We start from the raw sequence: 56,870 nt of genomic DNA on the forward strand, positions 1-56,870 counted from the left end.
CCATCGCCCGCAAGGGCCTGAAGGCCCTTTTTGCGCCTGTTTTATGGCTGGCCGTGCTGGCCGCATGGTTCGTCTCAGAGCTAGGGCAGGCCCGCGATCATGCAGTTATGGCCTCAAATTGAATTTTGCAAGGCCGACTAACCAGCATCACGATAACGACTGCACCTGAGCCGCGGGCCTGTTGAGGCGAGAACGAAGGAAACCCGAATGCCTGCACCTGGCACAGCACGCCCAACAGCGCGCCCTTGCCGATCGGTGAAAAAAAGTGCGCCGCCACCAGCATCAAGTTGGCCCAGATGCATTGCTCCATCAAGCAGATGGGATCTTTGAAGCGCTTGGACCAGCCGCTTCGGATGACCACCAGCGGTGCAATGGCCCCGATCGTCAGATGGCCCAACAAAACAAGCTCCAACCAATCGGGGAACATGTGCTTTGGGATCGCATAGAAGATGACGACGAGAAGCCAGAAAACATACATGCCGGAGACGGCAGATGCCAGCTTCATGAAAGTGCGTGTCTTTGGATCGTCGGTCCACAACAGCCTGGACAGCGAACTTGAGGTGACATGGCTTGCGGTCAGCTCTATGGGTTTCTTGGCCTTGGTGCTGGACATGACCATGGGGGCAGCAGCAGGTGCCGGTGCAGGAAGCGGCCCTCTTCCTGACAACGAATGAGCATCGACATGGACAAACTCAGGGCTGATTCGGTCTCTGCCTGCATGCTTGGCGTCGTACAAGGCCTGATCGGCCAGCTCCATCAGAGGTTGGACGGCGCCATCGCGGTAGGTTGCCAGGCCCGCCGAAAACGTGATGCGCAGGCCAGGGTGCACGGCGCTCCAATCATGCTGGTGAATGGCCGCCCGTAGATCCTGCAAGCGGCGATAGGCCGAACGCCCATCGGCCTCCGGCATCAGCACGACAAACTCTTCCCCACCCCAACGGGCCACTGTTTCGAATGGCTCGAACACCGATGAAGCGATCTCGGAAAAGCGTTTGAGTACGGCATCTCCCACGGCGTGGCCGTGCTGATCATTCACACGTTTGAAGAAGTCGATGTCCAGCATCCCCACCGTGAATGGCACACCAAAGCGCACCGTCTTGCTGCTTGCGGCGCTTCACCAAGGTACGCGCGTGGGTCGAAACCATGGCCAGCGTCGGAAGCAGCAATGCCAGGCAGCCGAGGTTCAACAACTCATCGATCAGCTTGGGCCCGTTCGGGTGCGCCACCCAAATGCTGATGGAGTTGGCGAGCTGGAGCACGGTCGCTGCAGCGATGACTAACCTCACTTGCTTCACGGGCAAGCGACGCATGTCGTAGACCACGATCACGGCCAGCCACATGAAGGCCACGCCTCGGCTGATTTCAATCAGGTGATACGACAGTGCGACAACCACCACGCTGAACAACACCTGTGGAAGGACCGCCAATGGATCGCGCCACCGAAGCGTGAGTCCTGACCAGATCAATCCCCCGAAGGTACCGAGGCCACCTGCAATGACCACGGCAATCAAATGCGCTCGCTCTATCGGGAACAGATTGAGCCATGCGCCGATATAAAGCACGACCAGCGCCAGCACGTAGCTTGGCAGCGTCAGAACAAACCGGCGCATCGCCTGGCCGTGCACTGTTGCCGAAGAAGCGTGAATGCTGCTTTCGTCAGGCCCTGCGCTTAGGGTGGCCGGAGAGGTTGTCAACACGGCTTGACGGGGTTCACGATGTCGAATTTTCGTTCGATTTCATTTCCATCGCATCATCATCTTAAGTTGCATAGGCGTGACCTGGCGAATCAGCCATTCGTGTGTTTACGTCTTCGCTCGCTGTTTATGAAATGCAGCAACTGAACGAATCGAAAAGGCGGAAAATTTTCACGAAACATCTTTCAAAGCCCAGAAAAACGGGGGGGGGCAGTTCACAGCGACCAATCTGGGGTGGACGAGCAATTGGCACTCGAGACTGCACCGACAAGGGCATGTCTTCCGTCCATGTTGGGCCATGCCTACAGCTGCGACCCCATCAACGAGGCCACGCGTTCCATCAAGCGCTCGTGCCACGGCCTTTTTTGCCATTGCGCCAGCGTGATCTGTCGGGCGCGCGCCAGGTCTTGTTCAAACACCTCGGTCTGCTGAGCGGCGAAGCCCGCATCCATGATGTTGAGGGTGGCCTCGTCATTCAGGCTGAAGGAACGGTTGTCGAAATTGGTCGAGCCCACAGACACCATGCGGCCATCCACGATCATCACCTTGCAGTGGTACATGGTGGGCTGGTATTCGGCGATGACGGCGCCCGCCGCCAACAGCGGCCCCCATTGGGCCCGCGACGCCTGGCGCACGGCATCGGTGTCGATGTGTTCGCCAGGCACGATGATGCGCAGCTTCACGCCCCGTTTCAACGCGGCCACGAGTGCATTGGATGTCAACTCGTCCGGCACAAAATAAGCGGCCGACAGATCAATGGAATGCGATGCCGCAGCAATGGACAAGAGGTACATCAGCTGCATGTTCTCGCTGCCGCCAGAAGGCGAGCTGCTGAACATCTGTGCCCAGACATCGCCCCGCGCCTGGATGTCGGGGAAATAGATCGGCCCGTGCAGCACCTCGCCGCTGACTTTGATCCAGTTGTCGAGGAACACGGATTGCATCTGCGCCACCACGGGGCCTTCGATGCGGAAATGGGTGTCGCGCCAGTGATCGGGATCCTGGGCATGGCCAGTCCATGGCGGCGCAATGCCGACCCCGCCGGTGTAGCCAACGCGGCCATCCACCACCAGGAGCTTGCGGTGGGTCCGGTTGTTCATGCGGCCAAGGTGCGTCCAATGGGGTGGGTGGAAGCGGCGGATCTGCACACCAGCTTGGCGCATCTCATCAAGAAGCTCATCTTCCATTTTGGCGCTGCCCACCCAATCCAGCAGCACATGCACCTTCACGCCATGCTTGGCTCGCTCGGCCAGTGCGTCAGCGAACTGCTGCCCAATGGCACCCGACCAATAGATGTAGGTTTCAAAGGTGATGGAGGCTTGCGCAGACCGGATGTCCGCCAACATGGCGGGGAAGATCTCATCGCCATTGATCAAGGCCTGCGCGCGGTTGCCACCCACGAATGGTGGCCCCAGCATCACGCCAAGTTCTTTCATGAACCCGGCATCGCTCAGTGCGTGAATGCGGTCGATGCGGCGCTCGACGTTGGTTTCGTTGCCTTTGAAGTTGAAAGCGATGAGCACCACGGCCAGGGTGGAGAGCACTGTCAACAGGATGATTCCGACGGTTCGTTGGATGGGTGGCTGAATGGGCATCTGAGACTCAAGGCTGGCGCAAGCGAGTCGTCTTACTGAGCAAACGGCGTTCCCAGCGTGGCCACCACTGAAAGAAATGTTTCCAGTCGTTCAAGGCTGTACTGCACGCTGCACCACTCCGCTATGGTGGAGGACGCGCACCCAAAGCGCGGGTCAAACTCAAACAGTGGAGCACTTCATGCGTTCATCCAGCTTACTCACCGCGGCCTCCTTGGGCCTGGCAGCTTTGGTGTCTCAAGCCCAGGCCGTGCCCCTCAGCTACAACTTCGATGCCATCGCAACAGGCGACATCGACGGCCCCATCAGCGGCTCGTTCACCGTGGACTTGGCCCGCGTGTGGAACAGCTACGATCTGACCACCCCCGAAGGCCAGCCACTCTTCGTTCAATTCGAAGACCCAGAAGGCGGCTTTGGCATGATCGACTGGACGCTGCCCGGCGACCAACGCACCACCGGTTCGATCTGGGGCGCCACCATCAGCCGGGCCAAGCTGGCCAACGGCGGCAGCACCCTCACCGTGGCCACATCGGCCGCCTTCAGCCGGGGTGCGAGTGGCGAACAGGTGTTCTCACTGACTTACACCAGTGACACCGACATCCTCTACACCCTGCGCCATCCCTTCCTGTCCTTGAACGACATCACGTCAGCCACGGGCAGCTACAAACACTACTACGCCTTGTTCGGCGAGGTGTCCATCGACCGGGAATTTTCCTTCACCGTGAGCTCCACCTCGGCGGTACCCGAACCATCGGCCATCGCCCTGCTGCTGGCGGGGGTGGCGATGTCGGGCCTGCTGATCATCGCAGGGCGCCAAAGGCGCACCGTGCGGCGCGGCTGAATGTCATAGCTGACTTGCCGATGGGGAACGCCGATTGCCACTGTGGATGAACACCATGGAGACCCCTATGAGCACCACTGCCCTCAACCCCCTGCCCACCATCACCGACCTGATCCGCGAGGACCATGCCCAGGTGGCGGACATTTTCCGCCGCTACCAAACCGAGGCCCCCGCCCATGCCAAACAGAAATTGGTGGGTGCCGTGAGCCAGATGCTGGAAATCCAAACCCGGCTCAAAGACGAAATCTTTTTTCCGGCCCTGCGTGCCTTGGCCACGGACGAGACAATCCTGGCTCGAAGTGAAGCGGCGCACCACCAGATGCACAGCCTGATCGGGCAATTGCGCGACATGCGACCCACCGCAACCCTGTACGACGACACCGTCACCACCTTGAACAAGGTTTTCAACGTCCACGCGACCGAGGAGGAGGCCGTGCTGTTGCACGCCGAACGCCTCCTGCCGGATCAACTGATCAAGCTCGGCGCCAGGATGCGCACTCGCCGCCGGGTGCTGAGCAGACCTCGCATGGGCCAGGTGGGCGCCCTGCTGCTGACCGCAGGGAGCCTTGTGGCGGGCGGCTACCTGATCAAGCGCGCTCTGGAGCGCCGCCTCTGAACACGTGACTCACCACCTGGAGCGGTGATCCTCGGTCACGCCCAACAAGCCTGAGACCTGGCGCGCCACGGCACCTCGCGAGGCCCTGACGGTGCCATTGAAGGTGCCCACCGGCTGCACATAGTGGCTGGACGCGAGCCAGACATCGCGGTCTTCCTGGCGGGCACCTTCCGGCGTGAACATCAGGTCGAGCAGGCCGTCGTCGGTGTGCACACGCCACGGCGCCATCGGCCGCTTTGGATTGAACTCGAAGTGGGCGGCCCCCAAGGGGATCAACTGGCCATCCAGCCAAAGCGCGTTTTCATTCACGCCGAAATAGCCTTGCTGCAGGTTGAACCCCACCTCGGCACTGTGCGCGCAAGCCCAGCGCCAATCGGTGTTGCGCGCCAGCAAGCCGTTGGAGCTGTCCAGGCAAGCCACCGCGTTTGACAAGTCAAAGCGCCGCCCCCTCACGTTCAGCCAACCAGTCACCGGCAAGGCCGACGACTTCTGAGTGGCGTGCGCCACGCCCCCCGTCACCGGGCCCACGCCCAGCAAGAAGGGCGCTGCCTCGGCCAGTGACAAGTCCACCTGCACTTTCATGGCGCGGGTTCGCACGCTCAGCTCCAGCACATCGCCATCAGCGGCCTCCCCGTCTTCATCCGAAGCGCCATGTTGCAGCAGCAAGCGGGCGAAAGGCCCTTTGAACCAGGCCCGCGCGCCTTGCACCGGCTCGTCAGACACCCCGCCCTGCCAACCCGGCAAACCATCTTGCCGCCAGTTGGCGACCATCTCGCCGCGCATGCGGTCAAACGCGTAGGCAAACGCGGTGCACATCCACCCCAGGTCCACGATGGCCACCCCGACGAACACCTCCTCATTGCCGATGCCCACGTATTGCCAGCGCTTGTGGTGCAAGTGGCGCCACAGCCAGGACCGCGCGTGCGGCCCCTCCAGGGCTTGCCAGTCAATCCGGTCGATCCGACCCGCGTAGCGGCCAAACAATGGCGCGCCATCGGACACGATTTCAGGGGGTGTGGGCGGCAGCATGGGCAGGGCATCTCGCTTCATGAGGCGAAGCCTGGACTGAAAATGGGGGTTGGCGACTCAGTGTTTTCCAACAGGACGGGTGACAAATCACCGCTCTGGGCGCCTGACGACCAAAGCAGGCGTGGCATGCAAGTTGCACGATGCAAAAGCACGGCACACAGCGGAGAGTCCCCATGCCTCGATTCCTCAAATCCATTTTTGGCCAGGTGGTGCTGGCACTGGTGTTGGGTGTGGTGCTCGGCGTGGCCTGGCCTGACACGGCCGTGAAGCTCAAGCCCCTGGGCGACGGCTTCATCAAGCTGGTCAAGATGCTCATCCCCCTGATTGTGTTTTGCGTGGTGGTGCACGGCATCGCGGGCACGGGTGATCTGAAGCGCGTGGGCCGCGTGGGCATCAAGGCCTTGATCTACTTCGAAGTGCTGACCACCTTGGCCCTGGGGCTCGGCTTGGTCCTGGCCTACTGGCTGCAGCCCGGCGTCGGCATGAACGTGGACCCCAAGGCGCTGGACGCCTCGGCCCTGGGCACGTACGCGGCCAATGCCGACAAGCTCAGCAGCGGCGGGCTCCCGGAGTTCCTGCTCAAGCTCATCCCGACCACCGCGGTCAGCGCCTTTGCCAATGGCGACGTGCTCCAGGTGCTGCTGTTCTCCATTCTGTTCGGATGCGCCCTGGCCTTGATCGGCGAGCGCGGGCAGCGCGTGAGCAGCCTCATCGAAGACCTCTCGCACGTGCTGTTCAAGATCATGGGCATCATCATCAAGCTGGCGCCACTGGGCGTGCTGGGCGCCATCGCCTTCACGGTGGGCAAATACGGCATCGGGTCATTGCAGCAACTGGCCATGCTGGTGCTGGTGTTCTACGCAGCGGTGCTGATGTTCGTGGTGGTGGTGCTTGGCGGCATCATGCGGATGTCGGGCCTGAGCCTGTTCAAGCTGTTGCGCTATTTGCGTGAGGAGCTGATGGTGGTGTTTGCCACCACCTCGTCGGACAGCGTCCTGCCACAGATCATGGCCAAACTTCGGGCCCTGGGCATCCGCGACTCCACCGTCGGGCTGGTCATCCCCACCGGCTACTCGTTCAACCTCGATGCCTTTTCCATCTACATCACCCTGGCCGCCGTGTTCATCGCGCAAGCCACCAACACGCCCATCACCATGACCGACCTGCTGGCGATCCTGGCCATCTCGCTGGTGACGTCCAAAGGCGCGCATGGCGTGCCCGGCTCGGCCATCGTGGTGCTGGCCGCGACCCTGCATGCCATCCCGGCCATCCCTGCCATCGGGCTGGTGCTGGTGCTCTCGGTCGACTGGTTCATGGGCATCGCCCGTGCCCTGGGCAACCTGATTGGCAACTGCGTGGCCACCGTGGCCATTGCCCGCTGGGAGGGTGACATCGACATGGCACATGCGCGCATAATGCTCGACGGGCAGGCCCCAGCATCGGAGACGAGCTTTAAGCCGAGTTGATCCTGTTTTTTGCAGTACGTTTGTTTTGCCACTTGACGGAGCAACCACCATGCACAACAGCAATTCTCGCGCTCGCCCTTGGGGCGCCTTGATCGTTTTGTCGGGCACCCTGGCCATGCCAGCCCTGGCTCAATCGTCCGTGACCCTCTATGGCATCGTTGATGTCTCCATCGAGCGCGTCGAGGGCATCGACAACCTGACACGGGTCAGTTCGGGCAACCTGAGCGGCTCCCGCCTGGGGTTTCGCGGCATCGAAGACCTGGGCGCCGGCCTGAAAGCCAAATTCACCCTCGAGTCCGCCATCCGGGTCGACACTGGCGCCAACGGCGGCGGCAGCGACCGTTTCTGGGACCGCCAGGCCTGGGTGGGCCTGAGTTCGGACCTGGGCGAGTTGCGCCTGGGCCGCACCGACTCGTCATTGGCCCTGGTCACCGACATGATCGGCACCCAGGCCTACGACGACCTGACCATCGTGGGCACGCGCGGCGCGAACAGCTACCGCCGCATGGACAACACCATCACCTACCTGATCCCCGCCGTGCTGCCCGGCCTGACGGGCCAACTGCAGTACTCGCTGGCCAACAGTGGATTTTCATCAACGGGCGTCCTGACCACCACGCCTGGCACCGAGTCCTCGGTTGACAACGCGGGCAAGGTGTGGAGCGCCAACCTGGCGTACACGACCGGGCCCTTCGCCGCCGCCTTGGGTTACCTGGACGCCGCTGATGAAAGCCGTGCCCTGGCTGGCAAGCAGCGCGCGCGCGCAGCCATGGGCCTGGCCAGCTGGGACTTCGGCGTCGCCAAGGTCACGGGGTACTACAACACCGAAACCAGTTTCGGCCCCGACCGGCTGTCCACCTGGGGCGGCAAAGTGGCGGTCCCCCTCGGGGCCTTCACCGTCATTGGCGGCGTGTCGCACACCGAGGGCACCACCATCGCCGACAACGACGACGATGCCGTCAGGATTTACTCACTGAAAGGTGTGTACGCCTTGTCCAAGCGCACCTCGGTGTACGCCTGGTACGACTACATCGACAACGACACCGTGGCCAGCAAGGGCATCGTCACCACGGCGGCAGGACAGAGCGGCCAAGGGCTGGCCATCGGGGTGCGCCACCTGTTCTGAGGCGCGTGCGGGATCTGAGGCGGGTGCGGGATAATCCCCCCATGCATCCTCAAGCCCTCCTCGAACTCACCGGCGCCCTGCTGCGTGACATCCTCAAGCTCGACGCCCCGGCCGACACCCTGGTATCGCTTTTTTTCCGCAAGAACAAAAACCTGGGCCAGCGCGAGCGCCACGCCCTGGCCGAGACGGCCTACGCCGTGCTGCGCCAGAAGCTGCTTTGGCAGCATTTGGCGCAGTCCGGCTTCGGTCCGATGGACCGCCGTCTGACCTTGCTGGCCTGGCAGGGCCAGGAACACGTGCTGAAGCTGGGCATCAACCCGGACGAAGCCGCCTGGCTGGACCGAATCAAGAAGATCGACCGCACCACCCTGCCCGACAAGCTGCGCCACAACCTGCCCGACTGGCTGGCCAACCGCCTGCGCGAGCAACTCAGCCCGGAAGAGTTCTGGGCTTTTGTCGAGACCATGTCGGGTGGCGCCCCGCTGGATTTGCGCGTCAACCCCTTGAAATCCAAGCGCGAAGCCGTGCTGGAAGCCTTGGCCGCCGCCGAAATCCCCGCCACCGAAACCCCGTTCTCGCCCTGGGGCATCCGCATCGAGGGCAAGCCTGCCCTGCAGAAAATGGATTTGTACACCGGCGGCCATGTCGAGGTGCAGGACGAGGGCAGCCAGTTGCTGGCCCTGATGACCGGCGCCAAGCGCGGCGAGATGATCGTGGACTTTTGCGCGGGCGCAGGCGGCAAGACGCTGGCCCTGGGCGCCATGATGCGCAACACCGGCCGCCTTTATGCCTTTGACATCTCAGGCCACCGCCTGGAGGCCCTGAAGCCCCGGCTGGCGCGCAGCGGGCTGTCGAACGTGTACCCCACGCAGATCGCGCACGAGCGCGACGACCGCATCAAGCGCCTGTCGGGCAAGATCGACCGCGTGCTGGTCGATGCCCCGTGCACCGGCCTGGGCACCCTGCGGCGCAACCCCGACCTGAAATGGCGTCAAAGCCCCAAGGGCGTTGAAGAAATGCAGGTCAAGCAGAAAGCCATCTTGCACAGCGCTGCGCGTTTGCTGAAACCCGGCGGCCGACTGGTCTATGCCACGTGCAGCCTGATGCCCGGCGAGAACGAAGTCGTGGCCGATGCCTTCACGGCGGAGCACCCGGAATTTGTGCAGCTCGACGCACGCCAGGTGCTGGAGCAAGGTGGGGTGGCGCAGGCCGAATCGCTGACCACCCCGGCGGGCCACCTCAGGTTGTGGCCCCACCGGCACCACACCGACGGCTTCTTCGCCGTGGCGTGGGAAAAGAAAGCTTAGAACAAGCTTTCCTTGACGTAGACCACGTCATTGGCCAGGAGCTTGTCATTCATGCCAGGCTCCAGGATCTGCACGGTGCCACCAGCGTCACGGCGGTGAACCTTGATGCCCTTGGCCGTGCCACGTTGCGTCAGGCCGCCCACCGAGGCCAGGGCCTGCAGCAAGGTCATGTCGCGTTCCAGGCGCATGGAGCCGCCGCGCAGCACTTCACCATAGATGTAGATGGTGGGCGCGCGGTCCACCCAGATGGCGTCGTTGTTTTCCAGCGGGAAGTCTTCGGTCGTGCCCGAGGCAGCGAACACCTGCGGGAAGTCAATCTCCTTGCGGAAAGGCTTGCCATTGCGCTTGCCAGAGACCACCACCGTGTCAGAACCCTGGATGGGCACGATGCCGCCAGCCTGGGCCAACAGATCGCTCAAGCGGTTGGAGCCCGACTCCAGCGGATAACGCCCTGGGCGGTTGACCAGGCCCAGCACCGACACCTGGTTGCTCTTGACCGAGGTCAACAGGATGGAAACCTGGGGTTGCTTGAGGAAGTTGCCGGTCTTCAAGCCATCGGCGATTTTCTTTTCGGCATCGGAGACCGACAGGCCACCCAGCTTGACCGTGCCCAGCAGCGGGTAGGAGATGGTGCCAGCTTCGGAGACGCGGGCATCCAGTGTCAGATCGACGTTCTGGAACACCGTGATGCGGATGATGTCGCCGGGACCGAGCACATAGTCGCCTTGCGATGCCGCGTGGGCATGGCCAGCGGCCATCAGGGTCACCGACAGCAGCCATTGAGCGATGAGACGCATCCACTTCATGTTGAAAGATCCTCTGGTCAGGTAAATGTAGGAGCAGGCAACCTGGCTGGCGCCTCGCGAACGTGTCAATGTATCACTTGGCCCGGCGCTACTGGGTAACCCCAAGAGCGCCCCAAGGTCCAGGCACGACAGCTCAGTAGAGTCCGTTTTCGCGGACTGGTTCCATGCGGGCCAGAAATGCGGCGATCTCGGTGGCCGGCATGGGCCGGGCCATCCAGAAGCCCTGCACCAGGTCGCAACCCAGCGCGCGCAACATCACCATCTGCTCGGGCAGTTCCACGCCTTCGGCGGTGGTTTCCAGGCGCAAGGCCTTGGCCAGGCTGATGATGGCGGTCACCACGGCCTGGGCGTCGGGGTCGCTGTCCAGCGATCGCACGAACATGCCGTCGATCTTGAGCTGGTCCATCGGAAAGCGGCGCAAATAGGCCAACGATGAATAGCCGGTGCCAAAGTCGTCCAGGGCCACGCGGATGCCCCGGCTGCGCAAGGCCGCCAGCGTGGCCTGTGCGCCCTCGTGGTCATCGATCAGGGCCGATTCGGTGATTTCCAGCTCCAGCCTTTCGGCAGGCAAACCGCTGTCGGCCAGCGCCTGCTCCACGATGTCCACCACCGAATGGCTGCGGAACTGCACCGCCGACAGGTTGACCGCCACGCGGATCCCGTCAGGCCATTGCATGGCCACCTTGCAGGCCTGGCGCAGCACCCAGGTGCCCAGGGGCACGATCTGGCCGGTTTCTTCGGCCACGGGGATGAACTCGTTGGGGCCGATCAGGCCGCGTTCCTGGTGCTGCCAGCGCACCAGGGCCTCGAAGCCCACCACCTGCCCGGTCCGGGTGCTGACCTGGGGTTGGTAGTGCACGGCGAATTGTTCATCGGCCAGCGCCACGCCCATTTCCTGCTGCAGGCGGGCACGCGCCCTGGCGCTCTCGCCCATCACGGGCACGAAAAAGCGGTGTGTGTTGCGCCCACCGGCCTTGGCCGCGTACAGGGCCAGGTCGGCGCTTTGCAGCAAGGTCTGGGGGCTGGTGCCATCGCGCGGGGCCAGCGCCATGCCAATGCTGGCACGCACTTCCACGCGCACATCTTCCAGCTGGCAAGGCGTGGCCAGGGCCGCCAGCAGGCGATCGCCCAGCTCGGCCGCCGAGGCTTCATCACCAGCCTGCCAGCTCAGCAAGGCGAACTCGTCACCGCCCAGGCGCGCCAGCAGATCGCCGGGCGCCACGCAGGCCTTGATGCGCGCGGCCACACTGCGCAGCAACTGGTCGCCCACGGCGTGGCCCAGTGAATCGTTGATGCCCTTGAAGTTGTCCAGGTCCACGAACAACAAGGCGCAGCCGCGCTGCGAGGTCTCAACGCTGGCGCAGACCCGCGCCAGCTCCAGGCTGAAGCAATGGCGGTTGGCCAGCCCGGTCAAGGCATCGACATTGGCCAGGCGCGCCATTTCGTCACGCGCAATGCGCCCCTGCGTCACATCGGCGCCCACGCCGCGCCAGCCAGCGGCACGGCCCCGGTCGTCAAACAGCGGCTTGGCCATCAAGGACCACCAGCGCAATTCACCATCGACCTGCACGGGCAATTCCAGATCGCGGAAAGGCCTCCCCAAGCGCAAATGGGACTGGAGTTGTTCGAAAGCGCTGGCCGCCTCGGTCGATTCGGCGGGCAGCATGGTGGACACCAGGTCGGTGAACGAGTGCTTGAGCAACTGGTGGGCCGACAGGCCAAAGGACTGCGCCAGGCGCGCGGACACGTGGCGGAAATGCCCAGTGTGCGAGATCTCCCAAAGCCAATCGCTGGCGTGTTCTTCAAAATCGCGCAGCAAGAGGTCGATCAGTTGCCGCTGGCGGTCGGCTTCGGCCTCGGTCCGCAGGCGGCTGAAGAACATGCGCGCGTTGGCCATGGTCACGCCCATGACCGTGACCGACCAGATGCCCAGCAGGCCCAGGATCGACACGTTGTTGATGTAGACGGACCGCTGCAGGGCCATGGCCGTGGCCCCGGCCATGACCAGCACATATGCGCAAGCCGCGATCGGGATCGAGCTGAGGATCAGCCCCCCGCCGCACATCATGCCCACCAGGACCGATGAGATCAACAACTGCCCCAGGTGGTCGGAGATCGGGAACATCATGACCGGGATCGCAGCCCAGATGACCGCGAAAGCCGAAACGCTCCAGGTCACCACGTGCAAGCTCCCCCGGCTGGCCACGGGCTTGGCTTTGCCCGTCAGCAAAAGGCGCATGCCCCGGTCCAGCATCACCAGGCTCAGCACGGCCAACACCACCCACAGGCACAGCGACCACGCGGGCATCTGCCCCCAGAAAGTGGCGGCGATGGTGACCGTGGCGATGAGGTTGCCCATGAACACCATGGGCAGCAAGCCCACGACGGCCAGGATCTGGCGCGCCCGGAAGTGGCGGGCGTTGTGGCCGTCCACGTGCTCACTGGCAGACGCCTCACGCCACAAGGTCGTCAGGCGCTGACGCCAGTTGCTCGGCGGCAGCGGAGCAGGTTTGCCCTTCTTCAATGGGACGGAAAGCTCGGTCATGGACAAGACATGGGCAACATCCAGGTGAGATCGGCTTTTGAGCGTGCAACTTGAGCGCGCCAGGGCCATTCTGGGCTCGTTTGCTCAGGGTTGCCCCCAGGAAGGGGAATGCCTCACGACGGACGGCATCAACTCGCAAGGCAATTGGCTTACCATGGCCGCCCTTGCCGTGCCCTGAATGCCTGCTGCCATGAGCGACTCGAAGCCTACCCTTTCCGACGCCGAACAATCCCTGTGCGATGCCGCGCTGGAGTTCCACCGCCTGCCCACCCGCGGCAAGATCGCCGTCCACTCGACCAAACCGCTGTCCAACCAGCGCGATCTGTCGCTGGCCTACTCGCCGGGGGTGGCCTACCCCTGCCTGGCCATCGAAAAAGACCCCAGCCTGGCGTTTGACTACACCTCGCGCGGCAACCTGGTCGGCGTGATCACCAATGGCACGGCCGTGCTGGGCCTGGGCGACATCGGCCCACTGGCCTCCAAGCCGGTCATGGAAGGCAAGGGTTGCCTGTTCAAGAAATTTGCGGGCATCGACGTGTTCGACATCGAGCTGGCCGAGCGCGATCCGGACAAGCTGGTCGACATCATCGCCGCGCTGGAGCCCACGCTGGGCGGCATCAACCTGGAAGACATCAAGGCGCCCGAGTGCTTCTACATCGAGCAAAAGCTGAAAGAGCGCCTGAACATCCCCATCTTCCACGATGACCAGCATGGCACGGCCATCATCTCCAGCGCCGCGCTGCTGAACGGGCTGGAGCTGGTCGGCAAGAAGATCGGTGAAGTGAAGATCGCCGTGTCGGGCGCGGGCGCCGCCGCCATTGCCTGCCTGGACCTGATGGTGGGCCTGGGCGTGAACCGCGCCAATGTGTTCGTGTGCGACTCCAAGGGCGTGATCCACACCGAGCGCAGCGACAAGCTGGACGCGTCCAAGCGCCGCTACGCGCAGCCCACCAACGCCCGCACCCTGGCCGACGTGATGAACGGCGCCGACGTGTTCCTGGGCTGCTCGGCGGCTGGCGTGGTCTCGGCCGAGATGGTCAAGACCATGGCACGTGATCCCATCATCCTGGCCCTGGCCAACCCCGAGCCCGAGATCCGCCCCGAGATCGCCAAGGCCGCGCGCCCCGATTGCATCATCGCCACGGGCCGCTCGGACTACCCCAACCAGGTCAACAACGTCCTGTGCTTCCCGTACATCTTCCGGGGGGCGCTGGATTGCGGCGCCACCAAGATCACGGACGAGATGAAGCTGGCCTGCGTGCGCCAGATCGCCGACCTGGCCAAGTCAGAGACGAGCGACGAAGTGGCCGCCGCCTACCCGGGCCGCGAGATGCGCTTCGGGCCCGACTACCTGATCCCCACGCCGTTTGATTCACGCCTGATTTTGCGCATTGCACCTGCCGTGGCCGAGGCAGCCGCCGCATCGGGCGTGGCCACGCGGCCCATCACCGACATCGCGGCCTACCGTGATTCGCTGTCGCAGTTCGTCAGCAACACGGGCCTGTTCATGCGCCCGGTGTTCATGGGCGCCAAGGCCGCGCCCAAGCGCATTGCCTTTGCCGAGGGCGAAGATGAGCGCGTGCTGCGTGCCGCCCAGGTCGCCATCGATGAAGGCATCGCACACCCCATCCTGGTGGGCCGCCCCGAGGTCATTGAAGAGCGCGTGCTGCGCGCAGGTTTGCGCCTCAAAGCTGGCGTGAACTGCGAGGTGGTCAACCCCGGCAAGGACGACCGCTTCCGCCAGTACTACGAGGCTTACCACGCCCTGCGCGCCAGAGACGGCATCACGCCCGAGCTGGCCAAGGTGGTGGTGCGCCGATCCAACTCGCTGATCGCCACGATGATGGTCAAACTGGGCGATGCCGACGGGATGATCTGTGGCGTGATCGGCCGCTACGACCTGCACCTTGAGCAGGTCCGCGAAGTGATCGGCCTGCGCCCCGGCGCCCACGGACTGGCCGCGCTGAATGCGCTGATCCTGGAGAATCATTCGCTGTTCATCGCCGACACCTTCGTCAACGAGGAGCCCACGGCCGAGCAACTGGCCGACATCGCGGTGCTGGCGGTGGAAGAGGTGCAACGCTTTGGCCTGCCGCCGCGCGTGGCCTTCTTGTCTCACTCGATGTTTGGCTCCAGCACGCGGCCTTCGGCCCGCAAGATGCGTCTGGCGCGTGACCTGTTCGTGGCCCGCATGCCGCACATCCCGGCCGATGGCGAGATGCAGGGCGACGCCGCGCTGAGCGAAAGCGTGCGCACCAAGCTGCTGCCTGAGAGCACCTTGCACGGCTCGGCCAACATCCTGATCCTGCCCAACCTGGACGCGGCCAACATCTTGTTCAACGTGTTGAAGATGACGGGTGGACAAGGCGTGACGGTGGGCCCGATCCTGCTGGGCGCCGCAGCGCCGGTGCACATCCTGACGCCGTCGGCCACGGTGCGCCGCATCGTGAACATGACGGCGCTGGCGGTGGCGCACGGCGCGGCGGCCAGCGCGGCGCGCTGATTTCGCTTTGTCCTGGCAGCGCGGGGCGCGGGCTGGGGCGGTCTCCGGCCCTTTGTTCGCCCCGCTGGTGGCACGCCACCTCCCCCTAACCGTGCCACGCCACCAGCGGGGCGATCAGGGATGAGGCGGAGGCGGGCGGGGCGACTTCGGGGGCGTCGAGGCGCGCAGGCCACGGCGGGTTGCCCCTCGCACAGCGAGGGGTCGGCGAGGACTGTCTGAGCTGGCCGCAGGCCAGCGAGTTCCGCAGCCGCCCGCCGTGGCCGAGCACCGCAGAGCAGTCCTTTGCTACGCGGTGGACCGCCACCATAGGAGCCCTGCCCGCCTCCGCCTCATCCCCGCCCCGCGCTGCCACGACAAAGCAAACCGCCCAACGCAAGCCCACACCACCACCCGCGCCAACTCAAAACCCAGGGCCAAACAGAACATCAGCTCCCTGAGCCCGAAGCCAACAACTGCTTGATGTCCGAGGTCAGCGCATCCGCCCCCAAGCCATAGCGCACAAACAAACGCACCTGCCCACTCGGATCAAACACGAAGCCACCCGCGGTGTGGTCCATCGTGTAGCCCTTGCCATCCTGCGTCGGCACCTTCTGGTAAAACACCTTGAAGTCACGCGACGCCGCGTTGATCTCTTCCAGCGAGCCGCGCAGGCCGATGAAGCTGGGATCCATGCCCGTCAGGTAAGCCTTGAGCACCTCGGCCGTGTCGCGCTCCGGGTCGATGGTGATGAACACACCCTGCACGCGCTCACCATCCTTGCCCAGCCGACGCTTGACCTCGGCCAGCTCGGCCATGGTCGTGGGGCAAACTTCGGGGCACTGCGTGAAGCCGAAGAACACGAACACCACCTTGCCCTTGAAATCGGCCAGCGTGCGCTTCTTGCCATCGAAATCGGTCAGCGAAAACTGCTTGGCATAGTCCGCGCCGGTGATGTCCACCGATTTGAATGACGATGACGACGGCTTGGCAACTGCCGCAGCCTGTGGCTGGCTGCTGCTCGGATCGGTGCTCTCAGCACGCTGATCACAGCCCACCAGGAGCATCGACGATGCCAGCACCCACGTGCAGGCCACGGCCACAGAAGACTTGATGTTGCGCATGAGGTGTCTCAGATCGGCACGTAGTGGTCCACCAGCAAAGCCGCGAACAGCAGCATCAGGTAGATGATGGAAAACTTGAAGGTCTGGCGGGCCAGCTCATCGCTGTAGTGGCGCCAAAGGCGAAAAGCATAGGCCACGAACCACAAGCCCAGCACCAAGGCCGACACCAGGTAAATCCAGCCGCTCATGTGATAGATGAAGGGCAGCAAGGTGCCCGCCAGCAGCACGAAGGTGTAAAGCAACACGTGCAAGCGCGTGAACTCGTTGCCGTGCGTGACCGGCAACATCGGCAGACCGGCGCGGGCGTAGTCCTCGACCCGGTACAAAGCCAGGGCCCAGAAATGCGGCGGCGTCCACAAGAAGATGATCAGGCAGAGCATCCAGGCTTCTGGATCGACCGAGCCGCGCATCGCGGCCCAGCCCAGCACGGGCGGCATGGCGCCTGACGCGCCCCCGATGACGATGTTCTGCGGCGTCAGGGGCTTGAGCACCACGGTGTAGATGATGGCGTAGCCCACGAAGGTGGCCAGGGTGAGCCACATCGTCAGGGCATTGACCCACAGGATCAGGATGGCCATGCCCAAGATGCACAGGCCCGCGCTGAACAACAGGGTTTGCGTCTTGGTGAGCTCTCCACGCGCCGTGGGGCGCCAGGACGTGCGTTTCATGCGCGAATCGATCTCTTGCTCGATCAGGCAGTTGAACGCCGCCGCCGCCCCCGCCACCAACCAGATGCCGATGCAGGCGGCCAGGGCCGTCAAGGCTTCGGCTTGGGAGGGCATGCCCGGCACGGCCAGCAACATGCCGATCACCGCGCAAAACACGATCAGTTGCACCACGCGCGGCTTGGTCAGCACGTAAAACTGCTTGAAACGCGAGGGCAAGCTCATCGCGGGCGGGCTGGAGGCAACGGATTCAGTCATGTGGGGGATCGCTAGGTCAGGCCCGATTTTAAGAGGTGCGCGGAGAAATCAGGGCCCCGCGCGGTTGTACCAGCAAACGCACCAACCACCACACCAGCAGGGCCGCGCCCAGGGTGTGGCCCAAGGCGGCCACCAGCGGCCAGCCCAGCACCACATTGCTCAGCCCCGTGATCAATTGCCAGGCCGCCAGGGCCCACAGGCCCATGGCTTCGCGCCGCCACCAGCGCGCCCGCCACAAGCCCCAGGCCAGTGCCACCATGGCGGCCAACACCAACACAGCCGCCAGGCGGTGAACCATGTGGATGGCGGTCAAACCCGCCAGGGTGATGTGCGCCCCCAGGCCATCACCCCCCAAGGGGCGCAACAGGCGAAAACCGGTTTCGAAATCCATGTCGGGCCACCATTGCCCCTGGCACAGCGGCACTTCGCTGCAGGCCAGCACCGCCGAATTGGTGCTGACCCAACCGCCCAAGGCCATCTGAACCACCGCCAGGGCCAGCACCAACAGGGCCCCGTGCCTGAGCGAAGAGCGGCGCCAAGCCTGGGCCACAGCGGGATTCACCTGGTCCAGCGCCCGCGCCTGCGCGGTCAACAAGCCCACCCCCAGCAAGCCGCCCAGCAAATGCCCGGTGACCACCAGCGGATAAAGCTTCAGCGTGACCGTCAAGGCGCCGAACGCGCCCTGTGCGCACACCCACACGAAAGTCAGCGTGGGCCACCAAGGCGACAGGCTGCCCCGCTTGTGGCGGCCCCACCAGGCCGCGATCATCAAACCCGTGATCAAGGCACCCACGCCGGAGGCCAGGTAACGGTGGATCATCTCGATCCACGCCTTGCCATGCGTGACCGGGCCGCTGGGCAGGATGGCCTGCGCTTCTTCGATCAGCGAGCGGGCGCCCACCGGGCTGTTGTGCCCATAGCAACCCGGCCAATCCGGGCAACCCAGGCCAGAATCCGTCAGGCGCGTGAAGGCGCCAAACACCACGAGGTCCAAGGTCAGGAAAAGCGTGGCCAGGGTCAGGGCGCGTTGCCAGGCGGGCCAGCCTTGCAGCCCCTCGCGGCGCCCTTTCACCACCACCCACAGCAGCGGCAACACCGCCAGCAAAGCGCCCACCAGGGCGATCTCCAACGCCGGGTTCCAGTCGATCCAACCACCCATGTCGTGCCCCAGCCCGCCTCAGCGGCCCGCCTCGTCCCAGGAATCGTTGGCCTTCATCAGGCGGCTGAGGTCACGTTTGACCTTGCTCATGTCGGGCTGCGCCGGAAAACGCATCATCCAGGCCCCGTTGGGATCGACCAGGTACAAATGGGCGCTCAAGGGCTGCCCCGCCTCGGGGCTGAGCCACTTGGCCAGCTCAGCGGCGGATGTGCGCAACACCGTCGTGCCCTCCAGGCCTGGCTTGATGGCATCGCGCACCGGTGCGTCATCGGTGATGAGCCAGACGCGGTCCACCCGGTCCTTGTCCCGGCCCAGCGTCTCGCGCACCTGGCGCTGCCAGTACAGGTGCTGCTCGCAGGCAGCATCACAGGCGCCGTCGGCCACCGTCACCAGGAGCCACTGCCCTTTGAGCGAAGACGCGGTCACGGGCCGATTTTGCGGATCCTTGAGCGGCAACGCCGCGTCGGCGGGCATGTCACGCATGGGCAGGATCAGGCTGCCGTAGTTGGCGCGCCCCTCAGGCCGGATCACGTAATAGGTCAGGTACGAGGCCACCACCGGCGTGGCACAGATGGCCCACACCAGCAGCATCTTGATCCGGCCAAGGCGCGTGCGCTGCCCCTGCTCGGCCTGCGGTGCCGAGGGCAAGCTGTGCACGCTCATTTGCACCAGGGGGTCACCGCGTTCGGCGGCGGAGGGGGCTGAGGAGTTGGAACCAGACATACAGTCCTGTGATCAAGGCGGCCAGGGCGAACCACTGAGCCGCGTAAGCATGGTGTTTTCCGACATCGGAGGCCGGTGCAGGCCAATCGCGCCGCAAAGGAAAGCCCGACGCGTCGGGGGGAAAGGCCTGGCCAGACGCCGATGTCTCGGGCTGCAACTGGAGCACCACGGTGGGCGCCACCGTCACCGCCTTGCCCAGCAGGGCCGTCACGGCCGCGAAGTCGATATTCTGGACGATGCGGGGGCTGGACGCGGCCAGTGAGGCCATGTCGGCCCCCAAACTGTAGGAGCGGGACAATTCAGGCAGCACACGCCCGACCAGTTGAACAGGGCCCACGGGGGTCAGGAATGGCGGAATCTGGGCGCGGTCTTGCGCGTTGCGGGGCACCCATCCGCGTTGCACCAAGAGCAGCTGCGCAGCACAAGGCCCGGGGCCTTCGAGTTGCATCGCGGTGATGACATAGAACCCGGCCCGGCCACCCATGGCACGGTTGTCCAGCAACCAGGTGCGCTGAGGCAACCACTGGCCGCGCAGCACCACGCGGCGGTTCACCAGCAAGGCATCGGCCTGCGCGTCACAATGCAAGGCCTCATTGCCGAGAATGGGCAAGGCATCGCGCTCGGCCACCGCCGCTTGCCGGGCGAGTTTTTCGTCTGCGCGGTGCAGTTGCCAGCGCCCCAGAGACGCGGTCAGCCCCACCGCCAGCATGGCGGCCACCAAAACCAGGGCCCGGCGCCAACGCGGGCTCATCGGCCCCTCATCCGTGCCACGCCACCGACATAATGTCTCACCATGAAAATCATCATCACCTTTGCATTGCTGGCCATCATCGTTGCGCTCGCCCTGGCCGGCCGGGCTCTGCTCAAGGACGGCCGTGACGGCGCCCCTAAAAGCAACCGCATGCTGCATGCCCTGGCCTTGCGCGTGGCCCTGTCCGTGGGCTTGTTCGTGTTCATCCTCATCAGCTACAAGATGGGTTGGATTCAACCCACGGGCATCCCGTTGTGAACCGCAGCAAGCGGCCCTGAAGTCAAAAGAGCGCCACTTGGGCGCTCTTTTTTTGGGGCCCAGCGGCTTGCCTACATCCAGTAAACCACGATGTACAGACCCAACCAGACCACGTCCACGAAGTGCCAATACCAGGCGGCGCCTTCGAAACCGAAATGGCGTTGCGCCGTGAAGTGGCCCTTGTGCAGACGCAGGGTGATGAACAGCAGCATCAGCGTGCCAACCAGCACGTGGAAACCGTGGAAGCCCGTCAGCATGAAGAAGGTCGACCCGTAGATGCCCGAGGACAGCTTCAGGTTGTAGTGAACGTATGCCTCGTAGTACTCGTAGGCCTGGAAGCACAGGAACACCGTGCCCAGCAACACCGTGAGCCACATGAAGGCGATGGTCTTGCCGCGGTGGTCTTCACGCAGGGCGTGGTGGGCGATGGTCAGGGTGACGCCTGAGGTGAGCAGCAAGGCGGTGTTGATGGTGGGGATGGGCCAGGGGCCCATGGTGCGGAAGGCTTCCACCGTGCCAGCAGGCGAGGCGGTGGCGCCCGCGACAGCGCTGGGCCACAAGGCCTTGAAGTCGGGCCACAGCAGCGCGTTCTCGATGCTGCCCAGGTCTGGCAAGGCATACACGCGGGCCCAGAACAAGGCCCCGAAGAAGGACGCGAAGAACATCACTTCCGAGAAGATGAACCAGGCCATGCTCCAACGGAAAGACACGTCGATGCGGTCGCTGTACTGGCCGCTCTCGCTTTCATGGATGGCATCGCCAAACCAGCGCTTGAGCGTGAACAGCCACCATGCCATGCCGAGGGCCACCGAGTAAGGCCCCCATTCCACGCCATTGACCCACTGCCCAGCACCCAACGCGACAAAGAACAGGCCGATGGCGGCCATGACGGGATGGCTCGACGGGCCTGGCACGAAGTAGTAGGGAGCTTGCCCTTTGGGAACCGCTGCCGACATGTTGTTCTCCTGGATACCGTTACTTGAAAAATTGGAAGACAAAAACCATCAACTCGCCACGCCGCTCGTCACGACCCAGCGCACGAGCAAAACCAGCACCGCCACGAACACCGCACCGCCCAACAAACCGGCCACGATCAGGTGCGCGGGCTTGATCCGGGCAATGTCTTGCGCCTGCCCGGACGACTTGCGAATGCCGAAGAAAGACCAGGCCACGGCTTTGACCGTTTGAGTGAAGGAGCCCTTGGGCTGATGAGCGCTCACACGCCCCCCTTTGGCGCCGCAGGCACCTTGCCACCCACCTCGAAGAAGGTGTAGGACAAGGTGATCGTGGCCACATCCTTGGGCAACTGAGGATCGATCACGAACACCACCGGCCAGCGTTTGGTTTCGCCCGGCTTGAGGATGTACTCGTTGAAGCAAAAGCACTGCAATTTGTTGAAATGCGCCGTGGCCTGCTTGGGCGCGTAACTGGGGATCGCTTGCGCGGCCATGGTGCGGTTCTGCGTGTTGCGGAACTCGTACATCACCGTGGTCATCTGCCCCGGGTGCACCTGCATGGAACTCACCTCGGGCTTGAACTCCCACACGCCCCGGGCATTGGCATCGAACTCAACCGAAATGGTGCGGCTGGTGTCCACCTGGGTGTTGGGACGGCTCTTGGCCGAAGCACCCGGGATCACCTGCTCGGTCAGGGACAGCACATTGATGCCCAGCGCTTTGCAGATCGACTTGTACATGGGCACCATGGCGTAGCCAAAGGCGAACATGAGGCAGGTCACCACCACCAGCTTGCCCACCATGCCCAGATTGGCTTGGCGCAGATGCAGCATCCGGGCAGACAGGGTGGCGGGCGTGGCGCTCATGGTGCGTCAGTGCTTGAGCAAAACCAGCCGCGTGATGAAGCCCACGAAAAAGACCAGGGCCACCGAGCCCAGGATCAATCCCAGGCGCAGGTTGCGCGAGCGCATGGCTTTCTGGCTGTCAGTGGTGGGCCGGGTCATCTTGATCACCTGCTCAGCCAATCACACGGGTAGCCGTGGGATCCAGCTTGGGCGGATTCTCGAAGGTGTGGAAAGGTGCTGGCGAGGGGATTTCCCATTCCAGGCCCTCGGCACCTTCCCAGGGGCGGGCCGGGGCTGGCACGCCCTTGCCACGCATGGCAGGGATCATCACGCCAAAGATGAAGTACACCTGCGCCAGGCCGAAGGCGAAGGAGCCGATGGATGCGATCTCGTTGAAATCGGCGAACTGCATGGGGTAGTCGGCGTAACGACGCGGCATGCCCGCCAGACCCAGGAAGTGCATCGGGAAGAAGGTGACGTTGAAGGCGATCAGCGACCACCAGAAGTGCAGTTGGCCCTTCCAGTCGGGGATCATCACGCCGGTCCACTTGGGGGCCCAGTAGTAGAAGCCTGCGAACAGCGCGAACAGCGAGCCCGCCACCAGCACGTAGTGGAAGTGGGCCACCACGTAATACGTGTCTTGCAGTTGCGTGTCGATCGGGGCCATCGACAAGATCAGGCCGGTGAAGCCGCCCATCGTGAACACGAAGATGAAGCCCACGGCCCATACCATCGGTGCTTCAAAGGTCATGGAGCCGCGCCACATGGTGGCCACCCAGTTGAAGATCTTCACGCCCGTGGGGACCGAGATCAGCATGGTGGCGTACATGAAGAACAGCTGGCCAGTGACCGGCATGCCGGTGGCGAACATGTGGTGGGCCCACACGATGAAGCTCAGGATGGCGATGGAGGCCGTGGCATACACCATGGACTCGTAGCCGAACAGCTTCTTGCGGGCAAAGGCCGGGATGATCTGGCTGACGATGCCGAAGGCGGGCAAGATCATGATGTAGACCTCGGGGTGGCCGAAGAACCAGAAGATGTGCTGGTACATCACCGGATCGCCGCCGCCAGCGGGGTTGAAGAAGCTGGTGCCGAAGTGGCGGTCGGTCAGCGTCATGGTGATGGCGCCGGCCAGCACGGGCATCACGGCGATCAGCAGGTAGGCCGTGATCAGCCAGGTCCACGAGAACATGGGCATCTTCATCAAGGTCATGCCGGGAGCGCGCATGTTCAGGATGGTGACGATGATGTTGATCGAGCCCATGACCGAACTGGCACCCATGATGTGCATGGCGAAAATACCAGCGTCCATCGAGGGGCCCATCTGCAGGGTCAGCGGTGCGTACAGCGTCCAGCCCGCGGCGGGTGCGCCGCCGGGCATGAAGAAAGAGCCAACCAGCAGCAGTGAAGCGGGAATCAACAGCCAGAAGCTGAAGTTGTTCATCCGCGCGAAGGCCATGTCGGAGGCGCCAATCTGCAGCGGGATCATCCAGTTGGCCATGCCCACGAAGGCCGGCATGATCGCGCCGAACACCATGATGATGCCGTGCATGGTGGTGAACTGGTTGAACAGCTCGGGGTTGAACAACTGCAGACCTGGCTTGAACAGCTCGGCGCGGATGCACAGGGCCAGCACGCCGCCGATCATCAGCATGGTCAACGAGAACAGCAGGTAGAGCGTTCCGATGTCCTTGTGGTTGGTGGCGAACACCCAGCGGCGCCAGCCGTGGGGGTGGTCGTGGGCGTGATCGTCGTGCCCGTGGGCGTGACCGCCGTGATCAATGACTGCGCTCATGTCGAATCCTTTACGTATCTTGTCAGGTCAGCGCCGCGTCACTGACGGGCAGTGCGCACTTCAGCAGGCTGCACGACCTGCCCGGTCTTGTTGGACCAATGATTCTTGGTGTAGGTGATGACCGCAGCGATCTCCGTGTCGGAGAGTTGCTTCCAGGCGGGCATGATGTTGTTCTGCCCATTGAGCAACACCTTGATCTCCAGGCTCTTGTCGGCATTGAGCACGACGGCCGCGCCGTCCAGCGGCTTGATCGCACCACCGCCCTTGCCATTGGGCAAGTGGCAGGCGGCACAGTTGGCGGTGTAGACCTTTTCGCCACGGGCGATCAACTCATCCTGCGTCCAGACCTTGTTGGGATCGTCGGCCTTGGCCTGCATTTCCTTGAGCTGGCCTTGCACCCAGACGCTGTAGTCGGCTTCGGAGACGACCTTCACGTGGATAGGCATGTAGGCGTGTTCCTTGCCGCACAGCTCGACGCACTGGCCGTAGTAGTCGCCGATTTTTTCAGCGCGGAACCAGGTGTCGCGCACGAAGCCGGGGATGGCGTCCTGCTTGATGCCGAAGGCCGGCACCATGAAGGAATGGATCACGTCGTTGGCGGTGGTGATGATGCGCACTTTTTTGTTGACGGGTACCACCAGAGCGTTGTCGACCTTCAGCAGGTAGTTGTCACCTTGAGGCGTACCGGCATCGGACAGCGCACGCTGCGAAGCATCGAGTGTGGACAGGAAACCAATGCCCTCACCCTCGCCCCGGAGGTAGTCGTAACCCCATTTCCATTGGTAGCCGGTGGCCTTGATGGTCAGGTCGGCGTTGGTGGTGTCTTTCTGGGCCACGACCACCTTGGTGGCAGGCAGGGCCATGCCGATCACGATGATGAAGGGGATCACCGTCCAGATGATTTCAACCGTGGTCGATTCGTGGAAATCGGCAGACTTGGCGCCCTTGGACTTGCGGTGCTTGAAGATGGAATAGAACATCACCCCAAACACTGCGACGAAGATGATGGTGCAGATCCACAGCAGCAGATAGTGCAGGTTTTGCTGCTCCAGGGCGATTTTGGTGACCGCGGGATGCATGTCCAGCTGATTGACCGCGGGGCCGCCTGGCAGGTCGTTGACAGCCCAAGCCGCGGAACTGGCCGCCAAAGACGCCAGCGCCACAGCACCGCCGACCGCACAACCGACCGCCCGTCCTGCGGACCACCGACTCACCTGATGCCCAAGATCCTTGATCATTTCTTCGCTCGTCTATGGTTGAACTTGTTGTTTGAGAGGTCTGTTTGCGAGGGAGCTGCCTGGCGCAGGAACGCGACACATGGTCACGGTCAGGCGCCTCAGTCCTCCAGGTGCTTGAGCGCCCAGCGGAACTCGTCCGCCAGTTGGCGCCGGTGCTGGCGCTGAACGAATTCACCCACCACCACGCTGCGACCTTGCCCGGACAAACGCACCAGGGAGCCGTCGTCCCGATCGGGCTCGACGCGCACCCAGCGCGGGTTGAATTCGACACAGTTGGTGCGACCACCGCTTCGGCGCTCGACCCGCAGCAAATTGGGGCGCATCGCAATGTACTCGCGATCGGCGGCATGGCGGGAATACATCAGCACCGCGGCCATGACCGCCAGCATTTCCATGAATGCAAAGGGCAGCACGAAGGCTGCCCCGAAATACCAGAATCCACCCGCCAGGCCGACCGACACCAGGCAGAGCGCGGCGTACACCGACCACACCTGACGGGCGCTGAGCGCGCCATCACGTTGAAGGAGCCATTCGACCCGCCAGCCGGAGGCATCGGGCGCCGCCATGGACGCCGCACCCTGCACCAGATTCAGCAAAGGGCGCCACACCCCAAAGCGCAGGGCGGCTGAGGACATCAGGGGGACTGGGGACAAGGTGGCAGGCATTGACGCCACGACTCCAAGGCCACAAAGGGCGGAAACGGGCGATACACCCGGAAAAAGGTCAGCTTCGTGGGCCGGCCTCAATGATCGAACCATTTTAGCCGGGGTCTGTCGCTATCTCAACTCGCCGGGAATTTACTTTTGCTATGGCTAACCCGTGATTTTGCGGGATTCGCAACGTTCAGGTTTTGGGCGAGCCGCGCCGGATCATCGCTTTCATGTCATCCAGGGATACCCGGGTCTCGGCCGCAAGTGGCGGGCGGGGGGCAGGCTTGACCGCGTGGCCGTACACCAGCTCGATCGTGAGGCCCAGGCGGCCATCGGGGCGCATCAAACCCTGGGTGAGCGCCTTGAGCAAGCGCGCTCGCCAGCGCGGTGTCCGCAAACCTGCGATTCGGCCATGCGCCACATTGCCGCCCCAGGTGCGCCATTCGGCCAGCATCTCTTCGGCGCTGGCCCAGGTCAGGGTGATTTGCTCCATGTCCATGACCGGATCGGCAAAACCGGCTTCAACCAGGGCATCGCCCAGGTCGTGCATGTCGATGAAGCTGATGGTGGGCAAGGGCCAGCCCAGCTCACGGTAGATCTGGCGCAGCTCACGGGCGGTGTCGGGCCCCAGGCCGGAGCACATCAGGAAGCCGTCCACGGCCAGGGCCTGATGCCATTGCTTCATCAATTGAGGCAGGTCCGGGTGGGCGTGCAGCGCCATGTTGGCCCACAACATCTGGACGCCCTGCGCGGACCATGGAGCAGGCCCGGTGGAACTTGCCATCACGACCGGGTCAATCTCGCGGCGCCAGGGGGCCCACCAGACCCTGGGCGCCTGAGCCTGCCATTGCTCACGGCTGCGTTGCTGCAATTCGGGCACGGGCTCCATCACCCAGCGCTGAGCTTGCGGATAGCGGGCTTGCACTTCGGCCAATCCGCCACCCAGAAAGCCCCCCCAATCCAGCCACTGCAAAGGCTGCAAGAGGATGATGTCCAGCTTGGAGGCCAGTCGGCGAGCCACTTCCTTGTAAAGCCAAGGTGCCTCAGGCAGGCCCGCCAGGCGGCGCGCCTGATGCAGCAAAGCCTGGGATTGAGGCGCGACGGGATTGGGCAAAGGGGCGGACATGGGGCACCAGGTGACAGCAAAAGCCCCTCCACTGGGCGATGGCCTGCGGGCGGGGCGCTCAGTATATTGACTGGATGCATTCTTTGCCCGGCTCTTCTCGTCGCTGGCGCTTGCCATGGCCCGGGCTGTGTCTGGTGTGCCAGCGGGCGCAATGGCAAGCCATCTGCCACCACTGCCTCTTGGCGTTCGCCCCACCGCGCCTGCGCTGCCAGCGCTGCGCCTTGGCATTGAACGTCAGCCAGCCCGACTGCGCGGCTTGTGAAGACTATCCGCCGGAGTTTGACCGTGCGATGGCCGCCGTGGACTACACCTCGCCTTGGCGCGAGCTGATCGCACGGTTCAAATTCCAGGGCGATGTGGCGCTGGCCAGGCCTTTGGCCACCTTGATGGCGACCCAGATGAACGCACTGCCGCCTCGGGCCCGGCCTCAATGGATCATCCCCACCCCCTTGTCGGCGCCGCGTTTGCGCGAACGTGGTTACAACCAGTCGTGGCAACTGGCCCGGCACTTGTCCAGCCTGACGAGCATCCCCACCCTGCCGCAGGCCTTGCGCCGCGTGAAAGACACGCCCCGGATGATGACCCTGGAGGCGGACGATCGCCGAAATCAGATCCGGGGGGCATTCGAGGTCAACACAGCCTGTCGCCGCGCCTTGGCCGGGCGCCGTGTGGCGCTGGTCGATGACGTGCTGACCACCGGCGCCACGGTCGATGAGGTGACGCGGACCTTGCAGGCCGCAGGTGTGCGCAGCGTGTCAGTGTGGGTGGTGGCCCGGACACCCGCGCCGGGAGCATGAGCCGAATCGCCCTTTGGCGCGAATGGGACGTGCGCATGGGCTTGAACCATGGCTTGAACAAAGTTAGATTCAATTGTCCGTTGGTATTTTTGAAGTGATTTCTTGATGTAACGGGAGGTGGGCACGCTGGTTGCCCTGTCATGCACGGCACTGCGCTCACATGAGTTGCAGCGATGTTGTCATTGATCCACCAGGAAGCCCCTCCCATGCGCGCCGTCATCTTCTCGATCCTTGCGGTGGCCGCCAGTGCATCGCATGCGGCTCAACCCGACTGCCTGCCTGCGGCCCTGGCTTTGTCCAGCACCCCGATTGGGCAGCCCATTGCGCGGCACACGGACAGGCCCAGCCTGTTCCTCGCCTCCAATCACGGACTGGCGGCTTATTGGTACTGCCAGGGCCCCAATGGCCAGATCACCTACTGGGAAGTTCACGGCACGCCAAAAGCCATCCTGGAAGCGGGTGGAGCCAGCGTGCTGGAAATGCTCTACATCAAGGATCGTGATGCATCTTTGAGCAAACTGTCGGCAACGCCCTGCAACCGCGCGGACATTGCCGACCCCGATGAGCAACAACTTTGCAAGGAGTTGCTGGATGAGGTCAGGGCCCAATGGCCCCAATCCTCGGTCACCAAGTCTCCTTGAGAGGAGACCTCGAAGCTTTTCAGCGGTAGATCTGCTCGCCGTTGTAGCTTTTCCAGCTTTGCTCGATGTGAACAGCATCGTCATCCGAACGAGGCTTCACGCCCATCAGGATGCCGCCGTCCTTGATACCGGCCTCGTACTTCTTGACCCGCTCTTCAGGGATGCCCAAGCCAATCAGGGCACCGATCAAGCCGCCACCGGCCGCACCCGCACCCGCGCCAGCCAAAGCGGCTGCCAGAGGCCCGGCCACCACCACACCCAAACCTGGGATGAGCAGCGTCGTCCCGATGGCTGCGACCGCTGCCGCGATGGCACCCACGGTGCCGCCAATGGCCCCGCCGATGCTCGCGCCCTCTGCGGCCTTGCTGCCCAACTCGGTTTCGCGCACGGTGGAGGTTGAGAAATGGCGACTGCGCGTGTCGTCAGACATCACTAAATTCACGTCGTCCTTGGTGTAGCCACGCTCGGACAGTGATTGGTAAGCGCGTTCTGCGCTGTCGCGGTCCTTGAACAGACCGGTGACGTAAGGGGTGTTGGTGTTGGCCATGGTGGCTCCTCAGCGTTGAGTTATTGACACCTCATGTCTGGCAAATGGCGAGCCCACGCGCCTGAAATGCACCAATAGACCTCGCCAACGGCCTCATCTGCCCCGATCAGGGTGGCGGCAGACCACCCAAAATCACGGCAAGGCGGTCGAAACCCACCAAGTCGCCTTCTTCTGAAAGCGATGGTAAAAAATGCCGACCAATGCAGCATCTACCCAAGGTCATGCAGTGCCCTTGTACTTCCTGGGCCTGGGTTTCATCATGCTGGGCGCCTGCCTGATGGACTACTTTGATTCCCTGGTGCCCATGGCCGCCTGCGCCTCCGCCGGGCTGATGCTCAGCGCGCCTTTGATCAAGCAGCGGGTGCAGCGCTTCATGGGCCGCACCCTGGACCGTTCTGCCGAGTGAATGACCGGCTGGGCTATTGCTTGTGCGATCGGGCGATCAGTTGCCCAAGCTGCTGCGCCTCCTGGGCGATTTCACGCAGCATGCCGGTGGGCGAGACGTAGTAGCCACAGAAGTACAAGCCGCGAGCCTGGCTCAAGGCCTGGCCGCTGAGCACAGGCAACCCACCTTCGCCGAACACACCCTCGCCAGCCTCCAGCCATGACTGGACATTGGGCCGGTAGCCCGTGGCGAGCACCACGGCATCAAAGGCCTCGGCGCGGCCATCGCTGAAGACCACACCCTGCTCGGTGAAGCGCTCAATGCCCGGCCGGACCTGGACCAGGCCCTGCTTGATCAAGGCGATGGTGCCCACATCGATGAAGGGCACGCGCCCGTGCTTGCGAATCTGCGTGACCGGGCCTTCAGCGGGCTGACGCAATCCGTACTTGGACAAGTCGCCGGTGAGCAAGCGCATCACCGGGGCGTTCAAGGCATCGGCCAGTTGGGGCGGCAAACCTTTCTGCAGGATGCCGATGGTCAGGAATGGGATGCCGAACACCTCGCGCCGGATGACGTTGACGGGGCTGCGCACCGCCAGGGTGGGCTGCGCGCCATGCTCGTGAAGATCGATGGCGATCTCGCCGCCCGAGTTGCCCAGGCCGACCACCAGCACGCGTTGGCCCTTGAAAGCGACGCCGTTGGCATAGGCCGAACTGTGCAGGATCTGGCCTTGAAAAGTGCCCATGCCCGGCCAGGTGGGGCGTTGTGGCTCGCGGTTGTAGCCAGCGGCCACGACCAGCGAACGCGCACGGTACACGGTGTCCTGCGAATGGACTTCCCAGCCGTTGTCGCTTTGGCACGCGCGGACGATCTTCTGCCCATAAAAAGGCTGGATCTGGTGGTGCCGCGTGTAGGCGTTCAGGTAGTCCACCACCTGCTGGCGCGAGGGGTAGCGCGGGTAGGACTTGGGGAAGTCAAAGAAGGGTAAAGCCGAGTGGGCCTTGTCGGTGTGCAGGTGCAGGCGGTGATAGTGGCCCACCCAGGACGAGCCCACGTGGTCGTGCTGCTCCAGCACGATGCAGGGCACCTTCTCTTTTTGCAGGCAGGCCGCCATGGCCAGACCCGCCGGGCCGGCGCCCACCACGATGACGGGCGAGGCCTGGACCGACGAGCTCATGTGTTCAGGATCTCCTGGGCCACCCGTTCACCGGAGCGCACCGCACCTTCCATGTACCCAGTCCAGATGGACGAGGTTTCGGTGCCTGCCCAGTGCAGCTTGCCGCAGGGGGCGCGCAGGCTGGGGCCGAAGCCAGTCAACACACCAGGCGGGAAGACGCCGGTGGGCGCACCACCGCTGAAGTTCTCGGCCTGCCAGTTGTTCTCCATGTAGGCCAGCGGCGTGGCGGCCTTGGGGCCGAAGAACACGGCCAGGGCCTGAAGCACCTTGGCCTTGCGCACCGCCGGTGTCATCAAGGCGGCGTCGCGCGCATCCTGGCCATCGATGAAGGCCATGATCACGCCAGGCGCGCCAGCCGTGGGCTGGGTGGTGTCGAACACGATCTTGGGCAGGAAGGCATCGCTGGTGACCTGGCCGCTTAGGCCCTCGTCACGCCAGAAGGGGCGGTCGTACACCACGTGCACCTTCCAGGCCGATCCCATGGGCACGCGCTGCATCATCTGCAGGCGCACCTGGGTGGGGCCATCAAGCGGCTCGTAGCTCAGGCGCGAGGCCATCCAGGGCGACATGGCCACGACAGCCCGCTGAGCCCGCACGGTGAAGCCATCGCCCGACACCGCGATGCCGCCGCCATCCTGCTTGACCGAGTGGGCCGCAGCACGGAAGAGGATGCGGCCGCTCAACTGGCGGGCCATGCCCAGCGCGATGGATTGCGATCCACCCACGATGCGGTCCTGCTGTGCGCCACCTTGCGTGCTGAGCAGGCTGGTGAGGCCACCGCCCGAGTGGACGTAGTGCAGCATGTACAGGAAGGAGATGTCGCGCGGCTCGGTCGACACCAGGGACAGCACACACAGACGCAGCAGGTTCTTGGCATCGGCCGTGAGCAGGTTGCGGTCCATCCAGGTCTGCATGCTTTGCGAGTCCCACTCGGCGGCCTTGGCGGCGGTCCACGGGGCATCGAGCGGCACCTGTTTGGCCATGGCGTCGATCTTGAGCATGGTGATCGCCGTCTCGCCGGTGGCCAGCAGGTTGGACCAGGGCAACACGCCGGTATAAGTGCTGCGCTTGCCGTTGGCGTAGTTGATCAGCTTGCCGGTGTCGTAGACGGGATAGGTTTTCAGGCCCAGTTGCTGGACCAAGGCGTACATGCGGTCTTGCGTGGGGCCGATGAAGGCCGCGCCACCCTCGACCACGTAATTGCTGAAGGGAGCGGGCAGGTTCTGGTTCCAGCAGCGTCCGCCCACGCGGTCACGGGCTTCGAGCAAAAGCACCTGGCGACCAGCGGCCACCAGCGCACGGGCGCAGGCCAGGCCGGAGTAGCCGCCACCAATGATGACCACGTCGGTGTTGTAGTCGCCGCTGGCAGTGGGGCCGGTGGCGGCCTGGGCCTGCCCGCCCGTCATCAGGGTGGAGGCGGCCGAAGCCGTGAGGGCGGCCAGGACGTTGCGGCGGTGGATGGTGGGTTGGGTCATGGCATGCTCAGAAAAAATACACTGTTTTTATTATTGGCAATGGCTGAGCACGCACCATCGATGGAAACCCTGCTCACACTTGGCTCATTCGCCAAGCAAAAGATCCAGTGCCACCTCGATGTCATCAATGCCGCGCATGGGCCGTGCTTGCGCATCCGCAAAATTGGAGAATGGTTCGTCCAGGGCCCAATCCGGGCCGAACAGACGCACGGCCGCATAAAACTCCATCGCCTCGTGCTGATCCACACCGTCACACACCATGGCGTCGTAGAACATGCGGTGCACGTCTTTCGAGGGCCGCGCACGCTCATCGCAAGCCACCTCGTGCAGCACGCTGGCGCGGCGATGGTTGCCGGTGTAAGGACTGCCTGCCAACGCCCACAGCATGCGCGGGATGCTGGATCCATCGACCACCCTGCCAGCCGAGGCCAACCAACGATGACCTTTGGAGTCGACGAAAGCAAAATCCTCCAACAGCCGCATCCGCCGGTCTGGCCCGCTTTGCATCAGCCACTCGGTACGCACTTCACCTTCAAAATGGCACTGGGTCATGGTGGGTCTCCTTCTTGTTCGCAGGTCAGGGCATCAGGCCAAGGAACTAGGCGCACGCCATCGCGGCATCCATCCGGTTCAGCGCGGGCACCACGGGGGGCAGGATGGTCACCATGCGCACCAAGTCTGCAATGCTCGACGCATTGGTCTTGACCCGCACGCATGAAATCTGAGTTCTCACGGTCGAGATGGCCACGCCGGATTGTTGGGCGATGGCGGCAGGGCGAAGGCCCAGACACAAGCCCTTCAGCACCACGGTCTCGGCGGTGGTCAGCCGGTTGGCCATGGCAAAAAAATCAATGCTCAGTGGCTCGCAGGCCTGAGTCTTCCCCAGCAGCAAGAGCACTTTCGGCTCACCGGCTTCACTCGGCGATGCGGGCAAAGGCACCACGGCCAAAGACAAAGTAGCGCCCTCGAACTGGAGTGAAAACATGGCGCGCCTTCCGCGGCCGGCCGCTGCCAGTGCCCTGAAGAATGGCTCTCGATCGAGGGCTTTGCGTGGTGCGACATGCCCGCCCTGCACCTGCATGGGGCGGCTTGCACCGCACTCCCGCAGCGCCCGGTGGTTGGCATGGCAGATGCGGGCATTGGCCGTCACCAACATCACGCCATAGTCGATTTCTTCAAGGACGCACTCCATGAGGGCATCCATCGCAGGCACCGGCAGCAGCCGACTGGTGGCCGCCGCCACACCCGATAGCGCATGCAAAGACTCGTTCATGAAAGCCCCAAGAAGCGGCCACCGTGCCGCCTTGATTCAAGTGTGGGCGAGCTGAGGCCTTCAGTTCCTTGGTGCGTTCTTAAACGTTCTGAATCTCCGATGGCCCTGGGTGGGGACAGATGCATTTTTCACTTGCAAACCCTACACTTCGAAACACTGTATGAAAGCGTGATTGATGCAAGGGAGGCCGACATGGCTGAGGTTTCGCATGGACTGAATCTGTTCCTGAAGCTCAAAAACCCCTCGGAAATGGAAGCGTTGTCAAGGCTGATCTTGAGCATTCAGCCAGACATCTACAAGGCCCTCGACAGCCTGCACTACGTTCATTTCGCGCGGTTTTTGCCATCGCCCGATGGGTCCATGCTGATGGTCATCACCGAGTTCGACGGCGAGAAAAAGCCCTATGTGATGGATTTCGCCGCCGTCATCGGCACCGAGTTCACCAAAATTCTGGAGTTCATCGAAGACGCCCCGCCCTTGCCGGTGCAAAAGCACCCCCGAGAGTTTTGGGACTTTGTTGAACGAAACAGCCAGCAACGGGTACCGCTGTGGTCCGCCTACAAGGACAAGACGGTGCTCGACATCTTGCGGTCAGAGAATCGCCCACCTTCGCCGATCGTTGATGCCCGCCCAGCGCACGTCGAGGTCGATGACATCCAGGGCAATGTCTTGCGCGGTTATGGGTCGGCGGGCCAGCATGCGCACCACCTCGCGCTGTCCATCAGTGATGCGCAGGCCGCGCGGGCATTCATTGGCGAGTTGAGCAATGGCGGCAACGCAGAGCAGGCCTGGCAGGTGACCTCAGGCCAGGACTGGCCTGACAACAAGACCGATCAGCTCCTGCTGAACATCGGCCTGACCCACCTGGGTCTGGAGGCGATCGGGGTGGCGCCAGCCACCTTGCGGCTGTTTCCCGAGGCGTTTCGGATGGGCCCGGCCGACCCGCAGCGCGCAAGGCCGAACGGGGACACCGATGACAGCGCCCCCAAAACCTGGCGCCTGGGCAATCCGGATCAGCAACATGTGCACCTCATGCTGTCGCTGTATGCCAGAAGCGAAGGGCTGCTGAACGCCAAGCTGGCCGACCTGGAACAACGCCTGGTCAGCGCAGGACTGAACAAGGTGTTCGAGCAGCGAACGCAGGCCCTGCCCAACAAGCAACTGCACTTCGGTTACCGCGACAGCATCGCGCAGCCCAACCTGGCGATGGTGGGCGCCAAGGCCGCCATGCCCGACCAGCAACCCACCACGGCCGTGGGCGATTTCCTGCTCGGCAAGGAGTACGTCAACCATGCCGGCGGCAACTTCATTGACCGATTGCCCGCCGCGCTGTGCGACAACGGCACCTACGCGGCGGTGCGGATCATGGAGCAGGACGTGAAAGCGTTCGAGAAGCTGATCACCGAGCTCGGTCAAACACTGGATCTCGACCCCGAACTGATCGCCGCGAAGTTGATGGGCCGCTGGCGCAACGGTGCGCCTCTGTCGGTCTGGCCCGACAGTGATGGGGGCACGGCCCCGGCCGACGAAGACATCAACAACTTCGACTTCAGGCCAAACACGCGAGATCCCAATCTGTACGACGACGCCGAGGGATTGCGCTGCCCGGTCGGCGCGCACATCCGCCGAATGAACCCGCGAAGTGCCTTGGTGGCCGGCAAGCCTCACAGCCACCGCCTGATCCGCCGTGGCATGCCGTATGGGCCGCTTTACGACCCCGAAGCCCACAGTGACCAGGACAACGTGAAGCGTGGCCTGTTCGGGATCTTCATCTGCGGTGACCTTGAAAGCCAGTTCGAGTTCCTGCTGCAGGTGTGGGCCAATGGCGATCTGGCGAGCACCGGCATCCGCGGCACGCATGATCCGATCATTGGCTCCCAGCATCACGGTGGCCGTTTCGTCTTCACCAAGCCCGGGTCGGCTCAGCCGATCGAGATCACCGTGCCCAAGATGGTCCGCACCGTGGGCAGTGTCTACCTGTTCATGCCCAGCATCTCTGGCTTGCAGCACCTGGCGGCCATGACGCAGCCAACCCCCCCACCCCAGCACCGCCCGCTTCCCTCCCCCGCAAGCCAGGAGCCGCCCATGCCCACCCCCCTTGATGCCTCGTTCAACCCCAGCACCTTCAATCCTCATGACAAGGCTTTCGTGGCGGACCCTTACCCCACCTACGCCTGGTTCCGCCAAAACAAGCCGGTGCACCTGGTGGGCGGCCAGCATGGCAGCCATTGGGTGTTCAGCCATGAACTCGTGTCCCAGGTGCTGTCGCAAAAAGACGTCTTCTTGAAAAACCGACATCCCCCCAAGCTTGAAAACAAGATTGGCGATGTGCTGTTCAACCTCACGGAAAATGGCCTGTTCTTCATGGATCCGCCACGGCACACCGAAGTGCGCGAAATGCTTGATCCGCTGTTCGCCAAAGCCATTGAGGGCGTCGAGACCAAGGTGAATGACATCGCGGCTGATCTGATTGGCAAGATCGCCAGGCCCAGCTCATTCGATCTGGTGGGGGCCTATGCGCAAAGCCTGACGGCCCAGGTGTTCGCAGACATGTTTGGCATCCCGCTCAGCCAGCTCAAGCCCGTGGTTGGTTGGACGAACAGCGCCATGGCCTCCAACAACAAGGGGCTCACGGACCTGGAGCGCTTCCCGGGCTTCACGTCTCGCCTGGCATTGGGCGGCTACATGCAGGCCCTGCGCCCCGGGTGCCCCATGGGGGCACAGCACATGATGAGCCAGATGCGCACCCACGCCGAAGCCCCAGCCAATCCGATGGGCCTGAGCCCGATCGAGTTTCAGCAAACCGCCGTGCACTTCGCGCTGGGAGGCTACCTGTCCACCCAGTTCCTGATCAGCACAGGCATCTTGAATCTTTTGAAGAACCCCACGCAGCTTGGCAAGCTGATCAGCACGCCAGGGCACATGTCCAATGCCGTTCAGGAGATGCTGCGCTTTGACGCGGCCTTCGCGGCAGCAGACCGCTACGTGGCCCAGGAGACCCAGCTGGGCGACGTGGTGCTGATGCCTGGTGACAAAGTGACGCTGGCCTATGGTTCGGCCAACCGTGACGAGAAGGTCTACGCGAACCCCGATGCCTTCGACATCACACGCCAGCCCGACAAAGCCAAACCTCACTTCGCCCTGGGGGGTGGCATCCACTACTGCATCGGCGCGCCCTTGGTGGAGATCGTTGTGCCGCTGGCCATCTCCAAGCTGATCACCACCTTGAGCCGCCTGGAAATCGACACCAGCCAAGCCCTTGACTGGGGCACCGACCCCTACTTCCGCGCCCCCAGCCGACTGATGTTGCTCACTGATTGACCCAACCCGCCCCACGCCGTGCAAACTTTGAGTTTTGGCCGCTTTGAAGTACGCCCGACGGAAAGACGCCTGCTGATCGATCAACAGGCCGTCACCATCGGGGCACGCGCCTTTGATGTCCTGCTGACCTTGATCGAACGCCGAGGCCGCGCGGTCACCAAGAGCGAACTGCTCGACGCGGTCTGGCCCCACCTCGTCGTCGAAGAGAACAACCTGCACGTGCACATCTCGGCGCTGCGCAAGTTGCTTGGCGCCGACGTGATCGCCACCATCCCTGGCCTGGGTTACCGCTTTGCAGTCTTGCTGGACTGCGAGCTGACGGCTGCCGCGGTGCCCGAAGCCGCCAGGCACAACCTGCCGGAAAAACTGCCCGCTCTGTATGGCCGTGAACAAGACCTTCAATCACTGCTGGCCCTGATCCGGCAGCATGCGCTGGTGACCATCGTTGGCGCAGGTGGCATTGGCAAAACAAGGCTCGCGATGGCCGCCGCCCATGAGCTGCGCAACGCATATCCCCACGGCGCATGGGCCGTCGAGATGGCGGCCATCAACGACCCCTCTCATGTGCTGCCCACCATCGCCAAAAGCCTGCAGATCACGCTGCCGGGCAACAGCTCGGCACGGCAGGAACTCATCACCGCGCTGAAATCACAAACCCTGCTGCTGGTGCTGGACAACTGCGAGCATGTGCTCGACGTGGTCAGCGATCTGGCCTGCGGCCTTCTTCACGAAGCGCCCGGGGTTCGCTTGCTGGCCACCAGCCAGGAATTGCTGCGCGTCCATGGCGAGCAACTCTTCCGACTGTCGCCATTGGCCGTGCCGACATTGGGCCAGGCCGACCACGCCGCCGATTTTGGGGCCGTGCAATTGTTTGTCGAACGGGTCCGCGCACTCGATGCCAGCTTCGAGCTGAACGCCGACAACACCAGCGCGATCATCGACATCTGCGGCCGACTCGATGGAATTGCGCTGGCGCTCGAACTGGCGGCAGCGCGCGTTCCCCTGTTGGGGATCACGGGCATGCGCGAGCGCCTCAGCGAACGCTTTCACATGCTGACGGGGGGCGCGCGCGTGTCCTTGCGGCGCCATCAAACCCTGCGTGCTGCGCTGGACTGGAGCCACAACCTGCTGGCCGCCAAAGAGCAGAAGGTTTTCCGCCGCCTTGGCGTGTTCTCTGGCGGCTTCACCCTGGACAACGCCCAACGGGTGGTCACCGACGACCAACTGGACGAATGGGCCGTGATTGACCAACTGAGCGCATTGGCCGACAAATCCTTGCTGATGGTGGAGGTCGGCCCCAGACCCAGGTACCGCATGCTGGAGACCGCGCGCAGCTATGCGGTTGAGAAGCTGGCCGAGGCCGGGGAGACCGACACCTTGTTGCGTCGGCACGCCCTGGCCACCCAGGCCGTGATGACGCGCGCCGTCAAGCGCCGCGACATGGCACTGCTGGCGCAAGAGATGAACAACGTGCGCGCCGCCTTCGCCTGGGCCATCGGCCCGCATGGCGACGCCCCCATCGCTGTCGCGCTGGCCACGGCCTCCTCGGTCGTGCTGGCCGTGGAAGGCTTCGTGGTCGAAGCGCTGGACCGCTTGCTGCGTGTGGAGCCGCTGGTGAACGACGCCACGCCGCCGCCGCTGGCGGCCCAGTATTGGCAATGGCTGGGCCGCCATGGCGTGGATGGCAGATTGCCGGTATCGCGCTGCATCGACGCCTTCCTCCGATCCGAAAGCATGTTCAGGCAGCAGGGCAACGCGCGGCACCTGCATGCCTGCCTGCGCATGCGGGCCGAAGCCATGCTGGAGACCACGGACATGGCGGATGCGCAAGCCGCGCTGGACGAGGCCGAGCGCATGGAAGGCGCCGGGTGGCCCGTCGCCGACCGCATGCGCCGCCTCCGCGTGCAAGGCATGCTGCTGGCCGCGACCAACCAACCAGAGAAAGCACTGGCGACCTTCGAGATGGCCTATCAGCTGGCCGAGTCCGCCAGCATCGACCGGTATGTGCTGAATCTGCTGTCGGACATGGCAGGCACCCACCTCACCATGGGTCATGCGGACACGGCGGCCCAGCAGTTCCTGGCACTCGCCAGGATGGCCAGGATGCGGCCCACCGGCGGCTTGACGCTGTGCTATGCCTTGTCGGGGTTGACAGCCGCCCTGATCGCCAGCAACCGACTGGACCAAGCCCGCCAGGTCGCCGCAGAAGCGATCCCCTTGCTGCGACGCTCCGGGATATTCATCTCACGCAGCGACATCTTCGCGTGGCTGCTCGCCCGTGAACACCACTTCCCAGCCGCTGCGCGACTGCTCGGGGCGTCCGATGCGCTGCGCGAGCGCTGCGAGAGCTCGCGGGGCACCATCGAACGCCATGTGCGGGCTGAAACTCAGTCGCTGTTGCAGGCCGCGCACCCCGACCGGACCATCCGGGACTGGATGGCCGAGGGGGCCCTGGCCAGCGAGGATGAGCTGGCAGAGCTTGTATTGGAGACCACGCCACCTGCACGACTCAAACCAGCGGCGCTTTGACCAGGTCACTGGCGGCAGGCAACGGGGCTTGCAGCAAGGCCTCGATGTCCAGGATGCCCGCGCCGAAGGAGCCCGGATTCCACAGCGAGGGCACCCGTGCGGTCGAACTGGCCAACTGCACGAACGCCGCCACCCGCTGCCAGGGCTGGGCATAGGCCGCGGCGATCTCGGCCTGCCGATGCACGAGCCACAACGCAGCCGCGCCCGTGGTCAAGGCCGTGGCATACGATGTGCCGTCGCCACCCGCTGCGTAGCTGAAGCGGCCGCCTTCCTTCGTGTTAGCCCGTCGAAGGTCAGCCGCCGGTGCGCTGAAATCGACTTCAGGCCCATAGCTGCTGCCCGACCAGGGCTGATCCAGCGCCGTGATGCCCCCCACCGCGATGGTGCGCGCCAACCGGGCCGGCGCCACCACCGAGTTCACATGGTTGCCCGCGGCGCAAACAACGATGACGCCCATGTCATAAGCCCGGTTGATGGCCTGCTTCAGGGCCTTGACGACCCCCCCACCCACAATGCCCAGGCTGATGTTGATGACCTGCACGCCACCGGTGTCGACGGCATAGTTCATGGCCTGCGCCAATTCAAACTCCGCATGGTTGATCCAGACAATGTCGGTGACGCGCAGCGGCAACAAGGGCACCTTGGGCGCCACCCCGAAGAAGGCCCCGCCTTGGGCTTGGGGCGCATGGCCGCAGATCGTGCTGGCGATCCGTGTGCCGTGCCCTGCGCTCACCCCCTTGAGGTTGTCGCGGCCCTGGCCCAGTTCAGGGTCGAACATCGTGACCTCATTGAACGCCTGGCTTGGCATGAAGGACTGGGCACGCGCCACATCAATCCAGGTCACCCCCGGAAAGCCGAACACCGGATGTGGGGTGTAGCCGGTGTCAATGTGACCGACGCGAACCTGCCCCCAATCAATGTGACCTGGCCCCCCCAACAACTGCCAGGCAGCCGGCGCCCGCACCAGGTCCAGGTGCCAATCCAAGCCCGCCACTGGCGGGATGACGGCCACCGGCCGGACAGCAAGTTGCTCGACATCGCGGCCCGACAAAAGCGCAACGGTGGCCTCATCAGAGACAGCGCGAATCTCCTGGATGCCCAGGACATTGAGCAAGGGGCCTGCCCCGATCTGCGGGTACTCGGTCTCCAGCGCGTGCACCAGCGGCGCACGGATGATGGCCTGCGTCGGGCTGTGAGGCCACAGGCGCACATCCAGCCCGGGCAGGTACTTTCGCAAGCCCCTCTCAACCTCTTGAAGGCTGCGGCCATCGGTTTTGAGCGTGAAGTTGTTCATGCGGTTTGCCCTTCAGAAGTTGAGCAAAGCTTTGGGGCTGTAGCTGACACTCAACGACGAACCAACCTCATCCCCTTGATTATCGATTCTGCGCTGCTTGCCAAATCTCAGGTTGAGCCACCAGCCCTCGGCCAGCTTGGCATCCAGGCCAATGGCGCGCTTGTAAGTGCGCTCGGAAGCCGTGGGCAAGTCCTTGTGCGTGTTGCTCGCTTCGAGCAAGACCCGCAGCTTTGGGGAGCCCATGCTGCCTCGAAGGGTGACCAGGCTGACATCCCTGAGTGTGGGGGAAGCCGCGCCGAATGTCGACAGCACGGGCTCGCCCGAACTGCGCTTGAAAGCGATGGTGATGGCCGCAGGCATCCTGGCACCAAGATCGCCGATGCCGTACGTGCCACCCAGTACCAGGGTGCGCCCCAGACTGTGGCTGCCCTGGCCGCCCAAGGCAGCGCGGTAGCTGCCGCTCGCCCACGATGCCCACACGCGCGAAGCGTTCCAACGTGCTTTGGCCAGCGCCATGCGACGGCATTCGGCCGCACGCTGGTTCGACACCTGAACCTCCGACTCCTTGGCAGCCGCAGGTACGCCAGGCCCGGATGCCGCGGCCTCGGCAGGCACAGCAGCTCGGGCGGCTGGCGGCTCACCCGCGGGAAGCTGCACGGTGAAGTTGAGGCAAGGATTCGAGTCATCTGGCACGCCCTCGGTGGCCGTCGCGTCGATCGACTTCCAGTGGATGATCAAAGGGTCGTCCTTCTCAGCTTCGACGAAATAGCTCGTTTCGATGGAAAAGGCCCGCTGGCGATAGTCCTTGTCCTCCACGGACACCGTGCCCTGGGCAAAGCTGAAGGTCGTGTTGGCCCACACGCGTGCCCAACGACTTTCGTTGTACGCCCTGACGCTGAGCGGGAGCAAGGAGGTCCGGGCTGGGGTGATGGACAGCCCGAAGTTGTTGCTGCGATCAAGGGCCTTCAAGGCCAGCGTCAGGTCGCCCGGATTCTCGATCGGGCTGATCTGGTCGCCCGCCAGGCCAACCATGGCCAGAGCAGACACCGTCCCCGGCGCGGTGTCCACCGCCATGGTGGCCAATGCCGCCGGGCCTGCCTTTTTCTGAAACAAGAGGGTGCGCTCTGTCGGCGCCTCCTGGCCCCAGGCCGACAGGGCAATCAACATCAAGGCCAGCGTGACAAAGCTGTTGTTGTTCACGGCGTGCTCCTCAAACAACGTTCAGAACAAACTGGTCTTTGTAGACCTTGGCATCGTGCGGATCGGGGGTGGTGTTGACATTGCCCTTGTCCGCGTAAATGGCCACGCCGTTCACGTCAAATTCGAACTCGAACTTCCCGTTGACAGACTCTTCCACGCGGCAGGAGAACACGGCCGTGTACTGCCCCTTGGCCAGCTTGGCGCTCTGCTGCTCAACAGGCTTGGTGACACGCTGAAAGACATCGCTGCTGGCCAGTTGCCATCCGTTGGGCGTGGCGGACCAGAAGTCGATCCGGCTTTGGATGACCGTGCCGCCTTGGCGCTTGAGCTGCAAAGAGACCGGTGATGTTGACGTGACTTGCATGCGATTGCTCCTGGAGTCCATGGCCCCGGGACCATCCCGGTGCTTGTTGAACTCTAGAAGTGCGCAAGGTGTCTGTCGTCATCAACTTTGACGACAAGCGCCTGGCGCCGTCATCACTGAAAACGTGACGTAGTGGACAAGGACGACCTTGAGACCGACACCCGCCCGCGTCCTTGGGACATGATGGGGAACGAGGCCCAGCACATCCCATGGCGCAGAAAGATCGACGTTCATCCCCACCCCTCGCCAGATGGTTCACGCCCCTGGTGAGCTTGGCGCGTGGCATCTTCGTGGCGCAGGTGCAGCTGAAACGCCGCGAAGGCAAGCTGCATGTGGTGCTGCAAGACTCCAGAAGCACCTCACCGAACGCGGACGCGAAAGCACCTCTCGCCTCAGACAAACCCAGCGCACCCGCGCCTCCGCCCGTGATGGGCGTGGACGCCGCCCAGCTTCAGCGCATGCAGGAAGCGCTGGCCCAGGTTCTGGACCGTCACGCCGGGGCACGCCAGGTGCTCAAACACCTGGGCTATCTGGAGCACGCCCTCAAGCGCAAGGGCGCACGGTGCTTTCTGGATCTGCCGATCGAGGTGCTCAAGCCCGCATTGCTGCAGCTTGCTTCGGTGATGGGCCCTCAGCCCAGCCAGGGCTTGACCGAAGTGCATGCCTGCCTGGTGGTGACCGTGGTTGATCGCGATGTGGACGAAGACAGCGATTCCAGTGGCCGACGCTCCGAGTTCAACGTTGGCGACAAGTTGCAGGTGCGCGAGATCAGCCATTCAGACTTCGTGAATGCCGATCAGTCATGGCCCCTGGAGGAAGAGGCCGCAGGCTGAGCACTGCGCAGCCCGTCCAGCGCGCCACAGCTAACGCAAGGTGCCCACATAGCGCTTGCGCAAAGCGGCCGAGTCCGCCCCAGGCGTTGGAAAGCCCGACGCCGGGCCGGACTGGCTGGCCACGAACGCAGGCCGGGCAGGCGGCACGGCCTGCACCCTCGGGGTCGGCATGGGGGGCTGCAAGGCGGCCTCCAGCTTGTCGGCCAGGCGCAGCAGATCGGGGTGCGTTTCCGTGCGGGCCACGCGGATGATCTCTCGGGCGTAGTCGGGGCTCTTGACCATCCACTCCACATCGGTGACTCGCCCGTTGATTCGGCGCAAATGCACGTGCAGGTGCGCGGCAATGGCGAACTTCTCGCTTTCCAGCATCACGGTCTCCTGAAAGACAAACACGCATTGAGGTTCATTCGACACGCTCGCCATGCAAGCTCAGGTCGAGCCCATCCACTTCCTGCTGAGCGGTCACGCGCAACCCGACCAGGCCATCCACCAACCACAGGATGAGCGTCGTGACCACACCGCTGTAGGCCAGCGTGGCCAGCACCCCCACCGCCTGATTGGCCACCGCCCCTTCGACGCCGCCCATGGCAGGCGAGGCCAAAGCACCGGTCAGCAAGGCCCCGATGGCACCACCCACACCATGCACGCCGAACACATCCAGCGAGTCATCAGCACCCAGCAAGCGCTTCAGGCCGGTGGCTCCCCAATAGCACCCCACCCCGGCGATCACGCCGATCAGCAAGGCGGCTTTGGGATCGACAAAGCCCGAGGCGGGGGTGATGGCCACCAGGCCCGCCACCGCGCCACTGCACATGCCCAACAAGGTGGGCGTGCCACGCACCGCCCATTCGGCCACCATCCAGCTGAGGGCCGCACCAGCCGCGCCGAGTTGGGTCACCAGCATGGCCATGCCGGCCCGGCCATCTGCCGCGCCGGCCGAGCCACCGTTGAAGCCCATCCACCCCACCCACAGCAAGGAGGCTCCGATCATGGTGTAGCCGAGGTTGGAGGGCATCAAGGGCTCTTGCCCAAAGCCCACGCGTCGGCCCAGCATCCAGGCGCAGGCCAGCCCGGCGATGCCCGCGTTCAGGTGCACCACGGTGCCCCCCGCAAAGTCCAGCACGCCCCGTTTGGCCAACCAGCCGGTGGGCTCCCACACCCAATGCGCCACCGGGGCATAGACCAGCAAGGACCACAAGGCCATGAACAGCAGCATGGCTGAAAAGCGCATGCGCTCGGCAAACGCCCCGGTGATCAGGGCCGGGGTGATGATGGCGAAGGTGAGCTGGAACATCACGAACACCGACTCGGGCACCGTGGGCGCCAGGTGGTGAACCGACACCTGGCCCAAGCCTTTGTTGAAGAACAGGCTGTCCAGGAACAGGGCCTGCGTGCCGCCAATCCAGTCCGAACCGGGCATGAAGGCCAGGCTGTAGCCCACGGCGAACCACAGCACGGTGACCAAGGCGCACACCGCGAAGGTTTGCGCCATCGTGGCCAGGATGTTCTTCTTGCGCACCATGCCGGCGTAGAACAACGCCAGGCCGGGGATGGTCATGAGCAGGACCAAGACACAGGCCATGATCATCCAGGCCGTGTCGCCCGAATTGATCTGCGCAAAAGGCACCCGGTGCGGGTTGGCCGAGGCCATCGACAGGCTCAAGGCACCAGAAGAAGCCGTGTCCAGCGAAGCGGATTGGGCATGCGCACCAAAGTGAAACAGGAAACCGGCCAGAACGATCATGGCACGGCGAATTTTGGGAAATGGCGTCATCGGTACTGCGAGATTCAGCGGAAACCCTGAAAGCATCGCAAGAAACAAACCCGCTCACGCCATCATCGCTCAATGCGGCAGCCACCCCGACCCGGCCCCGCTCGGTGAACTTCACCGCCTTGCCGTGCAGACGGGGCGCTCGGGCTGGTGAAGCCCGCTGACTTGCAGGAGAGGCTCAGCAGCCCAACTCGTTGGCACCCCGCAAGCTCACGTCCGTGCCCGAACACGAATCACGCCCGTTGGGCACGCCATCCGCGTCAGAGTCAAGCCAGTACTGGGCGTTCAAGCCAATGACCCTGGCGCCCCAGGCTGGGACCGACAAGGGGAAGCTCACGGCGGCCTTGGTCTTCACATCGATGTAGCTGCCACACGCGGAGGAATCCGGGTTCGGGCAAGCGATGCCCGTCCGGGCCGTTGGTGAGGCGTTGTAGTAACCCACGGGGGCTGCGTTGCCGGTGAACACCTGTGCCTTGCGAAGCGACACATTGGCCAGCTTGAAGGGCGCACCGCCAAAGAACTTGAAGTACAACATGGCGTTGTTGCTCATCAACTCCTCGACCGTCAAGAGGCGACTGTAGGTGGCCACGCCCAAGGAACCCATCACCGGGGATTCACCCGTCTGCGCCAGAACGGGCACGGCCACATCGTCCCAAGGGGTGTTGCTGCGCAGGATCGATGCCAGCAAAGGAGAACCCGGCGCACCTGCAAAGTTGAAGGACAGCCAGTACTTGACGTTCTTCTCCAGCGACATCGGCGCGCCCGTGTTGACCGCGAACGAAGCGCCCTGAGCACTGCTCGGGTTGGTCGGCGTGACCGTCAGGAAGTTTTCACCGGTGAGCACACTGAGGGTGGCATCACCCGTCCACCAACCGTTGGTGTTGCCCGGCGCGAACACCCCGTTGAGGATCAACTCCGGGGCCCCTGCCGCCGCGCCAATGCCATAGGAGGTGGCATGCAAGGAACTGCCGGAGCTGGCCAGGTCACGTCCGCTGGCCTGCCATTGCTTGAAGGTCATGAAGCGGCGCGTGCTGGCAGGCGTATCATTTTCTGCGAACTCGGCAGAGCGGTAGCTGGCGTACGTGTTGTTCGTGAAGCTGCCCAGGTTGGTGGTCGCCCGGTACAAGCTTTGTTGGTAGACCAGCGGCTCGGACGAGTTCGAGGCAAACACGTTGCCAGTGAAGGCGTTGTTGGTCATCGGGTGGGTGCTGGAGATGTTCTCCTGCAGCCAGACCTGATGCCGGTTATTGACCACCGTGTTGGCCGAGGTGGTGTTGTTGCTGCCTTGGTGGATCAGCACCCCCATGTCGGCGCCCGACACAAAGTTGTTGCTCACCTGGTTCGAGCTGGCGTAATCATCCAGGTAGATGCCGGCCGCATACGTTTTGCGAACACCATCATTGAAGCCGTTGCTCATGGCCGAGCCGTCGAGCCGGGTATCGGCCACCAGGGTGCCTTCAACAAAGTTGTTGGAAATCGTTGATCCGACATCGAACTCGGTCCACGCCGGCGTGCTGGGTTCATCGGTGATGCTGTACAAATCGCCTTTAAGGTAGATGGCAGCGCAGTCGTCATAGCCCAGGCAGGCGTTCTTGACCACGTTGTAAGAGATCGTGTTGAGCTTGCCACCATGGATGCCGATGTAGGACGGGTTCTCCACCAGGTTGCTGGTGGCATTGCCCTTGCGCCCCAGCAAAATGGCCCCCCTGGCGTAGGAGTTCACTCCGGCGTTCACCACCGTGTTGTTGCTGATGTTGATGTTCCGGGTGATGCTGTTGGCCCAACGACGGTCGCCGCTCACATCAATGCCTTCGTTGACGCTGTTCTCGACGCGGGACTGGTTGATGGAGCCCGTGCCCGCGCTGGACGACGACGTGTTGTTGACCACGTTGATGCCCTTGCGCCCGGCATGATTGACGACGACGTTGTTGATCGTGACGCTGGCGCCAGCCTTCCAGCCGTGATCGATCACGATGCCATCGCCCCGCGTTTCGCGCACCTCCAGCCCGTTGATGTTCACCGACGCGACCTGGTCAGCCTGGATGCCGTGCATGCGCACCGCCGCGGTCAAAGCCTTACCTTGGGGAGAGGTGCCATCGGGCAGCCAGACGTAGAGCTTCTTGGTGACCGGGTCGTAAGACCATTCACCGGGCGTGTCCAGCATCCAGCGCTTGTTCTCCAGCCAGTAGCCGTAGCCGCCATAGATGGGGTAGGTGCCCACGCCGGGCCAGTCGCCATCCCGCGCTTTCAGGATGTCCGCCGCGTAGCCGACAGTGGGTTGCAGGTCGGCCGTGATGTTGACCTTGCCGCCCGCCACCCCCGACGACGTGGACACATACCGGGTCAGGTACCAGTCATTGTTCTTGACGTACACCAGCGCGTTGAGCAGATCCTTGTTGGCCAGGCCCGCGGCATCCGGAGACACGTCCAGCTCGTGCGAATACTGGTCGGCGAGCTGCACATTGGCGGTCCCCGTGCGCAAGAATCGGCGTTGCCCCTTCTTGAACGTTCCAAAGCCGACATTGGGATGCCGCGCCCTGGTCAGCCGCACGCCATTCAGGAACAGCTGGCTGACGCCATCGGCGATGGTGTTGCCATGGACATTCGACTCGCTGACCAGAAGGCTTGACGCGTTGGCAACCCAGACATTGCCGCCGTCTTGCGCCCAGGCTAGGGTGCCAGCAGGCACCGAACCACTGAGGATGGGCCGGGCGGTGGAGACGAAAGGTGGCGTGTAGCTGTTGTAGGTGACACCCGATTTGACCTTCAAGGTCTCGTTCCAACGGTCGCCTGTTTTGAAGGAGACGATGTCGCCCGGCAAAAGATTGGCGCCATTGACCTTGGCAATGGATTTCCATGGCGTGGTAGTCCAGCTACCACTGTTGCCATCGTTGCCTGCGCTACCGCTGGAAACGTAGTACTGAGCGGCCCAGGCCGTCTGGGACAGGACCAAGCCTGTGGCCAAGCCCAATGCGGCGGCTGTCTTTTTGATTGGCATATTTCCTCCCTGTGGGTGTGTGAAAGACCGTGTCATGACGCGGATCATCACCAATGACCGCAAAATTGCAGCCATATAAGTGCAAATAAATTGCTACTTTATAGCAATTAATCAAACACCCACTCCCCACAAGTGAAGGCCGTGGAAACCCTTGAACCAACCCGCAGCCCGGCGCACTTGCAGAAAACTCAGAGGGGGTCATCCCAACAGTTGAGGATGGGCCTCGATCCAGGCTGGTGATAAAAAAATGCCTGTGGCAACCAGCTCATTCACAGGGGGATCACCATGGCAAACGGCCCATCGTCGCATTTCAATCAGGCCCCGGACACCACCAGCTCGAAAATGCCCGCGCCATGAAACCACCCACACGCCTGCACCTGCTGGCGCGCCTGCTGTGGCTGTGCTTCTACAGCGTGGCGATGGTCGCGGGCGGCAACGCGATGCTGGCGCTGCCGCAGATTCGGGAGGGCCTGTGGGCGTTCGACGATGGTGCTGGCGACATGGTGCGGCGCCAAGTCATCTTCGTGCTCGCCTTCCTGTACTGGGCCGCCACGACCTGGTACGTCGCCCGGCTGACCCTGGGGCGCCAGTTCCCGTACGACACCATCGGCTCATCCGGGCCTTTCGTGCAAGGCGTCGCGCAGTGGCTGCCGCGACTGCTGGCACTGGCCGCCTGCGTGCCGCTGACGTTGTTCCTCCTGGGCACCGGCAAGCACCCCGTGCTGTCGCTGGTGTTGCTGCTGGTCTCCGGGCTCTTCATCGTGTTCACTTGGCAAAGGCGCAAGTTGATCGGCCAGGCCGATCGCGGCAGTTACTACGGCTACTACGACAAGCTCCAGCCCAGCTCATGGCATGCGCTGTGGGCCGGGTTCGCGGTGCCACACCTGATGCTGCTGGCCATCATCGTGGCCCCCATCCCCACGGCCCGCATGATCGGAGCGCCAGCATTGATGCTGCTGGCCATGGGCGCGTGGTCGCTGGTGGGCGGCATGCTGCTGTCGTACTGGCCCAGAACACGCGGCTGGATCACCCTGAGCTGGCTGCCGGTCATCCCGCTGCTGGCCTTCAGCGGGTGCAATGACAACCACCCCATCGACTGGCGAGGGAAACCAGGCAGCAGCCCTGCCCCTGCCGAAAGGCCGTCGCTGCAGGCTCACTACGAAAACTGGATCAAAGATCGCCCACACGGCGAACCCGTCTATCTGGTCGCCTCGGCCGGGGGCGCCAGTCGCGCTTCGTACTGGGCCGGGGTCACGCTCGGTCGGCTTGAAGACGAGGCCCGCGCCCAGGGGAAGCGGTTCGGCAACAACATCTTCATGATGAGCGGCATCTCCGGCGGCAGCGTTGGCATTGCGGCCTACGCTGCCGCCCTGCGCGCATGGCCTGCACCATTGCCTGGCGCCGACAGGCCGAAGGCGGCCTGCATCCGGCTTGCGATGGACACCATGCTGGGTGCAGACGTCCTGTCGCCGATCGGGGCCCTGATGCTCTACCCAGACCTGCTGCAGCGCTTCTTGCCCGTCGTTCCCGCATCCCAGTGCATTGACCGCTCCCGGGGGCTTGAAGAGGCCTGGGATCAGGACTGGCGGGCCCTGATGATGAATCCCCCAGCCGGCTGCAGTGCGCCGCCAGACGAGATGAAAAACCTCTGGAGCCAGCCATTCGCCACAAAGCTGGCCGCCAGGGCCGAAGCACCCGCGCTGGTGTTGAACACGGTGCGCCTCGAAGACGGCCGCCGCGTCCTGCAGTCCAACCTCGGCTTCGACCTCCCGGATGCCGATGACCTGCTCGGCGTCGGCTTCGAAGCCCGCGCGCGCGCACTGACCCTGGCCGGTGCCGCCCACAACAGTGCCCGGTTCCCGTTCATCAGCCCGCCAGGCAGCGTGCGAAAGGACAATGGCAAGGTGTGGGGGCACCTGGGTGACGGCGGCTACCACGAAGTCACCGGTGCCGCCACATTGGCGGATGTCGTCGAGCATTTGATCGACCTGGGTTGCCTGCGGCAAGACCCTCCTCGTCCAAGCAAACAGCAGCCCACTCGCCTGTACGCCCGGCCGACGTGCCAGCCAATGGCGCCGGGGAGGCCAGCACCGCCCCAGCCACCTGATGCGCGCGTTGTGGTCATTCTGCTCGACAACACCCCCACAGGTTTCCCGGCCGAGTGGCGGCGCGATCTTGAGGGCCACCCACCAGAAAAACCGCGCCATGAACGCGATGAGGCCAAGGTGAAGCAACCGGTCGAGATCACCGGCCCGATCATGGGGCTGCGCTCGAACATCAGCCAGGAGACCCGAACGGCCGAGCAGCGCCTGGTTGCACTGGCCGGCACCGACCCGCTCTCGGTGATAGAGCTGCGCCTGCCGCGCTACCGTGGCGTGCGCGAACCATCGATGAACTGGCAGCTTGACGACGACTCGCGACGCGCAATGATGTGCGCTGCCGATTCTTTTGATCGGCCCGCCGTGCCCGTGCTGGGCATCGACAGCGCAGACCGCCACTGCAACGACGGCAAGAATGACATCTTGCCTCGGCGCCTGGGCGTGCCGGCCAACCTCGCCGACGAAGCCTTGCTGCGCAACCTCGAACGACTGCGCGCCTGGATCGGCGGCAAAGGCACGCTTCCATGAACACCGCATCGCAAGCGCCGGTCATGCCCCGATCGCACCCCGCACTGCGCGCGTTGCGGTTCGCGCTGCCGTCGCTCCTGGTGCTGGGCCTGGTCGCACTGCTGACCGTTCAATCGCGGATCAACGACCGTGCCAGGTTCACTGGCTGTCCGCCTGCAACGCCAGAGGCCTTGGCATGCCTGGGCGGACTCCAACCCTCCTCGCTGACCTTGGAGCTGGCCGGCAGCGGCCACCAGCTGGCCTGTCAGTTGCGTTCAGTTGCAGGCTCGGCAGCATCGTCGATGCCAACGCCATCCGAACGATTCTGCATTGAAGCCCAGGTGCAGACGCGGTGGGACGAACTGGAAACGCTCGACGCACGCCTGTTCATGCCGATCTATGGGCTGTACTCATTGCTGGTGGCCGCGTGGATCGCATTGCAGTCGCGGGCCGGATCAGGCGCCCTGGAACGCCGCCCTTTGGTGGCGGCTATGGGGATCGTGGTCACGACGATCCTGCTGCTTGTACTCGACGCGCGCGAGAACGCCCATGCGCTGGCCTTGCTGGTCGATGCCGAACGCGGCCCACTGTCCGCACCGCACCATGCCGCCATGGACGCGGCCGCATCGGCGGCCCGCTCGGCGTCGCTGCACAAATGGGCGGCATCGGCGGTGTGGGCAGCAATGCTCGCCTGGGGGCTGGCACAGTGGAAGGAGGCCCGCCGCCCCCTGCAGCGTTGGCCTCGGCTGGTGGCCATCTTGGCCGCCGCTGCGGCCGCATCTCTCTTCGCCGTGGCCGTCGTGGTGGCCGCCTGCCAACCCGAAGCCCTGGAGGGGCCGGTGCACCACCTGCAAAACGGCCTGGTCTTGGCATTCCTGTCGATGGCTGCAGTGGCGGTGGCGGCCGCAGCGACCCGCGATCCCGCTCAGGCTCATACAGACTGAATTCCATTTGGGGAGCGGGCAAGAAAAAAGCACTTGGCCGCAAGGCCAAGTGCTTTTTTTTACTGGTGGGCGGTGCAGGGTTCGAACCTGCGACCCCTGCCGTGTGAAGGCAGTGCTCTACCACTGAGCTAACCGCCCGAAATTTGGTATTTCGGCTCCGCCCGGGTGTTTGGCGAAGACCAAGACTATAGCACAGCTTCCAGCGATTTCCAAATCGCTTTGCCGCCACTGGCTTTGTCGATGTCGGCCAGCGCCTTGTCAAAGGCCTCGGCCTCGGCGGCGCTGGGCTCGATCACCCGCAAGTCGAACTGGCTCAAATCCACCGCCGCCGCGTCCAGGGCGGCCTGGCTGCCCTCTTCCTCGCCCCCTGCGTCGATCAACAGCGCGTCCTGGCCGCGCGTCATGTTGATGTAGACGGTGGCCAGCAACTCAGCGTCCATCAAGGCGCCGTGCAAGGTCCGGTGGGTGTTGTCCACCTCCAGCCGTTTGCACAGGGCGTCCAGCGAATTGGACTTGCCCGGGAACATCTCCCGCGCCATCACCAGGGTGTCGAGCACGCCCTCGATGTGGTCCGCCATCACGCCCTTGTTCACGCGGCGCAACTCGGCATTCAGGAAGCCAATGTCGAAGCTGGCGTTGTGGATGATCAGCTCGGAGCCAGCCACGTAGTCCAGAAACTCATCGACCACGGCCGCGAACAAGGGCTTGTCGGCCAGGAACTCGTCGGTCAAGCCGTGGATGCGAACGGCGTCTTCGTGGTTGGGACGCTGCGGATTCAAATAGAAATGCAGGTGCCGACCAGTCAGGCGGCGGTTCACCATCTCCACGCAGCCGATTTCAATGATGCGGTCCCCTGATTCAGGGCTCAGGCCGGTGGTTTCAGTGTCAAGAAAGATCTGGCGAGACATGGGGCACAACTCAAAAAGCGTGGAGGCAGCGGCTGACCACTGTATCAGCCCCCGCCCCCACGGCGCCCGCCTCAGATCAGACGGCTTGGTAGCAGGTGAAACCGTTCAGTTGCAGCTCTGGGGCCACCGAAGTACCGGCGTTGTTCAACAGGTCGGTCACCGAGGTCAGGTCGCCAGCCCCCGGTGCACAGGCCAGGGTACCGTTGCTGTTCAGAGCCGGTGCCTTGGCGCGCTCCAGCGTGTTCACGCCCACAAAAGGCTGCCACTTGAAATCGCTGAGGGTCAGGTCCGTCCCCACGTTGAAGTAGTCGGTCTGCAAGGCACTGGACAGCAAAAATCCCTTGCCGACAAACGAATAGCCACCACCCAGCTCGTACATGCCAGAGCGGTGACCGCCCACCAGGCGCAGGCGCAGTTTGTCAAAAGTGATGCTTTGCATGCTGAACGGGAAGGTGGTTTCCAGTCGGGCGCCTTCCACCCGGCGGCGGGCATCGGTGCGCAAAGAGCGCACACCCAGCACCATCTCAGGGCCAGCGCCAAAGGCCCAGTTGATGCCGGCGAAGGCCTCGGTGGTGTCGCGCTTGCCGCCGCCAGTGGTGGCGCCAGACAAGGTGGGCAAAACGCACGAGGTGCCGGAATTCCCGCAGATCAGCGCGCCTGCGCTCACCGACGTGGCGGACAACCCAGCGGCGAGCCCACTGAGCACCAGCATCGAAAAGCGCAATGCGCCGGAACACTTCTTCATCATGGAAATTCTCCTGACAGACAACAAAAATCAGCCCGCCTGGAGAACTCGGTCAATCGATCGCAACGCCACAGCCTGAATGGTGAGGGACGGCGACTCTCCCCCTCCAGAGCTGGGAAACGTGCTTCCATCACATATTAGTAAGCTGCCCCAGCCATGAACTTGCGCCAGATCATTCGTGACGCTTGTTTCTGGCAACTCGCCCATGCGGCAGGTGCCAAAAACATGGGTGCTGCTGAAATCGTCGTAGCTGCCCAACTCCTGGCGCAACTCGCCACACCCGGCGGCCTTGAGCAAGGCGCGGCAGGTCTGCGCCATGAAACGCAGACGCCGACAGGCCATGTCATCAACCTGCGAATGGATGCGGGCCAAGGGCAGGCCATGAGCATCGCGTTGCGTCAGGTCCAGGGCAATGAAGGAGCCTGGGTTGGGCAGACTCTCGCCGATCGCCCCGACCGCCAGACCACGGCCCACCACCTCACGCAGGCGGCGCTTGTGATCGGCGCCCCACCCTTCAAGCATGCGCGTGGCGTAAGAGACCGGGCCTTGCAGGCCGGTGTCGAGCGTGGCCGCATAAAAGCGTGCCCCGCCGATGACACCCGGGATCGCATCGGGCCGATTGAAATCCCAGCAGATGGCGTCGGCCGGCAGGCCTGCAAAACTGGACTGCGGCTGTGGATGAAGCGCCAGGGATGTCCAGTGCAAGGTTTCCAGAAAGTGTTGCCCGACCTGGCCATGGTCGTTGCCGATGCCTTGCGGCGCCACGCGCGAGCGGTTGGCAAGCAGCAGGCGCGGGGTTTCGATCGCGCCTGCTGCCAACACCACCAGGCCTGCGCGCTCGGTGCGCTGGCGGCCCTGGGCGTCCACATAGCGCACCCCCGTCACCACGCGTTGCCGCGAATGCTGCAACTCGAGCACCGTGCAGCGGGCCCGCACCTCGCAACGCCCTGATTGCAGGGCATGGCGGATGAAGGTCTGATCGACCGAGCCTTTGTCACGCCGCGGGCAACCGCGTGAGCACCCGCCACAGTAGTTGCAGGGCGGGCGCCCATCGTAGGCTTCAGACAGCGCTGCCCTGGCGTTGGGCACCCAGCGCTGCCCCAGACTGTGCGCGGCCGAGGCCAAGGTGCGCGAGGCGAGGCACAGTGGGTGCGCTGGCAAGGGGTAAGGCTGGCTGCGCCAACGGTCCCCCGCCTCTGGCGGGCCCGCCACCCCGATGAGGCGCTCGGCCTCCACGTAATAGGGCTCCAGTTCGTCGTAGTCGAAGGGCCAGTCGGCGCCCATGCCATGCTGACTGTGCAGTTTCATGGCATGCGGATTGAGCCGGTGCGCCTCCCCAACGTAATGCAAGGTGCTGCCGCCCACACCGCGAACATGGCTGTAACCACCACGCACGGCCCGGCGCTCGGTCTGGACCAGGCGGCCCGTTTCGTGGTGCCAACTGCGCAGGTCGTCCCATTGCGGATCGAGCTTCTGCATGGCGCCGTAAGCGTAGCGCCCCGTGCTGCCTGGCTTGCTGGGAAAGTAGCGCGTCTCCCAGTCTGGCTGGGTCAGGCCATAGTCCTTGTCGGGATCAAACCATGGCCCCGCCTCCAGCACCAGCACGCGGGCGCCTTTCTGGGTAAGGCGCCAGGCGGCAGCGGCCCCGCCCGCACCGGCACCCACCACGATGGCATCAAAGTTGGCCGCCATGTCCGTCAGTCCAGCGCAAAGCCCATGGGCTGCGGCGGCCGGTCAAACGGGAACCCTTTGAGCGCCGCTGGTTGCGTGTAATAGAGCGTGAAGGCCTGCTCGCGCACCAGGTGGAAGAATCGGCGCTGTGGCGACTCCCAGGGCGCTTGGGACATCCAGCGCACCAGCACTTCGCGCTCGCTGTCATCCAGCGATGCAAAGCCCTCGCCATACTGGTCAAGCCATTGACACACCCGCTCCACCAGCATCCGCCCGTCAGGCGTGGCCATGGCGTCGTTCCAGATACGTTGCGCCACGCCCAGCGCCGAGGCGGCTGGGCTCAGCTCATCGGCAGGGATCAGGTGATCGATGAAGGGCGACAAAGCCACTGGCATGGCAGACGGCCCTGGGCGACGCCTAGAAGGCCTGGCGCGGCGAGTGCTCCTGGTTGTGCCTGCGGCATCGGCACGGGCCAACCAACCCAACAGCCCCCCAGCCAACAAGGCCCCCAGCAACCAGCGGCGCCGCAACTGAGGCAGCACGGGCCAGGTGCGCGGCGACCGACCACCGGACATGGTCAGTGGTTCTCGCGCGCGTGGTTGATCGTGTACTTGGGGATGTCCACGACCAGGTCCTGGCCAGCGACGATGGCCTGGCAGCTCAAGCGCGAGTTGGGCTCCAGGCCCCAGGCGCGGTCCAGCAGGTCTTCTTCGGTCTCGTCCATCTCGTTCAGGCTGTTGAAGCCTTCGCGGACGATGACGTGGCAGGTGGTGCAGGCCGCGCTCATGTCGCAGGCGTGCTCGATGGCGATGTTGTTCTCAAGCAGCGCCTCGCACACCGACGTGCCGGGTGCAACGGTGAGGCTGGCGCCTTGTGGGCACAACTCGGCGTGGGGCAGGATCTTGATGATGGGCATACGGTGGTTAAACCTGATCAATGGTGCGGCCGGCCAAGGCCTGGCGGATGCCGCGGTTCATGCGTTCGGCGGCGAAGCCTTCGGTGCCCTGGGCCAGGGCCTTGGTGGCGGCTTCAAGCGCGTCCACATCACCCCAGTCGCAGCGCTGGCCGACCTTGCCCATCAGGGCGTCGATCTCGGCGCGTTGTTCGGCACTGAGCAGATCACCATCGGCGGCCAGCGCAGTGCGGGTGGCTTCCAGCATGCGCTCGGCCTCCACGCGCGCTTCGCGCAGCGAGCGGTCTTTCATGTCGGCCTCGGCCGTGGTGAAGCCTTCGCGCAGCATGTGGGCCACCTGGTCGTCGCTCAAGCCATAACTGGGCTTGACGACCACCGAGGCTTCGACGCCCGAATGCTGCTCGCGCGCCGTGACGCTGAGCAGGCCATCCGCATCGACCTGGAAGGTGACGCGGATGCGCGCGGCACCCGCGGCCATGGGCGGGATGCCACGCAGCTCGAAGCGCGCCAGCGAGCGGCAATGCTCGACCTGCTCGCGCTCACCTTGCAGCACGTGCACGGCCAAGGCCGTCTGGCCATCCTTGAAGGTGGTGAAATCTTGTGCCAGCGCACAGGGGATCGGCGTGTTGCGCGGGATGATGCGCTCGACCAGGCCGCCCATGGTTTCCAAGCCCAGCGACAGGGGCAGCACGTCCAGCAAGAGGTGATCTCCCTTGTCGTTGTTGCCCGCCAGTTGATTGGCCTGGATGCCCGCACCCAGGGCCACCACCTCGTCGGGGTTCAGGTCGGTCAAGGGCGTCTGGCCAAAGAAAGTGCCCACGGCATCGCGCACGGCGGGCATGCGCGTGGAGCCCCCCACCATGACCACGCCTTTGACCTCGTCGGGCTTGACCTTGGCATCGCGCAGCACACGCTTGACTGCGACCAGGGTGCGGTCGATCAAGGGCTTGGACAGACCTTGCAGACGTTCGCGGGTGATGCTGGTGGACAGCATGCCGCCCGACAACTTGCAGGACAAATGCGCGTGCCCATCGGTGGAGAGCTTCTCCTTGATCGCGCGCGCAGCCACCAGCACCGCGCGCTTGTCCTGCGGCGTCACCGCCTCCATCTGAGCATCCAGCAAGGCGGCTTCGGCCAGGGCATGATCGATGTCATCGCCGCCCAAGGCGGAATCACCGCCGGTGGCTACCACCTCGAACACGCCACGGCTGAGTTGCAGCAAGGAAATGTCGAAGGTGCCACCGCCCAGGTCGTAGATGGCATAGAGGCCTTCGGAGCGGTTGTCCAGGCCATAGGCGATGGCGGCCGCCGTGGGCTCGTTCAACAAACGCAGCACGTTCAGGCCGGCCATCTGCGCCGCATCTTTGGTGGCCTGGCGTTGGGCGTCGTCGAAGTAGGCGGGCACCGTGATGACGGCGCCGAACAG

General features: G+C 63.9%; 51 protein-coding genes and 1 tRNA gene (1 of these 52 running past the window's edge). 15 read left to right on the forward strand and 37 right to left on the reverse strand.

All coding sequences use genetic code 11. From position 1 onward, the window contains the following. Nucleotides 1–97 precede the first annotated feature (97 nt). The 3 genes from Q7V20_RS09880 to Q7V20_RS09890 form a co-directional block, all read right to left on the reverse strand. Nucleotides 98–1,063, reverse strand: a complete 966-nt coding sequence (locus Q7V20_RS09880; protein ID WP_304789975.1) for a GGDEF domain-containing protein — start codon at nucleotides 1,061–1,063, stop codon at nucleotides 98–100. Next, nucleotides 1,029–1,697: a hypothetical protein gene (locus Q7V20_RS09885; protein WP_304789978.1), complete on the reverse strand. Its 669-nt coding sequence runs from the start codon at nucleotides 1,695–1,697 to the stop codon at nucleotides 1,029–1,031. The genes Q7V20_RS09880 and Q7V20_RS09885 overlap by 35 nt, the downstream gene beginning before the upstream one ends. A 299-nt stretch (nucleotides 1,698–1,996) precedes the next feature. Continuing rightward, entirely contained in the window at nucleotides 1,997–3,289 is a 1,293-nt protein-coding gene (locus Q7V20_RS09890; RefSeq protein ID WP_304789983.1) for a phosphatidylserine/phosphatidylglycerophosphate/cardiolipin synthase family protein, read from the reverse strand. A gap of 178 nt (nucleotides 3,290–3,467) precedes the next feature. Here Q7V20_RS09890 and Q7V20_RS09895 point away from each other — a divergent pair, with 178 nt between their 5' ends. Together Q7V20_RS09895 and Q7V20_RS09900 are read left to right on the forward strand one after the other, a co-directional pair. After that, entirely contained in the window at nucleotides 3,468–4,127 is a 660-nt protein-coding gene (locus tag Q7V20_RS09895) for a PEP-CTERM sorting domain-containing protein (protein ID WP_304789986.1), read from the forward strand. 67 nt (nucleotides 4,128–4,194) lie between these two features. Continuing rightward, nucleotides 4,195–4,743 (forward strand): hemerythrin domain-containing protein, encoded by a 549-nt coding sequence (locus Q7V20_RS09900; protein ID WP_304789989.1) that lies wholly within the window; start codon nucleotides 4,195–4,197, stop codon nucleotides 4,741–4,743. 9 nt (nucleotides 4,744–4,752) lie between these two features. Here the strand turns inward: Q7V20_RS09900 and Q7V20_RS09905 are convergent, their stop codons facing one another. After that, nucleotides 4,753–5,793 (reverse strand): DUF2804 domain-containing protein, encoded by a 1,041-nt coding sequence (locus tag Q7V20_RS09905; RefSeq protein ID WP_304789991.1) that lies wholly within the window; start codon nucleotides 5,791–5,793, stop codon nucleotides 4,753–4,755. 152 nt (nucleotides 5,794–5,945) lie between these two features. Here Q7V20_RS09905 and Q7V20_RS09910 point away from each other — a divergent pair, with 152 nt between their 5' ends. The 3 genes from Q7V20_RS09910 to Q7V20_RS09920 are packed head-to-tail and all read left to right on the forward strand — an operon-like array spanning nucleotide 5,946 to nucleotide 9,671. Next, nucleotides 5,946–7,238, forward strand: coding sequence for a C4-dicarboxylate transporter DctA (locus tag Q7V20_RS09910; RefSeq protein ID WP_304789994.1), 1,293 nt, complete (start codon nucleotides 5,946–5,948; stop codon nucleotides 7,236–7,238). Nucleotides 7,239–7,287: 49 nt separating this feature from the next. Next, nucleotides 7,288–8,364, forward strand: a complete 1,077-nt coding sequence (locus Q7V20_RS09915) for a porin (RefSeq protein WP_304789997.1) — start codon at nucleotides 7,288–7,290, stop codon at nucleotides 8,362–8,364. A gap of 41 nt (nucleotides 8,365–8,405) precedes the next feature. Then, entirely contained in the window at nucleotides 8,406–9,671 is a 1,266-nt protein-coding gene (locus tag Q7V20_RS09920) for an RsmB/NOP family class I SAM-dependent RNA methyltransferase (protein WP_304790000.1), read from the forward strand. Here the strand turns inward: Q7V20_RS09920 and epsE are convergent. Together epsE and Q7V20_RS09930 are read right to left on the reverse strand one after the other, a co-directional pair. After that, on the reverse strand, nucleotides 9,668–10,477 hold the full coding sequence (gene epsE / locus Q7V20_RS09925; protein ID WP_304790002.1) for a polysaccharide export protein EpsE: 810 nt from the start codon (nucleotides 10,475–10,477) through the stop codon (nucleotides 9,668–9,670). The genes Q7V20_RS09920 and epsE overlap by 4 nt on opposite strands. Nucleotides 10,478–10,610: 133 nt before the next feature. Continuing rightward, nucleotides 10,611–13,022: a bifunctional diguanylate cyclase/phosphodiesterase gene (locus Q7V20_RS09930; RefSeq protein ID WP_304790005.1), complete on the reverse strand. Its 2,412-nt coding sequence runs from the start codon at nucleotides 13,020–13,022 to the stop codon at nucleotides 10,611–10,613. 190 nt (nucleotides 13,023–13,212) lie between these two features. Here Q7V20_RS09930 and Q7V20_RS09935 point away from each other — a divergent pair, with 190 nt between their 5' ends. After that, a complete protein-coding gene (locus Q7V20_RS09935; protein WP_304790007.1) occupies nucleotides 13,213–15,525 on the forward strand; it encodes an NADP-dependent malic enzyme in 2,313 nt (770 codons plus the stop codon). Nucleotides 15,526–15,950: 425 nt separating this feature from the next. Here Q7V20_RS09935 and Q7V20_RS09940 read toward each other — a convergent pair whose 3' ends face one another. The 5 genes from Q7V20_RS09940 to Q7V20_RS09960 are packed head-to-tail and all read right to left on the reverse strand — an operon-like array spanning nucleotide 15,951 to nucleotide 20,181. After that, nucleotides 15,951–16,625, reverse strand: coding sequence for an SCO family protein (locus Q7V20_RS09940; protein WP_304790010.1), 675 nt, complete (start codon nucleotides 16,623–16,625; stop codon nucleotides 15,951–15,953). 8 nt (nucleotides 16,626–16,633) lie between these two features. After that, nucleotides 16,634–17,548 (reverse strand): heme o synthase, encoded by a 915-nt coding sequence (gene cyoE / locus Q7V20_RS09945; RefSeq protein WP_304790013.1) that lies wholly within the window; start codon nucleotides 17,546–17,548, stop codon nucleotides 16,634–16,636. Between the two features lie 28 nt (nucleotides 17,549–17,576). Next, a complete protein-coding gene (locus Q7V20_RS09950) occupies nucleotides 17,577–18,707 on the reverse strand; it encodes a heme A synthase (protein WP_304790016.1) in 1,131 nt (376 codons plus the stop codon). Nucleotides 18,708–18,725: 18 nt separating this feature from the next. Then, the gene (locus tag Q7V20_RS09955) at nucleotides 18,726–19,430 is read right to left on the reverse strand and encodes a hypothetical protein (RefSeq protein ID WP_304790018.1); all 705 of its coding nucleotides are present in this window, start codon (nucleotides 19,428–19,430) and stop codon (nucleotides 18,726–18,728) included. After that, nucleotides 19,384–20,181, reverse strand: coding sequence for an SURF1 family protein (locus tag Q7V20_RS09960; RefSeq protein WP_304790020.1), 798 nt, complete (start codon nucleotides 20,179–20,181; stop codon nucleotides 19,384–19,386). The genes Q7V20_RS09955 and Q7V20_RS09960 overlap by 47 nt, the downstream gene beginning before the upstream one ends. A gap of 42 nt (nucleotides 20,182–20,223) precedes the next feature. Here Q7V20_RS09960 and Q7V20_RS09965 point away from each other — a divergent pair, with 42 nt between their 5' ends. After that, the gene (locus Q7V20_RS09965; protein WP_304790023.1) at nucleotides 20,224–20,439 is read left to right on the forward strand and encodes a DUF2909 domain-containing protein; all 216 of its coding nucleotides are present in this window, start codon (nucleotides 20,224–20,226) and stop codon (nucleotides 20,437–20,439) included. 71 nt (nucleotides 20,440–20,510) lie between these two features. Here the strand turns inward: Q7V20_RS09965 and Q7V20_RS09970 are convergent, their stop codons facing one another. From Q7V20_RS09970 to Q7V20_RS10005, 8 genes are all read right to left on the reverse strand, one after another. Further along, complete coding sequence (locus Q7V20_RS09970) at nucleotides 20,511–21,395, reverse strand: cytochrome c oxidase subunit 3 (protein WP_304790026.1); 885 nt, start codon at nucleotides 21,393–21,395, stop codon at nucleotides 20,511–20,513. A 48-nt stretch (nucleotides 21,396–21,443) separates the two neighbouring features. Beyond that, nucleotides 21,444–21,659 (reverse strand): DUF2970 domain-containing protein, encoded by a 216-nt coding sequence (locus tag Q7V20_RS09975; RefSeq protein ID WP_304790029.1) that lies wholly within the window; start codon nucleotides 21,657–21,659, stop codon nucleotides 21,444–21,446. After that, nucleotides 21,656–22,261 (reverse strand): cytochrome c oxidase assembly protein, encoded by a 606-nt coding sequence (locus tag Q7V20_RS09980; RefSeq protein WP_370652439.1) that lies wholly within the window; start codon nucleotides 22,259–22,261, stop codon nucleotides 21,656–21,658. The genes Q7V20_RS09975 and Q7V20_RS09980 overlap by 4 nt, the downstream gene beginning before the upstream one ends. A 6-nt stretch (nucleotides 22,262–22,267) precedes the next feature. Continuing rightward, nucleotides 22,268–22,399 (reverse strand): cytochrome oxidase small assembly protein, encoded by a 132-nt coding sequence (locus Q7V20_RS09985; protein ID WP_370652440.1) that lies wholly within the window; start codon nucleotides 22,397–22,399, stop codon nucleotides 22,268–22,270. Nucleotides 22,400–22,412: 13 nt separating this feature from the next. After that, complete coding sequence (gene ctaD / locus Q7V20_RS09990) at nucleotides 22,413–24,038, reverse strand: cytochrome c oxidase subunit I (RefSeq protein ID WP_304790032.1); 1,626 nt, start codon at nucleotides 24,036–24,038, stop codon at nucleotides 22,413–22,415. A 38-nt stretch (nucleotides 24,039–24,076) separates the two neighbouring features. Further along, nucleotides 24,077–25,252 carry a cytochrome c oxidase subunit II gene (gene coxB, locus Q7V20_RS09995; RefSeq protein ID WP_370652441.1) on the reverse strand — a complete coding sequence of 392 codons (1,176 nt, stop codon included), beginning with the start codon at nucleotides 25,250–25,252 and terminating at the stop codon, nucleotides 24,077–24,079. A 122-nt stretch (nucleotides 25,253–25,374) separates the two neighbouring features. Then, nucleotides 25,375–25,929 carry a DUF2244 domain-containing protein gene (locus Q7V20_RS10000; RefSeq protein WP_304790035.1) on the reverse strand — a complete coding sequence of 185 codons (555 nt, stop codon included), beginning with the start codon at nucleotides 25,927–25,929 and terminating at the stop codon, nucleotides 25,375–25,377. 190 nt (nucleotides 25,930–26,119) lie between these two features. Further along, complete coding sequence (locus Q7V20_RS10005; RefSeq protein WP_304790038.1) at nucleotides 26,120–27,052, reverse strand: biotin synthase; 933 nt, start codon at nucleotides 27,050–27,052, stop codon at nucleotides 26,120–26,122. Nucleotides 27,053–27,126: 74 nt separating this feature from the next. Between Q7V20_RS10005 and Q7V20_RS10010 the strand changes: the two genes are divergently transcribed. After that, on the forward strand, nucleotides 27,127–27,849 hold the full coding sequence (locus tag Q7V20_RS10010) for a ComF family protein (RefSeq protein ID WP_304790041.1): 723 nt from the start codon (nucleotides 27,127–27,129) through the stop codon (nucleotides 27,847–27,849). Between the two features lie 173 nt (nucleotides 27,850–28,022). After that, nucleotides 28,023–28,490, forward strand: a complete 468-nt coding sequence (locus tag Q7V20_RS10015; protein WP_304790043.1) for a hypothetical protein — start codon at nucleotides 28,023–28,025, stop codon at nucleotides 28,488–28,490. Between the two features lie 19 nt (nucleotides 28,491–28,509). Here Q7V20_RS10015 and Q7V20_RS10020 read toward each other — a convergent pair whose 3' ends face one another. After that, nucleotides 28,510–29,037, reverse strand: a complete 528-nt coding sequence (locus tag Q7V20_RS10020; protein ID WP_304790045.1) for a hypothetical protein — start codon at nucleotides 29,035–29,037, stop codon at nucleotides 28,510–28,512. 190 nt (nucleotides 29,038–29,227) lie between these two features. On the opposite strand from Q7V20_RS10020, the gene Q7V20_RS10025 reads away from it, so the two are divergent. Beyond that, nucleotides 29,228–29,443, forward strand: coding sequence for a hypothetical protein (locus Q7V20_RS10025; protein ID WP_304790048.1), 216 nt, complete (start codon nucleotides 29,228–29,230; stop codon nucleotides 29,441–29,443). Nucleotides 29,444–29,456: 13 nt separating this feature from the next. On the opposite strand, the gene Q7V20_RS10030 is transcribed toward Q7V20_RS10025, so the two are convergent. The 4 genes from Q7V20_RS10030 to Q7V20_RS10045 form a co-directional block, all read right to left on the reverse strand. Next, nucleotides 29,457–30,599 (reverse strand): NAD(P)/FAD-dependent oxidoreductase, encoded by a 1,143-nt coding sequence (locus Q7V20_RS10030; protein ID WP_304790050.1) that lies wholly within the window; start codon nucleotides 30,597–30,599, stop codon nucleotides 29,457–29,459. Then, nucleotides 30,596–32,074, reverse strand: coding sequence for an FAD-dependent oxidoreductase (locus Q7V20_RS10035; RefSeq protein WP_304790053.1), 1,479 nt, complete (start codon nucleotides 32,072–32,074; stop codon nucleotides 30,596–30,598). Before Q7V20_RS10035 ends, Q7V20_RS10030 begins: the two co-directional genes overlap by 4 nt. 84 nt (nucleotides 32,075–32,158) lie before the next feature. Beyond that, the gene (locus tag Q7V20_RS10040; protein ID WP_304790055.1) at nucleotides 32,159–32,626 is read right to left on the reverse strand and encodes a DUF1353 domain-containing protein; all 468 of its coding nucleotides are present in this window, start codon (nucleotides 32,624–32,626) and stop codon (nucleotides 32,159–32,161) included. 46 nt (nucleotides 32,627–32,672) lie between these two features. Next, complete coding sequence (locus Q7V20_RS10045; protein ID WP_304790057.1) at nucleotides 32,673–33,347, reverse strand: helix-turn-helix transcriptional regulator; 675 nt, start codon at nucleotides 33,345–33,347, stop codon at nucleotides 32,673–32,675. A 192-nt stretch (nucleotides 33,348–33,539) separates the two neighbouring features. Here Q7V20_RS10045 and Q7V20_RS10050 point away from each other — a divergent pair, with 192 nt between their 5' ends. Further along, a complete protein-coding gene (locus Q7V20_RS10050) occupies nucleotides 33,540–36,668 on the forward strand; it encodes a cytochrome P450 (RefSeq protein ID WP_304790060.1) in 3,129 nt (1,042 codons plus the stop codon). 18 nt (nucleotides 36,669–36,686) lie between these two features. Next, nucleotides 36,687–39,197: a winged helix-turn-helix domain-containing protein gene (locus Q7V20_RS10055; RefSeq protein WP_304790063.1), complete on the forward strand. Its 2,511-nt coding sequence runs from the start codon at nucleotides 36,687–36,689 to the stop codon at nucleotides 39,195–39,197. Here Q7V20_RS10055 and Q7V20_RS10060 read toward each other — a convergent pair. From Q7V20_RS10060 to Q7V20_RS10070, 3 genes are read right to left on the reverse strand one after another with little or no spacing between them, the layout of a single operon-like run. Next, a complete protein-coding gene (locus Q7V20_RS10060) occupies nucleotides 39,178–40,491 on the reverse strand; it encodes a S8/S53 family peptidase (protein WP_304790066.1) in 1,314 nt (437 codons plus the stop codon). The genes Q7V20_RS10055 and Q7V20_RS10060 overlap by 20 nt on opposite strands. Nucleotides 40,492–40,503: 12 nt before the next feature. Next, nucleotides 40,504–41,691: a hypothetical protein gene (locus Q7V20_RS10065; RefSeq protein WP_304790068.1), complete on the reverse strand. Its 1,188-nt coding sequence runs from the start codon at nucleotides 41,689–41,691 to the stop codon at nucleotides 40,504–40,506. Nucleotides 41,692–41,701: 10 nt separating this feature from the next. Further along, entirely contained in the window at nucleotides 41,702–42,055 is a 354-nt protein-coding gene (locus tag Q7V20_RS10070; protein WP_304790071.1) for a hypothetical protein, read from the reverse strand. Between the two features lie 209 nt (nucleotides 42,056–42,264). On the opposite strand from Q7V20_RS10070, the gene Q7V20_RS10075 reads away from it, so the two are divergent. Further along, nucleotides 42,265–42,888 carry a hypothetical protein gene (locus Q7V20_RS10075; RefSeq protein WP_304790073.1) on the forward strand — a complete coding sequence of 208 codons (624 nt, stop codon included), beginning with the start codon at nucleotides 42,265–42,267 and terminating at the stop codon, nucleotides 42,886–42,888. A gap of 30 nt (nucleotides 42,889–42,918) precedes the next feature. Here the strand turns inward: Q7V20_RS10075 and Q7V20_RS10080 are convergent, their stop codons facing one another. From Q7V20_RS10080 to Q7V20_RS10090, 3 genes are all read right to left on the reverse strand, one after another. After that, nucleotides 42,919–43,281, reverse strand: coding sequence for a hypothetical protein (locus tag Q7V20_RS10080; protein WP_370652442.1), 363 nt, complete (start codon nucleotides 43,279–43,281; stop codon nucleotides 42,919–42,921). Nucleotides 43,282–43,291: 10 nt separating this feature from the next. After that, nucleotides 43,292–44,662: an ammonium transporter gene (locus Q7V20_RS10085; RefSeq protein ID WP_304790076.1), complete on the reverse strand. Its 1,371-nt coding sequence runs from the start codon at nucleotides 44,660–44,662 to the stop codon at nucleotides 43,292–43,294. A gap of 175 nt (nucleotides 44,663–44,837) precedes the next feature. Continuing rightward, on the reverse strand, nucleotides 44,838–47,657 hold the full coding sequence (locus tag Q7V20_RS10090; RefSeq protein ID WP_304790079.1) for a right-handed parallel beta-helix repeat-containing protein: 2,820 nt from the start codon (nucleotides 47,655–47,657) through the stop codon (nucleotides 44,838–44,840). Nucleotides 47,658–48,010: 353 nt separating this feature from the next. Here Q7V20_RS10090 and Q7V20_RS10095 point away from each other — a divergent pair, with 353 nt between their 5' ends. After that, a complete protein-coding gene (locus tag Q7V20_RS10095; protein ID WP_304790082.1) occupies nucleotides 48,011–50,284 on the forward strand; it encodes a hypothetical protein in 2,274 nt (757 codons plus the stop codon). After that, nucleotides 50,281–51,207, forward strand: a complete 927-nt coding sequence (locus Q7V20_RS10100) for a hypothetical protein (protein ID WP_304790085.1) — start codon at nucleotides 50,281–50,283, stop codon at nucleotides 51,205–51,207. The genes Q7V20_RS10095 and Q7V20_RS10100 overlap by 4 nt, the downstream gene beginning before the upstream one ends. Nucleotides 51,208–51,270: 63 nt before the next feature. Here Q7V20_RS10100 and Q7V20_RS10105 read toward each other — a convergent pair. The 7 genes from Q7V20_RS10105 to hscA all read right to left on the reverse strand — a co-directional run. Next, nucleotides 51,271–51,345, reverse strand: a tRNA-Val gene (locus Q7V20_RS10105). Between the two features lie 47 nt (nucleotides 51,346–51,392). After that, on the reverse strand, nucleotides 51,393–52,115 hold the full coding sequence (gene dnaQ / locus Q7V20_RS10110) for a DNA polymerase III subunit epsilon (RefSeq protein ID WP_304790087.1): 723 nt from the start codon (nucleotides 52,113–52,115) through the stop codon (nucleotides 51,393–51,395). Nucleotides 52,116–52,191: 76 nt separating this feature from the next. Next, the gene (locus Q7V20_RS10115; RefSeq protein WP_304790090.1) at nucleotides 52,192–52,863 is read right to left on the reverse strand and encodes a hypothetical protein; all 672 of its coding nucleotides are present in this window, start codon (nucleotides 52,861–52,863) and stop codon (nucleotides 52,192–52,194) included. Nucleotides 52,864–52,890: 27 nt separating this feature from the next. Continuing rightward, the gene (locus Q7V20_RS10120; protein ID WP_304790092.1) at nucleotides 52,891–54,552 is read right to left on the reverse strand and encodes a GMC family oxidoreductase; all 1,662 of its coding nucleotides are present in this window, start codon (nucleotides 54,550–54,552) and stop codon (nucleotides 52,891–52,893) included. 5 nt (nucleotides 54,553–54,557) lie between these two features. Next, on the reverse strand, nucleotides 54,558–54,926 hold the full coding sequence (locus Q7V20_RS10125) for a gluconate 2-dehydrogenase subunit 3 family protein (RefSeq protein WP_304790095.1): 369 nt from the start codon (nucleotides 54,924–54,926) through the stop codon (nucleotides 54,558–54,560). Between the two features lie 182 nt (nucleotides 54,927–55,108). Then, complete coding sequence (gene fdx, locus Q7V20_RS10130; RefSeq protein WP_304790097.1) at nucleotides 55,109–55,447, reverse strand: ISC system 2Fe-2S type ferredoxin; 339 nt, start codon at nucleotides 55,445–55,447, stop codon at nucleotides 55,109–55,111. A gap of 7 nt (nucleotides 55,448–55,454) precedes the next feature. Continuing rightward, a protein-coding gene (gene hscA, locus Q7V20_RS10135; RefSeq protein WP_304790100.1) for a Fe-S protein assembly chaperone HscA crosses the window boundary here: on the reverse strand, nucleotides 55,455–56,870 show its 3' portion. It continues 453 nt past the right edge of the window; the window shows 1,416 of its 1,869 coding nt (coding positions 454–1,869); the start codon falls outside the window, past its right edge — the gene reads right to left on this strand; the stop codon is at nucleotides 55,455–55,457.

The sequence above is a fragment of the Aquabacterium sp. genome (genome assembly GCF_030652515.1).
Classification (GTDB): domain Bacteria; phylum Pseudomonadota; class Gammaproteobacteria; order Burkholderiales; family Burkholderiaceae_C; genus Aquabacterium.

Bases quoted from the DNA above. Each gene is read 5' to 3' on its own strand.
- Q7V20_RS09955 (WP_304790018.1), bottom strand. From the start codon at position 19,430: ATGTCTGGTTCCAACTCCTCAGCCCCCTCCGCCGCCGAACGCGGTGAC.
- Q7V20_RS10045 (WP_304790057.1), bottom strand. From the start codon at position 33,347: ATGAACGAGTCTTTGCATGCGCTATCGGGTGTGGCGGCGGCCACCAGT.
- Q7V20_RS10015 (WP_304790043.1), top strand. From the start codon at position 28,023: ATGTTGTCATTGATCCACCAGGAAGCCCCTCCCATGCGCGCCGTCATC.
- Q7V20_RS10040 (WP_304790055.1), bottom strand. From the start codon at position 32,626: ATGACCCAGTGCCATTTTGAAGGTGAAGTGCGTACCGAGTGGCTGATG.
- Q7V20_RS10095 (WP_304790082.1), top strand. From the start codon at position 48,011: ATGAAACCACCCACACGCCTGCACCTGCTGGCGCGCCTGCTGTGGCTG.
- Q7V20_RS10025 (WP_304790048.1), top strand. From the start codon at position 29,228: ATGCCGACCAATGCAGCATCTACCCAAGGTCATGCAGTGCCCTTGTAC.
- dnaQ (WP_304790087.1), bottom strand. From the start codon at position 52,115: ATGTCTCGCCAGATCTTTCTTGACACTGAAACCACCGGCCTGAGCCCT.
- Q7V20_RS09905 (WP_304789991.1), bottom strand. From the start codon at position 5,793: ATGAAGCGAGATGCCCTGCCCATGCTGCCGCCCACACCCCCTGAAATC.
- Q7V20_RS10075 (WP_304790073.1), top strand. From the start codon at position 42,265: ATGGCGCAGAAAGATCGACGTTCATCCCCACCCCTCGCCAGATGGTTC.
- cyoE (WP_304790013.1), bottom strand. From the start codon at position 17,548: ATGACTGAATCCGTTGCCTCCAGCCCGCCCGCGATGAGCTTGCCCTCG.
- Q7V20_RS09880 (WP_304789975.1), bottom strand. From the start codon at position 1,063: ATGCTGGACATCGACTTCTTCAAACGTGTGAATGATCAGCACGGCCAC.
- Q7V20_RS09920 (WP_304790000.1), top strand. From the start codon at position 8,406: ATGCATCCTCAAGCCCTCCTCGAACTCACCGGCGCCCTGCTGCGTGAC.
- Q7V20_RS10085 (WP_304790076.1), bottom strand. From the start codon at position 44,662: ATGACGCCATTTCCCAAAATTCGCCGTGCCATGATCGTTCTGGCCGGT.
- fdx (WP_304790097.1), bottom strand. From the start codon at position 55,447: ATGCCCATCATCAAGATCCTGCCCCACGCCGAGTTGTGCCCACAAGGC.
- Q7V20_RS09895 (WP_304789986.1), top strand. From the start codon at position 3,468: ATGCGTTCATCCAGCTTACTCACCGCGGCCTCCTTGGGCCTGGCAGCT.
- Q7V20_RS09935 (WP_304790007.1), top strand. From the start codon at position 13,213: ATGAGCGACTCGAAGCCTACCCTTTCCGACGCCGAACAATCCCTGTGC.
- Q7V20_RS10030 (WP_304790050.1), bottom strand. From the start codon at position 30,599: ATGAGCTCGTCGGTCCAGGCCTCGCCCGTCATCGTGGTGGGCGCCGGC.
- Q7V20_RS10010 (WP_304790041.1), top strand. From the start codon at position 27,127: ATGCATTCTTTGCCCGGCTCTTCTCGTCGCTGGCGCTTGCCATGGCCC.
- Q7V20_RS10090 (WP_304790079.1), bottom strand. From the start codon at position 47,657: ATGCCAATCAAAAAGACAGCCGCCGCATTGGGCTTGGCCACAGGCTTG.
- Q7V20_RS10120 (WP_304790092.1), bottom strand. From the start codon at position 54,552: ATGGCGGCCAACTTTGATGCCATCGTGGTGGGTGCCGGTGCGGGCGGG.
- Q7V20_RS09970 (WP_304790026.1), bottom strand. From the start codon at position 21,395: ATGTCGGCAGCGGTTCCCAAAGGGCAAGCTCCCTACTACTTCGTGCCA.
- Q7V20_RS09950 (WP_304790016.1), bottom strand. From the start codon at position 18,707: ATGGGTGGTTGGATCGACTGGAACCCGGCGTTGGAGATCGCCCTGGTG.
- Q7V20_RS10020 (WP_304790045.1), bottom strand. From the start codon at position 29,037: ATGGCCAACACCAACACCCCTTACGTCACCGGTCTGTTCAAGGACCGC.
- Q7V20_RS10125 (WP_304790095.1), bottom strand. From the start codon at position 54,926: ATGCCAGTGGCTTTGTCGCCCTTCATCGATCACCTGATCCCTGCCGAT.
- Q7V20_RS10060 (WP_304790066.1), bottom strand. From the start codon at position 40,491: ATGAACAACTTCACGCTCAAAACCGATGGCCGCAGCCTTCAAGAGGTT.
- Q7V20_RS09915 (WP_304789997.1), top strand. From the start codon at position 7,288: ATGCACAACAGCAATTCTCGCGCTCGCCCTTGGGGCGCCTTGATCGTT.
- Q7V20_RS09940 (WP_304790010.1), bottom strand. From the start codon at position 16,625: ATGCGCAACATCAAGTCTTCTGTGGCCGTGGCCTGCACGTGGGTGCTG.
- Q7V20_RS09930 (WP_304790005.1), bottom strand. From the start codon at position 13,022: ATGACCGAGCTTTCCGTCCCATTGAAGAAGGGCAAACCTGCTCCGCTG.
- Q7V20_RS09965 (WP_304790023.1), top strand. From the start codon at position 20,224: ATGAAAATCATCATCACCTTTGCATTGCTGGCCATCATCGTTGCGCTC.
- Q7V20_RS10115 (WP_304790090.1), bottom strand. From the start codon at position 52,863: ATGATGAAGAAGTGTTCCGGCGCATTGCGCTTTTCGATGCTGGTGCTC.
- Q7V20_RS09910 (WP_304789994.1), top strand. From the start codon at position 5,946: ATGCCTCGATTCCTCAAATCCATTTTTGGCCAGGTGGTGCTGGCACTG.
- Q7V20_RS10070 (WP_304790071.1), bottom strand. From the start codon at position 42,055: ATGCAAGTCACGTCAACATCACCGGTCTCTTTGCAGCTCAAGCGCCAA.
- Q7V20_RS09890 (WP_304789983.1), bottom strand. From the start codon at position 3,289: ATGCCCATTCAGCCACCCATCCAACGAACCGTCGGAATCATCCTGTTG.
- Q7V20_RS10050 (WP_304790060.1), top strand. From the start codon at position 33,540: ATGGCTGAGGTTTCGCATGGACTGAATCTGTTCCTGAAGCTCAAAAAC.
- Q7V20_RS09900 (WP_304789989.1), top strand. From the start codon at position 4,195: ATGAGCACCACTGCCCTCAACCCCCTGCCCACCATCACCGACCTGATC.
- Q7V20_RS09960 (WP_304790020.1), bottom strand. From the start codon at position 20,181: ATGAGCCCGCGTTGGCGCCGGGCCCTGGTTTTGGTGGCCGCCATGCTG.
- Q7V20_RS10005 (WP_304790038.1), bottom strand. From the start codon at position 27,052: ATGTCCGCCCCTTTGCCCAATCCCGTCGCGCCTCAATCCCAGGCTTTG.
- Q7V20_RS10035 (WP_304790053.1), bottom strand. From the start codon at position 32,074: ATGACCCAACCCACCATCCACCGCCGCAACGTCCTGGCCGCCCTCACG.
- epsE (WP_304790002.1), bottom strand. From the start codon at position 10,477: ATGAAGTGGATGCGTCTCATCGCTCAATGGCTGCTGTCGGTGACCCTG.
- Q7V20_RS09985 (WP_370652440.1), bottom strand. From the start codon at position 22,399: ATGACCCGGCCCACCACTGACAGCCAGAAAGCCATGCGCTCGCGCAAC.
- Q7V20_RS10100 (WP_304790085.1), top strand. From the start codon at position 50,281: ATGAACACCGCATCGCAAGCGCCGGTCATGCCCCGATCGCACCCCGCA.
- ctaD (WP_304790032.1), bottom strand. From the start codon at position 24,038: ATGAGCGCAGTCATTGATCACGGCGGTCACGCCCACGGGCACGACGAT.
- Q7V20_RS09980 (WP_370652439.1), bottom strand. From the start codon at position 22,261: ATGAGCGCCACGCCCGCCACCCTGTCTGCCCGGATGCTGCATCTGCGC.